Source organism: Streptomyces sp. NPDC102441 (assembly GCF_044765585.1).
In the GTDB taxonomy this organism is placed as follows: domain Bacteria; phylum Actinomycetota; class Actinomycetes; order Streptomycetales; family Streptomycetaceae; genus Streptomyces.
On the sequence record NZ_JBIWKH010000014.1, the window covers coordinates 169432 to 224243 of the forward strand.

The window sequence follows — 54812 nt, forward strand, 5'->3', positions numbered from 1 at the left end:
GCATCTTGCCCGCCGCGGCCCGCTCGGTGATCCTGTCCGCTTCCTTCAGGGCCTTCTCGTCCGGGCACTTGGCGGCGGCGAGAAGCCCGGTCCGGATGGTCGACGGGCCGTGGACGTACACGGCGACGCGCAGCGGCACGACAGTCCCGGCGGTGCCGCCCGAACCGGTCGACGCGCCGGAGGCGGAACCGCCGAGCTTGCAGCCGGTGCCGTCGCGTTCCTGACGTACTCGCTCGACGAGTTTCTTGACCTCTGTCGTCGCCAAAGCGCGGGCGCTGATCAGGGTATCGGCGCGGTAGGGAACGCGGTACTGGACCGGACGGCCGCCGTTGGCCCGGGAGCGGGCCCGTGCGTCGGCCTTCTTCTGCGCCTCGACCGAGGCGAAGGTCGGTCCGGCGCCGGGATTGGAGCAGGACAGGCTGCCGGAGACGCTGGTGCCGGTGACCGCGAAGGAGCTCTGCGGGCTGGTGCACCGGCCCGCGGACCTGCCGTCGATGCTGAAGGTGGCGGTCATCACGGCGGTGACCTTGCCGTCCGTCAGGCGGCTCTTGGCGCCGGTGTTGATCTGCCCGGCGAAGCCGTTCCTCGCCGTGCACCCACCGGAACTGCACTTCACCGTTCCCGAACCGCTGAGGGCCAGGGTGACACCGCTGTCCGTCGCGGTGTTCAGCTCCTTTGTCTGCTTCTCCAAGGAGTCGAACATCGGATCGACGGCATCGCCGGTGACCGGCGCCAGGTCCAGGCTTTCGGAATCGCTTCCTTCGAGGGGGCCGTCCGTCACCTCCGGGATCTCGGAGGGGTCCCCGTCCTCGGAGTCCCCCTGGGCCGCGGAAGGCGTCAGCCGGAGCGAGGCCGATTCCGCCGAAGCGCCGGACTCCGGCGGTGAGGCCCCGTAGGACTCGAGCCGCAGCAACCGGTGGGGCTTCTCCTCGGTGACGAGCAGCCGGCCCGCGGAGGTGTCCACGGCGAGCGCCGGTGTGCCGCCGACGGCCGGAGGCTTCGCCGGGTCGTCCGGGGCGGGTATGCCCTCCAGCCTGTCGAGCGCCTTCGAGAGCTTCGTGGCCAGATCCGCCGGAGACGGCCTGTGCTCGACCACCTCGCCCGTCACGGTGTCGCTCTCGTCCGCTGCCGCCCACGCGCCGGAGGCGTCCTCGTCGGGCTCCGTGCCGGAGGCGGCCTTCTGCCGGGCGAAGGTCCTGCCACGGATGTGCAGGATCTCGCGGTCGAGTCCGGCGTCACCGAAACGGCTGCCGGAGGCGGTGACAGTGACGTCCCGCTTCATCAGTCCGGCACCGGAGTCCTGGTACCGCAGGCCGGGGACGTCGGCCAGGGTGGCCACGGCCTCCCGGAACGGCTTCAGGTCCACATCGGCCGCCGGTTCCTCCGAGCCCGAGGTGGAGAACCAGGCCAGCAGCCCGGCCAGCAGCGCCAGGGTCAGCACCCCGGCGCCGCCGAACAGCAGGAGACGCCTGCGCCGCCCGGCGGGCGGCGGAAGGGACGGTCCTGTGGGCGGGTAGCCGGGCGGAGGGCCGTACGGGGAGTACTGCGGCGGTATTTGTGGAGGGTACGGGCCCTGCGGAGGTGGCCCGAAGACGCCGGGCGGCGCGGCATTCGCGGAGTGCTGGGGCGGGACGTCCGGCGGGGGCGGGGGCCCGAATGTGCCGGACGGCGGGGCGTAGGGAGACCCCTCGGGTGGCGGGTGTGCGTCCTCTGGTGGCCGGTGTGCGTCCTCGTGCTCCGTCATGGTCTCCCCCGTGTGTGGTCTGCGGTCCGCCGCCCCGTGAGGCGCACCGCACCCCTACGTCTGGGCCATGTGACCGTCCGACACCTGAGCAGGCGTCAGCGGCGGCAGGACTCGATCGCCAGGGCCCCAGTGTGGAGGTGACGCCACGTCATGAGCAGCTGGTTTCCGGACATCCTGCCGCGCGTGGGGGTCCATGCTCCCTACACACAGACGTCGCACCTTCAGAGGGGCTCCACCTTTCCTCCACATTTTCATCACAATTCAGCCTCTTTTCCACGGAAGGCGGCGCCGCACCTGACCGCCGCTGCGAGCATCGGCCCCTCTCTGCTGCACAGCGGCACAGAAGCGCCTTGGGGGGCACATGAACAATCGCGTGATGAACAGCGGGCTCAGAATGTCGGCGGGGGTGGCAGTTCTGGCACTGAGCCTGGCGGGATGCGGCGGCGACAGCGGCGGCACGGGCCAGGACGCGAAGCCGGCGGCGGCGTCCGCATCGCCCTCCGCCGAGCGGGCGCTCGCACTCGTCGACGACACGGCGGGCACCGAGGCCGGGCAGGAGATCGAGGTCGCGGCGCTGGCCAACGACCTCGTGACCCTGGAGGACGGCAGCGAGGCCACGCTTCTGGACACGTACGAGGAGGCCGAGTTCACCCTCACCGTGGAGAGCCCGACCCCGCACGGGACGGTCACGGTCCAGGGCACCGAGCTCGTGTACACCCCGGCGGACGGATACGCGGGCAAGGACGAGTTCACGTACGACGTCACGGTGAAGGGGAAGGCTCCGGCGGACGGCAGCGCCGTCGTACGCATCACCGTCTTCGAGCCCACCCCGTCCCCGACACCCACCCCGAAGCCGACGCCGACGGTCGCGCCGGCCCCGAAGGCGAAAGCCACTAAGCCGGCCGAGCCCTCCGTGTACTACGAGAACTGCGATGCCGCACGAGCAGCCGGAGCGGCCCCCGTCCGGCGCGGCGACCCCGGCTACGCCGCCCATCTGGACCGGGACAACGACGGCGTCGGCTGCGAGCCGTACGGATCGTCGGGATCGAGCGGCGGATCCTCCAGCGGGGGCTCCGACGGCGGGAGTTCGAGCGGCGGGAGTTCGAGCGGCGGATCCGGTGGCGGCGCCACCTCCTACGCCAACTGCACCGCCGTACGCGCCGCAGGGGCGGCGCCCATCCACCGCGGGGACCCCGGATACGGATCCCATCTCGACCGTGACGGCGACGGAGTCGCCTGCGAGTAGCCCCGCGCTCGTCGCTCACCACCTCAGCAGCCGCCTCCGGCCCTCGCCGGAGGCGGCTGCTCCTTTCCGATCCGCTTCAAAAAAGGTCCTCGACTTCGCCCTCATCTCCCGGCTGCGCGACGCGGTGGGGGTCCCGCTCGTCCTGCACGGATCCTCGGGGGTCGGCGACGCGGGCCTCGCGGCGGCGGTCGGCGCCGGCATGACGGAGGTCAACATCTCCACGCACCTGAACAAGCTGTTCACCCGGGCTGTCCGCGCCCATCTCGACACCCACGCCGAGGCCGCCGACCCCCGCGCATACCTCGGCCCGGCCCGCGACGCGGTCGCCGCGGAGGTGGCACGTCTGCTGAACGTCCTGGCGCGGCCCGGGCGATAGGGTTGTGAGCTGCGAGCGAGGAGGATCCGGTGGCAGCGCACACACGATGGACCCGGCTGCTGGAGATCCTCAGCGACCAGGGTCATCTCGACGTACTCGAAGCCGCCGGACAGCTCGGCTGTTCCGCCGCCACCGTCCGCCGCGACCTGGACGAGCTCGCCCGGCAGAATCTGCTCACCCGCACCCGGGGCGGCGCGGTGGTGAGCGCCGTCGCCTACGACCTGCCGCTGCGCTACAAGGCGGCCCGCAGGGCCGACGAGAAGCAGCGCATCGCGAAGGCCGCCGCCGAACTGATCCCGACGGGCTCCGCCGTCGGCCTCAACGGCGGCACGACGACCTCCGAGGTGGCCAGGGAACTGGCTCTGCGGCCCGAGCCCTCGGGCGGGGGCGTGGCGCTGACCGTGGTGACCAACGCGATCAACATCGCCGGCGAGCTCGCGGTCCGCCCCCAGGTGAAGCTCGTCGTCACCGGCGGGGTGGCCAGGCCGAATTCGTACGAACTCGCCGGCCCCCTGGTCGACACGCTCCTGCGCGGCCTCGCGCTCGACTACACGATCCTCGGCGTCGACGCCGTGCACGCCCGTTTCGGTGCGGCCACGCACGACGAGTCCGAGGCCGGCGCCAACCGTGCCCTCGCCGAGTGCGCGGGCACGGTGATCGTGGTCGCCGACTCCTCCAAGCTCGGGCGCCGGGCCTTCGCCCAGGTGTGCGAGACGGGCGCGGTATCGGTCCTGGTCACGGACCGGGACGCGCCCGAGGACGTCGTCGAGGAGTTCACCGGTCTGGGGATCGACGTCCTGCGGGTGTGACCGGGCAGGTCAGCGGTAGTCCTCCGGGGGGGCCTGCATCCAGGTCCCCCTCGTCGGTGTGGACCGGACCCCCTCGCCACGTGCGGGTCAGCCCGCCACCAGGCGCTGGATCGCGGGGGCGTACAGGTCTGCGAGGTGCTCGGGGGTCGCGTGGGAGCCGGCGCCCTCGCGGTGGAGGCTCAGGGTGGCCCCGAGGCCGATGAGGTGCCCGGCGATCAGCTCGGCGCGCAGGGCGCGTTCGCGGCCGGGGAGACGGGCCGTCAGACGTGCGGTGACCTGCTCGTGGAAGCGGGTGCGGAGCAGGGAGCGTTCGTCCTGGTTGCCGAGGGAGAAGACGACCCTCAGGAAGGGGTCGCCCTTCTGCTCCCTGCGCCGGCGTACGAGCGTGAGCACCATGTGGCGGCCCAGCCCGCCGAGCGGGGCGTCGAAGAGCTCCTCGGCGGCCGGCCCGAAGTCGGCGACGGTGTTGAAGAGTTGCTCCTTGCGACCGAAGTGCTTCACCACGAGGGACGCGCTCACTCCCGCGTCGGCCGCGATACCCCGGATCGTCACCTCCGCGTACGGGCGCTGTGTGAACGCCCGGCGGGCGGCGAGCAGGATCGCGTCCTTGCCCGTGGCGCCCCCTTCCGGAGCCGTGGCCGCCGCTTCCGGTGGCGTCCCCGTGGTGACTCGGGCGGTCATGCGCCCTCCTGGATCGGCAGCGCCCGCGTACGGCCGCTGCTCCTGCGTTTCCTCCCGACCGTACCCGTACCCGCGCGGCCGGCCGGGAGGCACAGGGTCACCGCGAGGGCCAGCAGCGCCGCGCCCGACGCGATGAGGAAGACCAGCTGATAGGCCCCGAGCGTCGGAGCCTGGCGCCCGGCCGCCAGGAACGTCATGTTGGCGAGCACAGCGGCCACCGTGGCGCTGCAGAAGGCCTGTCCGACGGAGCGCATCAGGGTGTTCAGGCCGTTGGCGGCGCCCGTCTCACTGACGGGGACGCCGCTCATCACCAGCGCCGGGAGCGCGGAGTACGCGATCGCGGTCCCCGCCGCGACGACCGTGGCACCCGCGATGATCAGCCAGAGGCTGTGGCTGGTGAAGTAGCGCACCACATAGCCGACGGCGATGATCCCGGCGGCCAGCGCCAGGCTGGTCTTCGGGCCGTGCTTGGCGGAGATGCGCGCCGACACGGGTGAGAGCGCCACCATCGTCACACCGCCGGGCAGCAGGCAGAGTCCGCTGACGACGAGCGAGGCGCCGAGCCCGTAGCCGGTGGCCTTCGGTTCCTGCACCATCTGCGCGGTGACCAGGGAGTTGGCGTAGAACGCGAAGCCGATCAGCAGGGCGGCGATGTTGGTGAGCAGCACAGTGGGGCGCGCGGAGACCCGCAGGTCGACCATCGGGGTGCGCACCCGGAGTTCGTACGCCCCCCAGACGAGCGCGATCACGACGGCGGCGGCGAACAGACCGAGGGTGCGCGCCGACGCCCAGCCCCAGCCGCCGCCCTGGGTGACGGCCAGCAGCAGGCAGACCAGGGCGGCGGTCAGCCCGAGCGCGCCGGGCGCGTCGAACCGGCCGCGGGAGCGGAGCGGGGACTCCGGGACGAAGCGGAGCACCAGGAGGATGTCGAGGAGGCCGATGGCGCCCGAGACCCAGAACATGGTGTGCCACTCGAAGTTCTCGATGACCACCGCCGCGACGGGCAGGCCCACGGCGGCGCCGATGCCCATCGTCGAACTCATCAGGGCCACGGCCGACAGCACCCGCTCGGGCGGAAGCTCGTCGCGCAGGATGCTGATGCCCAGCGGCACGACGGCGATGGCCGCCCCCTGCAGGGCGCGCCCCGCGATCAGTACGCCGATCTGGGAGCTGACCGCACACAGCGCGGATCCCACGACGAGGACGCCCAGCGAGGCGACGAGCACGCGGCGCTTGCCGTACATGTCGCCGACGCGGCCGAGCACGGGGGTGAACACCGCGCCGGTGAGCAGGGTGACGGTGACCAGCCAGCTCGCGGCCGCGGGGGTGGCGCCCGTGAGCTCCGGTATGTGCGGGAGCAGCGGGACGACGATCGTCTGCATGATCGCGACCACGACGCCGCAGAAGGCCAGGACGCCGACGGCGAAACGGGGGTGTTCCGGGGCGGCGGCGGGCGCGGGTGCGGTCATCAGGTCTCCGTACGCAGAGGGGGTGCACAGGCGTTCACCCCCAGGGTAAACGCCTGTGCACCCCGGGGCTCCCGCATGGCCCGATCCGGGCCCCGCACGGCCCTCGCACCGTCATTTGCATATACATGCGATCGAGTGCATACTCTTCCTATGTCTAAGGTTCTCACCTCCCTGCCCACCGGCGAGCGCGTCGGCATCGCTTTCTCGGGCGGCCTCGACACGTCCGTCGCGGTCGCGTGGATGCGCGACAAGGGTGCCGTCCCCTGCACCTACACCGCCGACATCGGCCAGTACGACGAGCCCGACATCGCGTCGGTCCCCGGCCGCGCGAAGGCCTACGGCGCCGAGATCGCGCGCCTGGTCGACTGCCGGGCGGCACTGGTCGAGGAGGGGCTGGCCGCGCTCGCCTGCGGCGCGTTCCACATCCGCTCGGGCGGCCGTGCCTACTTCAACACCACGCCGCTCGGCCGCGCCGTGACCGGCACCCTGCTGGTGCGGGCGATGCTCGAGGACAACGTGCAGATCTGGGGCGACGGCTCCACCTTCAAGGGCAACGACATCGAGCGGTTCTACCGCTACGGCCTCCTCGCCAACCCCCACCTGCGCATCTACAAGCCGTGGCTCGACGCCGACTTCGTCACCGAGCTGGGCGGCCGCAAGGAGATGTCGGAGTGGCTGCTCGCCCACGGGCTGCCCTACCGCGACAGCACCGAGAAGGCGTACTCCACCGACGCCAACATCTGGGGCGCCACCCACGAGGCGAAGACGCTGGAGCACCTCGACACCGGCGTGGAGACCGTCGACCCGATCATGGGCGTCCGCTTCTGGGACCCGTCGGTCGAGATCGCCACCGAGGACGTGACGATCGGCTTCGAGCAGGGCCGCCCGGTCACGGTCAACGGCAAGGAGTTCGCCTCCGCCGTCGAGCTGGTGATGGAGGCCAACGCCATCGGCGGCCGCCACGGCATGGGCATGTCGGACCAGATCGAGAACCGGATCATCGAGGCCAAGAGCCGCGGGATCTACGAGGCACCCGGCATGGCCCTGCTGCACGCCGCCTACGAGCGCCTGGTCAACGCCATCCACAACGAGGACACCGTCGCCCAGTACCACAACGAGGGCCGGCGCCTGGGCCGCCTCATGTACGAGGGCCGCTGGCTGGACCCGCAGGCGCTGATGGTCCGCGAGTCGCTTCAGCGCTGGGTCGGCTCGGCCGTCACCGGCGAGGTGACGCTGCGGCTGCGGCGCGGTGAGGACTACTCGATCCTCAACACCACAGGCCCCTCGTTCAGCTACCACCCGGACAAGCTGTCGATGGAGCGGACCGAGGACTCGGCGTTCGGTCCCGTGGACCGCATCGGCCAGCTCACCATGCGCAACCTCGACATCGCGGACTCGCGCGCCAGGCTCGAACAGTTCGCGAGCCTCGGCCTCGTCGGCACCCAGCCCTCGCTGATCGGTGCCGCACAGGCGGCGGCGACCGGCCTGATCGGCGCCATGCCCGAGGGCGGCGCCCAGGCCATCGCCTCACGCGGCGAGGTCTCCCGCGAGGACGAGCTGCTGGACCGCGCCGCGATGGAGTCCGGCACCGACTGACGTCCTGACCCCCCGGCCGACCGGCTCACCGGCCGGCCCGCCCGGGACCTTATCCTCGGATTCCCGGCGGATACGCCGGAGGAGACGCAGAAAAGCGAAGGTGGCGGCAATGGCGAAGGTCCCGGCAGCGGCAGTGGCGGCGGGCGGTCTCGTCGGCGGGTACGGAATCGCCCGCTGGACCAGGAAGCGCCCGCTGGGCGGCGTCGCACTGGCCGCCGCGGGGTCGGTCGCGGCGTACGAGTGGAACCGGCAGGCCGGGGCGCGCGCGGCCACCGCGCTGACCGTCGCCTACGTGGCCGCCTTCGGCGCTTCGCATCCCCTGGCCAAGAAGCTCGGCGCATGGCCCGCAGTGTTCACCGTGGCGGGCGGAGTCGCCGCCGCGTCGTGGGCGGTCACCCGGCGCAGCGCCCGCTGAGGCGATCCGGGAAAGTCCGGCCCGGGGGATTGAACACGGGCGCCGCGGGGTGCGTACTGAGAAGCAACTCCCCGCGGGACCCGGGGGCGTGCCCGTGCGACACGACGGGCACGTCTCCGGTCAGCCCCCCAGCGCGCGTGACACCGAATAGATCGCCAGACCGGCCAGCGCACCCACCACGGTGCCGTTGATCCGGATGAACTGCAGGTCACGGCCGATGTGCGCCTCGATCTTCTTCGACGTCTGGTCCGCGTCCCAGCCGGCCACCGTGTCGCTGATCAGCGAGGTGATCTCCGCGCGGTACGTCGTGACGACATACGCCGCCGCGTCCTCCAGCCAGCCCTCCAGCTTGGCCTGCAGCCGCTCGTCCGTGGACAGCCTGGAGCCCAGCGACATCAGCGACGCCCTGGCCCGCATCCGCAGCTCGCTCCGCTCGTCCTCGGCCGCCGCGATGATCATCGTACGGACGGAGGACCACGCGGAGGCGATGACGTCCTGGACCTCACCGCGCCCCAGGATCTCCGACTTCAGCCGCTCCACCCTGGCCCGGGTGTCGGTGTCCGTCTGGAGGTCGGCGGCGAAGTCCGTCAGGAACGTGTCGATCGAGCCGCGCGCCGGATGGCCCGGCATGTCGCGCATCTCCGTGATGAAGCGCAGCAGCTCCTTGTAGACCCGCTCCCCCACCCGCTTGTCGACGAACCGGGGCGTCCAGCCGGGCGCCCCGCCCTGCACCGCGTCCATCACGGATTCACCGTGCAGGACCAGCCAGTCGTGCGCCCGTACGCAGACGAGATCGACGACCCTGCGGTGGCCGCCGTCCTGGACGATCTTCTCCAGCATCTTCCCTATCCCCGGCCCGACCTCCGCCGCGTCCGCCCGCCGGGTGATCGCCTCCCCGACGACCGCCTGCACATCGGAGTCCCGCAGCACGGTCAGCGCACCACGCAGCGCGGTGGCCAGCTCGGCGGTGACCCTGTCCGCGTGTTCCGGCTCCGCCAGCCACGCTCCGAGCCTCCTGCCGACCCCCAGAGCGTGAATTCGGTCACGAACGACGTCCCCGGACAGAAAATTCTCGCCCACGAAGGAACCGAGTGACGTCCCCAACTGGTCCTTCTTGGTGGGAATGATGGCGGTGTGCGGAATGGGGAGCCCCAGCGGACGCCGGAAGAGCGCCGTGACAGCGAACCAGTCCGCCAGCGCACCGACCATCCCCGCCTCGGCAGCCGCTGCGACGTAGCCCGGCCAGCCGCCCACACCCGCGTTCTTCGCCCAGGTGGCGAGGACGTACACGAGCGCGACGAGCAGGAGCAGACCCGTGGCGGTGGTCTTCATACGGCGCACACCGCGCTGCTTCTCCTCGTCGGCGGCCGTGTACGAGAACCCGCCCAGCCCCGGCCCCTCCGGCCCGGATGCCGTTCCCTGTCCCTCGTCCTGTTCCATCCGCTCCACCCGTCCGCGTACGCGTCACGCCGTGCCGTACGCATTGTCCCTACCTCACCTACTCCCGGGCCGCACGTCGAGTTCCCCAAGGCCCGTCGCATCATGAGTACAACCCGAACACCGCCCCGAACACCGGGCCGGACACCGCAAGGAGAAACACCGCAGATGCCCAGGCGCCAGGGGTATGCCCTGCTCATCGCCCTCGTGGCAGGCACCGTCGCGATCGCCGCCGCCGTCGCGTTCGGCACGTCGCTGCTCGCCGACGAGAGGCAGGCACCGCTCGGCGGGTCCCAGACCCACGCGGCGGCCCGCAACCCCGCCGCGCCCGCCACCTCCACCGGCACCTGGGTCGCCACCTGGACCGCTGCCCCCGTCAGCGCGGAGCCGGACTCCGGGCAGGGCCACCCCGGCAGCACCATCCGCAACATCGTGCACACCAGCGTCGGCGGGGACGCCGCCCGCATCACCCTGTCCAACCTCTTCGGTACCGTGCCGCTCGTCATCGACCAGGCCGCCGTCAACACCCGCCCGGTGACCTTCCGCGGCCGGCCCGACGTCACCGTAGCCGCAGGCCTCCAGGTCACCAGCGATCCGGTCGTGGTGCCCGTCGCCCCGGACGCCGATCTGGAGGTCACCCTCCGCACCCCGTACGCCGCCGGGCCCGTCACCCAGCACCCCAACGCCCACCAGACGTCCTTCCTGGCCGACTCCCAGGGCACCTGGAGCACCACCCGGTGGCGCTATCTGACCGCCGTCGACGTACGCAACGAGGCGTCACCCGGCGCGATCGTCGTGATCGGTGACTCCCTCACGGCCGGCAGCGGCTCCACCACCGACGCCAACACCCGCTGGACGGACGTCCTCTCCGACCGGCTGCGGCACGCCTACGGTGTCGCCAACCAAGGCATAGCGGGCAACCGCCTGCTGCTCGACAGCCCGCTCACGGTGAGCGGCGTGAAGAACGCGGGCGGCCGGAGCGCCACCCACCGCTTCGAGCGCGACGTCCTGTCCGTCGCCGGAGCGAAGACCGTGATCATCGCGCTCGGTATCAACGATGTGCAGCAGTTCCCCCAGGAGCCGGACGCCCGGCGCATCACGGGCGCGCTCCGTGCCCTCACCGAACGCGCGCGCGCCCAGGGACTGCGGGTCGTCGGAGCGACCCTCACACCCTTCCAGGGCTACTCCACCTGGACGCCCGGGAGCAACAGCGTGCGGCTGGCGGTCAACGAGGAGATCCGCGCCGGCCGGATCTTCGACGCGTTCGTCGACTTCGACCGAGCCGTACGCGACCCCTACGCGCCCAACCGGATCCTGCCCGAGTACGACTCGGGCGACCGGCTGCACTTCAACGACGCCGGCTACCGCGCACTGGGCCGAGCCGTCGACCTCGGCACGGTGGACGGTACCCCGAAGGCCGACGCCTTCTGACCCACCCGGCAGCACACGCCCGGCAGCACACCACCCGGCCTCAGCCGAGCTCCTTGCGCCCGTCCCCCGTGTCCGGCTTCTGCAGCCGCAGCCGCTCCTGCTCCTGCAGCCGCCGCTTCTCCGCCTTGCTCCGCTTGCGCTCCACGCCGACCCCGCCCATCAGGGCGAAACCGGTGATCTTCACCCGTGGGGCGTCCGGGGCGGGGTCCGGCTCGTCGTCGAGCTTGGAGTGCTCGCCGAAACCGCCCATGATCCCGAGGCCGTTGACCTGGACGTTGAGGTCCGGCGGTACGGTCACCTGCATGCCGCCCATGATCGTGAAGCAGCGGATCACGACGTCACGCTCCGCGAAGTGGGCCTCACGCAGATCGATCTCGCCACCGCCCCACATCGCGAACGCGGTGAACTTCGGGCCCACCGTCCAGCGGCCCTTGCGGCTGAACCCGCCCCAGAAGGCGAAGGCCCCCGACGAAGTGGGCGCACCACCGATCCGGGCGGGCCAGTTGGCGGACGACCCCTTCGGCTCGGCCACCGCACCCGTCACCGGACGTACGAGCCCACCCGGCACCGGCAGGTCGCGTACGAGCGGAACCAACTCCCCGTGCGTACGCGCCCTGTACGTCGCGTCCAGCCGCTGCTCGAACTCGTCCATCTCCAGCCGGCCCTCGGCCACGGCCTCCCGCAGGGTCTCCGCGACCCGCTCACGCTCCGCGTCGGAGGCACGCATGTCCGGGCTCTCACTTGTCATACCGGCACCCTATAGAGCAATCGCGGGACCGGCCTAGAGAGCAGAATCCGACACGTACATCTTCGCGATCACGGACTCGATGTCCGGCTCCCGCACCGACAGATCGACCAGCGGATAGCCCGCCGCGATCCGCGCCACCAGCGGCGCGGCCGACGCCGCAGCCGGGAAAGCCAGCCACTGCCGGGGGCCCTCCACCTTCACCACCCGCGCCAAGGGCTCCGGCCCCAGCTCGATCGGCGGAAGCTCACGCTCCAGGTCCACGACGAGCGTGCGCTCGCTCTCACCCACCTCGTGCAGCCCGGCCAGCGCACCGTCGTACACCAGACGGCCGTGGTCGATCACCATCACCCGCTTGCACAACTGCTCGATATCGGTCAGATCGTGTGTGGTCAGCAGCACCGTCGTCGACCGCTCCGCGTTCAAGTCCCGCAGGAACCCCCGCACCTTGGCCTTGGAGACCACGTCGAGCCCGATCGTCGGCTCGTCCAGATACAGCACCTCGGGATCATGCAGCAGCGCCGCCGCGATATCGCCCCGCATCCGCTGGCCCAGCGACAACTGACGCACCGGCACCTCCAACAACACGCCCAGGTCCAGGAGTTCGACACAGCGGTCGAGATTCTCCCGGTAACGGCGGTCCGGGATCCGGTACATCCGGTGCATCAGCCGGTACGAGTCACGCAACGGCAGGTCCCACCAGAGCGTCGTACGCTGCCCGAACACCACGCCCATCCGGTGGGCCAGCTTCGTACGCTCCCGGCTCGGATCGATCCCCGCGACCCGTAGCCGCCCGCCGCTCGGCGTGAGGATGCCCGTCAGCATCTTGATCGTCGTCGACTTGCCCGCACCGTTCGGGCCGATGTAGCCGACCATCTCACCGCGCGGCACCCGGAAGCTGATCCCGTCCACCGCCCGCACCTCACGCCGCTCACGCCGCATGAAGCCCGTCTTGCGACGCACGTCGAAGACCTTCTCGACGCCGTCCAGCTCGATGAAGTCCATGTCGTCCACGCCCACTCCTCAGCTTCCCGTACTGCGGTACGCCCGCAGCCCCACCCGCCACGCCAGCCCCGCGAGCACCCAGCACCCCGCCGCCACCACCGGCGGCAGGAACGCCACCCACCGGGGAAGGTCCAGCGGATAGTCCCGCCCCAGCACGTACAGGGCAGGCAGCCAGCTCACGAAAGCCAGCGGCACCACGAACGTCACCCCGCGCACCAGGTCCTTCGCGAAGACCGTCGGCGGGTACTGAAGCATCGTCGTCCCTCCGTACGTGAACGCGTTCTGCACCTCCGAGGCGTCCTGCGCGTAGAACTGGAACGCCGCCCCCACCACGAACACCGCCCCGAAGATCGCCGCCCCGCTCAGCACCATCAGCGGCAGCATCACCACCTTGAGCGGCGACCAGTCGATGTCCAGCGTCAACAGCGCGTAGCCCAGCACCAGCAGGCCCTGCGTGATCCGCCCCAGCCTGCGCAGCGCGAACCGGTCGGCCGCCACCTGCGCCAGCACCGGGGCCGGCCGCACCAGCAGCGTGTCCAGCGTCCCGTCCCGCACCCGGCGCCCCAGCCGGTCCATCGACCCGAGCACCAGATCGGCCAGCCCGAACGCGGTCGCCGACGTCCCGTAGAGCAACGCGACCTCCGACAGGGTGAACCCGCCCAGTACATCGACATGCGCGAACATCAGCATGATCGTGACGAAGTCGAACCCCGTCGCCACGAAGTTCCCGACCGTCGTCATCACGAACGACGCGCGGTACGCCATCGTCGAGCGCAGCCACATCGCCACGATCAGCCCGTACGCCCGCACCCCGTCGACCAGCGGGGACCGCTCGGCGAACAGCGTCTCCGGCTCCACGGCCGCGACACGCTCCGCCCGGACCTCAGCCACCCTGGACCACCACCCTTCTGGTCGCCACCGACTGCAGCAGACGCCCCGCCACCAGCAGCACCGCCGCCCAGCCGGCCTGGAAGGCGTACGCCCGCACGACCTCCCAGCCCGCGTACCGGCCGAGGAACACATCGGCCGGGACCTGGAGCAGCGACGACCACGGCAGGACGCGGGCCAGCTCCCCGAGCCACCCCGGGAACAGAGTCAGCGGCAGCATCATCCCCGAGAAGAACAGCCCGGCCAGCGAGGCGATCTGTATCGCGCCCGCCCCGTCCATCAGCCAGAACGCCGACAGCGCCACCAGATAACGCACCCCGAAGCTCACCACGACCCCGAGCGCCACCGACACCAGGAAGGCCAGCCAGGTCCACGGCGAACCCGGCAGCGCCAGATCGAAGGCCAGCGCCCCCAGCACCATCGGCACGATCCCGCGCCCCAGCAGATGGAACGCGGCCCGGCCCAGGTCCCCCGCCAGCCACCACAGCTGCAGATCCGCCGGACGGTACAGATCGACCGCGATGTCGCCCGTACGGATCCGCTCCATGAGCTCGTCCTCGAAGCCGCCGCCCATCATCGCGCAGGTCATCAGCAGGGCCTGACCCAGCCACACATAGGTCAGCGCCTGCGACATGTCGTAGCCGCCGAGCTGCGGTCTCTCGTCCCACAGGGCGATGTAGGTGTACGCCATGATGAATCCGAAGACGGTGTTGGTGAACACCCCCGCGAGCGTCGCCACCCGGTAGGTGGCATACCGCCGGAACCCACCGGCCGCCACCACGGCATAGAGCCGCACCTCGCCCCCCTCAATCCGCCAAAGCGCACGACGTTAGTCCACGGCGTTCGGCCGCCGCGACCCCATTTCCGTGGAGGGATCCGAGGGTTATCCGTCCGAAAAGTGCACTATAGGAAAATCATCCGTAGTCGAGGAGCCTCCACAGTCATGAGCCAAGAGCCACCGCAGCACGGCGGAGACCCTGGTCAGCAGGGCGCCGAGGGCTGGGCCCCCCGAGACCTCTCGGCCGCGGGCCCCACCACCGACCCCGACCACCCGAACGGCGCACAGAGCCCCAAGGGGCGCAAAAAACGCCCCAATCGGCCCAAGCGCACCGGCTGGCGCCGGGCCGTCCCCACCTGGCGCATGACCCTCGGCGGCGTACTCCTCCTCGCGCTGCTCGTCGTCGGCGGATTCATCGCCGGCTACCAGCTCATCGACATCCCCGCCGCCAACGCCGCCGCGACCGCACAGGCCAACGTCTACGTGTACGCCGACGGGAAGACCGTCATCGCCCGCGACGGCGAGATCAACCGCGAGAAGATCCCGCTGGACCGCATCCCCCCCACCATCCAGCACGCCGTACTCGCCGCCGAGGACCGGGACTTCTACTCCGAGGACGCCATCGACATCAAGGCCACCCTCCGCGCCGGCTGGAACACCGTCACCGGCAAGGGCAGACAGGGCGGCTCCACCATCACCCAGCAGTACGTCAAGAACTACTACCTCGGCCAGGAACAGACCGTCGTCCGCAAGGCCAAGGAATTCTTCATCTCCATCAAGCTCGACCGCGAACAGAGCAAGGACGAGATCCTCGAGGGCTACCTCAACACCAGCTACTTCGGCCGCAACGCCTACGGCATCCAGGCCGCCTCCCACGCCTACTACGGCAAGGACGTCGACGACCTCGACGCCGGCGAAGGCGCCTACCTCGCCTCCCTGCTCAACGCCCCCAGCTCCTACGACGTCGTCGCCCACCCCGAGAACAAACAGGCCGTCCTCGCCCGCTGGGACTACGTACTCGACGGCATGGTCAAACACGACTGGCTCAGCGCCACCGACCGCAGGGCGATGACCTTCCCCGTCCCCGGAAAGGCCAAGCCCGCCACCGCACTCTCCGGCCAGCGCGGCTACATCGTCCAGGCCGTCGAGCACTACCTCACCGCCAACAAGATCATCGACGAGGACACCCTCGCCACCGGCGGCTACCGCATCACCACCACACTCCAGAAACCGAAGCAGGACGCCCTCGTCGAAGCCGTCCAGGACAACGTCCTGTCCAAGACGAGCGACGACCGCGAGGCCGACCGCAACGTCCGCGCCGGCGGCGCCTCCATCGACCCCGCCACCGGCCACGTCGTCGCCCTCTACGGCGGCGTCGACTACACGAAGCAGTACGTCAACAACGCCACCCGCCGCGACTACCAGGTCGGATCCACCTTCAAGCCGTTCGTCCTCGCCGCCGCCCTCGCCAACGGGTCCACCACCCAGAAGGACCGCGACATCACCCCCAACACCCGCTACGACGGCACCAACGAACGCACCGTCCAGAGCGCCACCGGCTCCACCGGCTACTCCCCCGCCAACGAGGACGACGTCGACTACGGCTCCATCACCGTCCGCGAGGCCACCGACAAATCCGTCAACGCCGTCTACGCCCAGATGGCCCAGGACGTCGGACCCGACGAGGTCAAGGACACCGCGGTCGCCCTCGGCATCCCCCAGGACACCCCCGACCTCACGGCCTCCCCGTCCATCGCGCTCGGCCCCGCCACCGCCAGCGTCATCGACATGGCCTCCGCCTACGCCACCCTCGCCGACCACGGCAGACAGCGCCCCCACACCCTCGTCGCCAAGATCAGCAAGAACGCCACCGAGCTCGACCTCCCCGCCAGGAACACCCGCCGGGCCATCAGCCGCGAAGCCGCCGACACCACCACCTCCGTCCTGCGGAGCGTCGTCGACGGCGGCACCGGCACCGCCGCCCTCGGCGCGGGCCGCCCCGCCGCGGGAAAGACGGGCACCGCCGAGGAGGACAAGGCCGCCTGGTTCGCCGGCTACACCCCCGACCTGGCCACCGTCATCGCCGTCATGGGCCAGGACCCCAGGACCGGCATCCAGAAACCCCTCTACGGCGCACTCGGCCTGGCCCGCATGAACGGCGGCGGCGCACCCGCCCAGACCTGGGCCGCGTACACCAGGGCCGCACTGGAAGGCAGCGAGGTACAGGGCTTCGACCTGGAGGCCGACGAGGGCCCCGAAGAGCCCGACCCCGACGCGAGCGGCGAGAGCGAGGACACCGAGGAAGCCGGAGGCACCAAGTCGCCGAGGGACGGCACCGAAAAGCCCGGCACCGGCGATGCCCACAAGAAGCGGGACGGCGACCGCCCCCGCGCACCGGAAGCCTCCCCCGCGGCGGGGGCACCCCGCACGGCCACCCCCGCCGCCGCACCCTCACGCACCCCTGCCGCCAGGGAGGCGTCCGGCGACCACCCCACCGACCGGCGGGGCGGGGACAGCACAGACATCAGGGACGACGACAGGGACAGCCGGAGCCCCTCCGGACCCGTCCGCCCCTGAACGGGAGATCTGCGCCGGACACCGGAACGGAGCCGGACCGGGCCGCCGGACCGAACCGCTGATCGGGCGCGGATCGGGGCGCGGATCGGGGCGCGGATCGGATACGGCACGAGCGGATTGGCCAAAGCTTTGCCCGTGGCTGGATCCTTCCCGCCCTCGCGCCTCCAGGAGCCCGGCACCGGGGCGAGGACGGGCCTCCCCGGGGCATGTCTTCGCAAAGAGCCGTACTGGTTGCGTCCGAAAATCGCGGGGCGGTCCTGCCCAGCGCGTTACGGCCGTGTTGACCCGGACCGAGGGCATGTCACAGGCTCATTACATAGGTGCTGGATACAACTTGTTGCCGTCCGGCCCGCCAGTCCGCCCTGCCCCGGCACCCCGGCCGGAAGCAGTGGCCCGGAGGCCCGACGGCGACCGGAAACAGAAGGAATACCGGATGTGCGGCATCACCGGATGGATTTCCTTCGACCGTGACCTGCGGGCCTCGGCCGACACACTCGACACGATGACGGAGACGATGTCCTGCCGCGGCCCGGACGACCGCGGGACCTGGATCGACGGGCCCGCCGGACTCGGCCACCGCCGACTGGCCATCATCGACCTGCCGGGCGGACGCCAGCCCATGACCGTCGACACCCCCCAGGGCGCCGTGGCCATGGTCTACTCCGGCGAGACGTACAACTACACCGAACTCCGGCAGGAACTCGCACGGCGCGGCCACCGCTTCACCACCGACTCCGACACGGAGGTCGTGCTGCGCGGCTACGTGGAATGGGGCGAGGCCGTCGCCGAACGCCTCAACGGCATGTACGCCTTCGCCATATGGGACAGCCGGCACGACAAGCTCGTGATGATCCGCGACCGCATGGGCATCAAGCCCTTCTACTACTACGAGACCCCCGACGGCGTCCTCTTCGGGTCCGAGCCCAAGGCCATCCTCGCCAACCCGCTCGCCAAGCCGCGCGTCACCCTCGACGGCCTGCGCGAACTGTTCACTTTCGTGAAAACTCCGGGCCACGCGGTGTGGGACGGCATGCACGAGGTCGAACCCGGCACCGTCGTCACCGTGGACCGCGGCGGCCTGCGCCGGCACGTCTACTGGCAGCTGGAGACCCAGCCGCACACCGACGACCGCGACACCACCATCGCCACCGTCCGGTCACTCCTCGACGACATCGTGCGCCGCCAGCTCGTCTCGGACGTGCCCCGCTGCACCCTGCTGTCCGGAGGGCTCGACTCCTCCGCCATGACCGCGCTGGCCGCCCGTCAGCTCGGCGAGACCGGTGAGACCGTCCGCAGCTTCGCCGTCGACTTCGCCGGACAGACCGAGAACTTCGTCGCCGACGAGCTACGCGGAACCCCCGACACACCCTTCGTCCACGACGTGGCACGGATGGCCGGCACCGACCACCGCGACATCGTGCTCGACTCCCACGCGCTCGCCGACCCCGAGGTCCGCTCCCAGGTGATCCGGGCCCGTGACATACCCATGGGCTTCGGAGACATGGACGCCTCGCTCTACCTGCTCTTCAAATCGATACGCGAGCACTCCACGGTCGCCCTGTCCGGCGAGTCCGCCGACGAGGTCTTCGGCGGCTACCTCCAGTTCTTCGACGAAGAAGCCCGCAAGTCCGAGACCTTCCCCTGGCTGGCGCAGTTCAGCCGGCACTTCGGCGACGACGCCGACGTGCTCCGCCCGGACCTCGCCGCCGGCCTCGACCTCACCTCGTACGTCGCGGACAGCTACCACGACGCGGTCTCCGGCATCCAGCGGCTCGACGGCGAGAGCGACCTCGAGTACACGATGCGCAAGATCAGCCACCAGCACCTGACCCGCTTCGTACGTGTGCTGCTGGACCGCAAGGACCGGGCCAGCATGGCCGTCGGCCTCGAGGTACGCGTGCCGTTCTGCGACCACCGCCTCGTCGAATACGTCTACAACTCCCCCTGGGCCCTGAAGTCCTTCGACGGCCGGGAGAAGAGCCTGCTGCGCGAGGCCACCGCCGACGTCCTGCCACGCTCGGTGTACGACAGGGTCAAGAGCCCGTACCCCTCCACCCAGGACCCCAAATACGCCCTGGCGCTCCAGGACCACGCCAAGGACCTGCTCTCCCGGCCCTCGCACCGGGTCTTCGACATCGTGGACCCGGCACGCGTCGAGTCGGCCGCCGGCCGGGACACCCCGCAGATCTCCCAGGCGTCCCGGCGCGGGCTGGAACGCACCCTGGACCTCGCCCTCTGGCTCGACATGTACTCCCCCGAACTGGTCCTGTCCTGACCGGACGGAGACCGGAGCGCACAGCCGGCCGGTGACGAACGGACCCGGGGCGCGGCCGGCGGCCGCGCCCCGGGTCCGGGTCCGCCACGGAGGTGCGCTAATGCCCGGACGTCGCCTTCAGCCCCACCACAGCCACCAGCAGCAGACAGACGAAGAAAATACGCGCGGCCGTCACCGGCTCATGCAGCACCACCATGCCCAGCACCGCCGCACCGGCCGCACCGATCCCCACCCACACGCCGTACGCCGTACCGATCGGCAGCGTCTTCGCCGCCTGCGACAGCAGCATCATGCTCGCCACGATCCCCAGGCCGGTGAACACGCTCGGCCACAGCCTGGTGAACCCCTCGGTGTACTTCATCCCGATCGACCAGCCCACTTCCAGCAGACCGGCCACGACCAGCAGAACCCACGCCACGACAGAACCTCCACGACGAAACACGCGAACAACACGAGTGCGTCGTCTTTGCGGAAACCCGGTACGGCGCGTCTCGTCGGGGTCACACCACCGTAGCAACAAACAGCCGAAAGGCCTGGTGACAACGGTCACCAGGCCCACTCACACCACACCTGCCTACAGATAGAGCCCGGTCGAATCCACCGAACCCTCGAACCGGTCCGCGGCCACCGCGTGCAGGTCCCGCTCACGCATCAGCACATAGGCCACACCCCGAACCTCGACCTCGGCACGGTCCTCGGGGTCGTACAGCACCCGGTCACCCGGCTCCACCGTCCGCACGTTCTGGCCGACCGCGACCACCTCGGCCCACGCCAGACGCCGGCCGACCGCCGCCGTCGCCGGAATCAGGATCCCGCCGCCCGACCGCCGCTCACCCTCGGGCGAATCGGACCGGACCAGCACACGGTCGTGCAGCATCCGGATCGGCAGCTTGTCGTCGGTGGTGCTCATACCGTTGTCGCTCACGCCCCGAACCTACCTGCCCCGAACCGGTCCACACGCCCCAGGGCCCGCACGGAGCCCGCTGTCAGCGCCTCTTGCGACGCGCACACCGGGAGGACCTGGAAGACCGCGAGGACCGGGAGGACAGCGTCAGCAGCGCGACCGCACCGGCCACCACAAGCGCCGCCGGAACCACCCGCTCCAGCCGCGGCGAACCGTCCTCGGCGACGAACTGCGCCTTCACGTCCGAGACCGAACGGTTCACCGCGACGAACGCACGCCCCGCCGTCCGGTCCACCGTCGACGCGACCTTGGCCTTCGCGTCACCGATCATCGTCTTCGGGTGCACCCGCACCCCGATCTCGTCCAGCACCACCGCAAGCTGCTCACGCCTGCTGATGATGTCCGCCTCGATCTGCGCAGGGGTCCTGGTATCCGACACTGCGCCGCCTCCGTGGGTGTCGTCGGGTAAACCTTCATCGACAGTCTGTCAGCTCGGCCGCCCCTACACCCGGCGGCACCCCCTATTACGCTCGGTGCCACACAGCCCGCGTGCCACTCGAGGAGAAACATGAGCGAGCGACTCCAGACCGGCGACACCGCCCCCGCCTTCACCCTTCCGGACGCCGACGGCAACGAGGTCTCGCTCGCGGACCACAAGGGCCGCAAGGTCATCGTCTACTTCTACCCCGCCGCGCTTACCCCCGGTTGCACCAAGCAGGCCTGCGACTTCACGGACAACCTGGACCTCCTCACCGGAGCCGGCTACGACGTCATCGGCGTGTCGCCCGACAGGCCCGAGAAGCTCGCGAAGTTTCGCGAGAAGGAGAACCTCAAGGTCACCCTGGTCGGCGACCCCTCCAAGGAGACCCTGGAGGTCTACGGCGCGTTCGGCGAGAAGAAGCTCTACGGCAAAGTGGTGACAGGAGTGATCCGCTCCACGATTGTGGTCGACGAAGAGGGCAAGGTGGAGAAGGCCCTCTACAACGTCAAGGCGACCGGCCACGTCGCCAAGATCATCAAGGATCTCGGGATCTGACCCCGGTTCGTGGGGATCTCGACCGAAAAAGGTGTGAGCGAGATCGCAATCCCCGGTGGATTCGGTTTGCAACCGCCATGACTGCGCAGAAGCCTTTCCTGGAACACCGTTCGACGAAAGGAACCGGCCATGGCGGCCTCCGACCCCCACCAGGCGGCCGACCCGGATGCGGTCAAACGTCACCCAGCGCTCTTCCGCGCCGTCCGGAAGCGCCAGAACCCCAGGCTCCGCCGGACCGACATCACCATCACCGACGACCAGGCGGTCAAGCGCGCGGTGAAGGCGGCGTCGCTCGGTAACGCCATGGAGTGGTTCGACTTCGGCATCTACTCCTACCTGGCCGTCACCATCGGGCATGTCTTCTTCCCCTCGACGAACGACACCACCCAGCTCCTTTCGTCCTTCGCGACCTTCGCCGTGGCCTTCCTCGTCCGGCCGCTCGGCGGCATGTTCTTCGGCCCGATGGGTGACAAGGTCGGCCGCAAGAAGGTCCTGGCCCTCACCATGATCCTCATGGCGATCGGCACCTTCGCGATCGGCCTGATCCCCTCCCACGGCACCATCGGCGTCTGGGCCGCGGTCCTGCTCATCTTCTTCCGGATGCTCCAGGGCTTCTCCACCGGCGGTGAGTACGGCGGCGCCTCGACCTTCATCGCCGAGTACGCCCCCGACAAGCGCCGCGGCTTCTTCGGCAGCTTCCTCGAATTCGGCACCCTGGCCGGCTACGTCGGCGCCGCCGGGCTCGTCACCCTCCTGTACGCCGTCCTGGACACCGGCCAGATGGAGTCCTGGGGCTGGCGCATCCCGTTCCTCGTCGCCGGTCCCCTCGGCCTCGTAGGCCTCTACCTGCGACTCCGCCTGGACGAGACGCCCGCCTTCCAGAAGCTCGAGGGCGGCACCGCCCACGCCACGGAGGCCGCGGACCACGTCGAGACCACCGCCAAGGGCGACCTCGCCAAGATCTTCCGCCAGTACTGGCCGACGCTGATCCTCTGCATCGCCCTGGTCGGCGCGTACAACATCACCGACTACATGCTGCTGTCGTACATGCCGACGTACCTCTCGGACGAGCTCGGCTACAGCGAGACCCACGGCCTGCTCATCCTGCTCGCCGTCATGGTCTTCCTGATGCTGATCATCAGCCAGTTCGGCAAGCTCTCCGACCGCTTCGGCCGTAAGCCGATACTGATGACCGGCATGGTGGGCTTCCTGGTCCTCTCGCTCCCGGCCTTCCTCCTGATCCGCCAGGGCAGCATCCCGGCGATCACCATCGGCATGCTGATGCTGGGCCTCTCCCTGGTCTGCATGCTGGGCACGATGTCCGCCGCGCTCCCGGCCCTGTTCCCGACCAACGTCCGCTACGGCTCCCTGTCGGTCGGCTACAACCTCTCGGCCTCGATCTTCGGCGGCACGACCCCGCTGGTGATCACCGCCCTGATCAGCTGGAGCGGCTCGAACCTGATGCCGGCGTACTACGCGATGGCGGCGGCCCTGGTCGGCGTGATCGCGGTGGCCTGCATGAAGGAGACCGCCAACCAGCCCCTGGCCGGCTCCCCGCCCTCGGTGGAGACGGAAGAAGAGGCAGCCGAAATGGTCCACGCCCAGAGCCCGGACCCGAAGTTCTGACACACGCCAGTCACGGAAGGGCCCGTACCGCCACAAAGCGGTACGGGCCCTTCCGCATCTCATCGCATTACGGACGTAACCATCCGATTAACGGTTCGTTGCTCCGTACGAGGCCGCGAACGCGCGGCCGGATACGGAGGAGGGGACGTGAGGGTGGTCCGGTACACCCGCGAACTGCTCGAAGAAGCAGCGCGCGAGACAAATAACTGCAACGACGCCGTGCGGTGGTGCGGGGGAACACCGACACCAGGGAGCAGGCGCTACCTGCGGGCCAGAATGTCCGAGTCGGAGATCGACATCTCACACTTTGTCGATACCAGAGTGCGCCACACGGAGGAGAAGTTGCGCGAGCTGGTCGCCTGCTCCAAGAGCGTGGCGGAAGTCGTTCGCCGACTTGGCATCAACCCGGTAGGGGGCAACCAAACCCACATCGGCCGTCGGATCGCCGCCCTCCGTATCGACACGTCGCACTTTCTCCGCACACCCCGACGCCGCCCCAAGGGCGCCCTGGGCAACCCGCTGACCCTGGGCTCTCCGTCGAACGGCAGAATTCCCGGCGACCGGCTGTACCGGGAGCTCCTGCGGACGGGCATCGCGGAGTCGTGCGCCCTGTGCGGCATCGGCACGGAGTGGAACGGCAGGCCGCTACGCCTCGAGGTCGACCATATGAGTGGCGAATGGTGGGACAACCGACCGGCCAATTTGCGCCTGCTCTGCCCGAACTGCCATGCCGTTACGGATACCTATCGCGGGCGCAACCGCCGGAGGCCCGTATGAGCAACCAGAACAAGTACCCACGCGACTTGCTGGCCCGCACCGCAGCCGCCTCCACCAGCCTCGTCGACCTGCTCGGTCGATTGGGTGCACCGCTGGGCAGTAGACCTCTCCGCTACGTGCGCAATCGGCTGAAGCTCTACGGCATCGATACCTCACACTTCGTTGACGACGCCCTCCCCGAACGAAAGAAGCGGTCGTACACGCGGGAGCTCCTCGAGGAAGCCGCCACTCATGCACACAGCATCCGGGAAATACTGGAGTACATGGGGGTCCCGCCCGACGACGGCCCCTACGGCTACATCAGGAAGAGGCTCGACCGCCTTGGGATCGACACCTCACACTTCACCAACGGCCGCAGATACGGCTCACCTCTGACCTCCCGTTACGAACTGGCCTCTGCCGTCGCTGAGTCCAAGAGCATGGCCGGAGTATTGAAACTTCTCGGCCATACAAACAACGGCGCGGCTCGCGCCCGCCTGAAACGGAGTCTCGCCGAATACGGCCTCTCAACCGCCCACTTCACTGGTCAGGGACACACCAGGGGCTCCAGATCTCCTTACCGCAAGGCCGCATCCGAGATCCTTCAGCGCGGGGAGTCCGGCTCCGCACGGACCCGAACCACACTCCTGCGTCGTGCACTCGACGAGATCGGCGTCCCGCGTATGTGTTCCGCGTGTGGCCTCGGGGACACCTGGCAGGGCAAGCGTCTCGTGCTGGAGATCGATCACATCAGCGGTGACCATCTGGACAATCGTTGCGAGAACCTGCGCTACTTGTGTCCGTCATGCCACAGCCAGACCGCAACCTTCTCAAAGCGGCGAAGGCCCACCCAGTACAGTAGTGAAGCGCGGGCCCGTACCCCAGCAGGCTAGAGGGCGCCGGCTTAGAACCGGTGTGTCGTGGGTTCAAATCCCACCGGGCCCACAGGTCAGATGAGGTCTTCACCTTCATATCAAAGGTGAAGACCTCATCTGTCAGCCCACCAGCTCCCGCACCACCGGCACCAGCGCCCGGAACGCCTTGCCCCGGTGGCTGATCGCGTTCTTCTCCGCCGGGGTCAGCTCCGCGCAGGTCCGGGTCTCGCCGTCCGGGACGAGGATCGGGTCGTAGCCGAAGCCGTACGCGCCGGCCGGGACCTGGCGCAAAGTGCCCGTGAGGCGGCCCTCGACCACGCGTTCCGTGCCGTCGGGGAGGGCCAGGGCCGCGGCGCAGGCGAAGTAGGCGCCGCGGTGCGGGGTGTCGATGTCGCCGAGCTGGGCGATGAGCAGGTCCAGGTTGGCCTTGTCGTCGCCGTGAATGCCGGACCAGCGGGCCGAGAAGATGCCGGGGGCTCCGCCGAGTACGTCGACGCAGAGGCCGCTGTCGTCGGCGACGGCGGGGTGGCCGGTGGCCCGGGCCAGGGCGTGGGCCTTGAGGAGGGCGTTCTCGGCGAAGGTGACGCCGGTTTCCTTGACGTCGGGGATGTCGGGGTACGCGTCCGCGCCGACGAGGTCGTGGCTCAGACCCGCGTCGGCGAGGATCGCGTGGAGTTCGGTGATTTTCCCGGCGTTGCGGGTGGCGAGGATCAGGCGCGTCATGCGTCGATTATCGCCGCCCGGTCACGGGGTGCAGACCTTGCCGATCTCGGTGGCCGCGTCGGTGACGGGGGTGATGTCGGGGGTGGCGTCGCCCTTGTCGATGGAGTCGCGGACGTTGGTCACGCCTGCCTGGAGGTCGTCGACGGCCTTGCTCAGGTCGGCGTTGTCGGTGGTGTCGCCGAGGTCCTTGAGTTCCTTGTCGATCTGGTCCAGGGCTTCCGAGGCCTGTGTCGGGTCGTCGGAGGCGTCGGATATCGCCTGCTGGAGGCTGTTGACGCTGGTGGCGATGGCGTCGGCGGTGCGGACGCAGTCCAGGGCCTTGTCGACGGCGCCGCAGCCTACGGCGGCGGTGAGTGTCAGCAGGGTGGTCGTGACGACGAGTGCGGTGCGATGGTGACGACGGCGCGAGGCCATGGTGCGGTCCCTCCCCAGGGTCGGATACGTGGACGGACGCACGGTTCGACCCGTGCGCCCGTACTCGTCACGACGCTGTGCGCTGCGTATTTGGTTGCTTCTTTACCCGGCTTTACTCGCCGAGAGTGCGGGCGAGTGCCTCTTCCTGGAGCTTGGCCAGGTCGGTGCAGCCGGCGGTGGCGAGATCGAGGAGCGCGTTGAGCTCGGCTCGGTCGAAGGGTTCGGCCTCGGCGGTGCCCTGGACCTCGACGAAGCGGCCGTCGCCGGTGCAGACGACGTTCATGTCGGTGTCGGCGCGGACGTCCTCCTCGTAGCAGAGGTCGAGGAGGGGGAGGCCGTCGACGATGCCGACGCTGACCGCGGCGACGGTGCCGGTGAGCGGCTTGCGGCCGTGCTTGATGATCTTCTTGCCCTGGGCCCAGGCGATGGCGTCGGCGAGGGCGACGTAGGCGCCGGTGATGGCGGCGGTGCGGGTGCCGCCGTCGGCCTGGAGGACGTCGCAGTCGAGGACGATGGTGTTCTCGCCGAGGGCCTTGTAGTCGATCACCGCGCGCAGGGAGCGGCCGATGAGGCGGCTGATCTCGTGGGTGCGGCCGCCGATCTTGCCGCGTACGGATTCGCGGTCGCCGCGGGTGTTGGTGGAGCGGGGCAGCATGGAGTACTCGGCGGTGACCCAGCCTTCGCCGCTGCCCTTGCGCCAGCGCGGGACGCCTTCGGTGACGGAGGCGGTGCAGAAGACCTTGGTGTCACCGAAGGAGATGAGTACGGAGCCTTCGGCGTGCTTGCTCCATCCGCGTTCGATGGTGACGGGGCGGAGCTGTTCGGGGGTGCGGCCGTCGATACGAGACATGGCGTCGAGCCTATCGGCTGGCGTGGCCGGGTCTGTTCGGGTGCACCGCAGGCCCCGCTCCGGGCCGGTGGGGGCGGGGAGCGGGGCCTGCGTGCGGACCTGGTGGGCCGGCCGGGTCAGCCGGTCACATCATGTCTTCGATGTCGGCGGCGAGGGGGTCGGCGTCGGTGCCGATGACGACCTGGATCGCGGTGCCCATCTTGACGACGCCGTGCGCTCCGGCGGCCTTGAGCGCGGCTTCGTCGACCTTGCTGGGGTCGTGGACCTCGGTGCGGAGGCGGGTGATGCAGCCTTCGATCTCGTCGATGTTCTCGATACCGCCGAGCCCGGCGACGATCTTCTCAGCCTTGCTGGCCATGTCCTTCTCCCTGGTCTGTGCGTGCGTGGGGCGGCCCACCGTGGGTCCGTTTCGTCACGGTAACGCACGGTTGGCCCAACTTCACGGGCGGGTAACCGCGCAGTCCCCAATGATGACGATCACCGGCGCCCTGCCTTCCGGCAGGGCTCCGCACCGTATCGCGACTGGTCTACACCAGTTTGCAACGCCCGCCAAACCAGGTGTGTTCCGGGAGGATGCCGATGAGTGCGAACGCGGCGGCAGCATCGCAGCGGAAGTGGTGGAACGGGCCGGTCCAGGGGCTGCAGAAGGTCGGCCGAAGCCTGCAGCTGCCGGTCGCCGTACTGCCCGCGGCGGGCCTCCTCGTCAGCCTCGGCAACCTCTTCGACTCGTATCTGGACGGCGCCTTCTGGAACAAGACGTCCAAGGTCCTGCTCAACGGCGGAAACGCCATCCTGGACGGCACCGTCGGACTCCCCCTGCTGTTCTGCATCGGCGTCGCGATCGGCTTCGCGAAGAAGGCGGACGGCTCGACGGCGCTGGCCGCCGTCGTCGGCTTCCTCGTCTACCGGGGGGTGCTGACGGCGTTCCCCGTGGACGGTTCCGTGACGGAGGCCCTCCCCGACGGCGAGCCCCAGAACCCGGGGGTCCTGGGCGGCATCCTCATCGGCCTGCTCACCGCGGTCGTGTGGCAGCGGTACCACCGCACGAAGCTGGTCGACTGGCTGGGGTTCTTCAACGGGCGCCGGCTGGTGCCGATCCTGATGGCGTTCCTCTGCGTGATCCTGGGCGTGCTGTTCGGTCTTCTGTGGCAGCCCGTCGGTGATGCGCTGACGTGGTTCTCCAAGCATCTGATCGACCTCGGCGCGTGGGGCGCGGCCATCTTCGGCTTCGCGAACCGGCTGCTGATCCCGATCGGGATGCATCAGTTCCTGAACACGTTCTTCTGGTTCCAGGCGGGCGAGTTCACCGGCGGCGACGGCAAGACCGTGCAGGGCGACATCTCCCGCTTCTTCGCGGAGGACCCGTCGGCGGGGCAGTTCACCTCGGGGTTCTTCCCCATCATGATGTTCGGCCTGCCCGCAGCGGCCCTGGCCATCGCCCACACGGCGCGGCCGGAGCGGCGCAAGGAGGTGACGGGCCTGATGGTGTCCGTGGCGCTGACGTCGTTCGTGACGGGTGTGACGGAGCCGCTGGAGTTCTCGTTCATGTTCGTCGCGCCGCTGCTGTACGGGGTGCACGCGGTGCTGACCGGTGTGTCGATGGGGGTGACGTGGGCGCTGGGAGTGCACGCGGGGTTCAGCTTCTCGGCCGGGCTGATCGACTACGTCGTCAACTGGCACCTGGATACGAAGCCGTGGCTGATCATCCCGATCGGGCTCTGTTTCGCGGTGATCTACTATGTGATCTTCCGGTTCGCGATCACCAAGTTCAACCTCCAGACGCCGGGGCGTGAGCCCTTGGACGAGGAGGACAAGATCGAGGAGGACCTCACGAAGTAGAGGCTCCCCCGCCCTTCCTCGCGACCCCCGGACCCGACGGTCCGGGGGTTTCGCCGTGTCACCCAGAGTGGTGGCGGAACTACACGGCATTTGGCAGGGAATCGCAGGTTCCTTATCTCACCCTCACCGTGCTAAAACTGGTCTACACCACTGAGTGGTCCAGACCACGCGGCCGCTTTCCCGCCGCGTTCCTCGAGTCGCCGCCTCCCTTAAATCAATGACATGGGCGGCACCTTGCCCCATGGAGGAAGTTGATGAGTACGGATACCGCTGCGCCGGCGCCCGAGAAAAAGAAGGGCGCGGGCATCATGTCCGTCATGCAGCGCATCGGCCGCAGCCTCATGCTGCCGGTCGCCGTGCTGCCCGCGGGCGCGCTCCTGGTCCGTCTCGGTAACCCGGACATGCTCGGGCGCGACTCGTTCCCGGACTTCATCGTCAAGATCGCCGGTTTCATGGCGGCGGGCGGCAACGCGATCCTCGACAACATGCCGCTGCTGTTCGCCGTCGGTATCGCGATCGGCTTCGCCAAGAAGTCGGACGGTTCCACCGCCCTCGCGGCGGTCACCGGCTACCTGGTCTTCAAGAACGTCCTCGCCACCTTCACCGACAGCAACCTGCCCAAGGTCGCGAGCGTGGTGGACGGCAAGATCGTCATGAACGAGGCACCGGTCAACGCCGGGGTGCTCGGTGGTGTCGTGATGGGCATAGTCGTCGCCCTGCTGTACCAGCGCTACTACCGGAAGACGCTGCCCGCCTGGGCCGGTTTCTTCGGCGGCCGCCGCCTGGTCCCGATCCTCTCCGCGTTCGCGGGTCTGCTGATCGGTATCGTCTTCGGATACATCTGGCCGGTGCTCGGCACCGCGCTGCACAACTTCGGTGAGTGGCTGGTCGGTTCGGGCGCGGTCGGTGCGGGCATCTTCGGTGTCGCCAACCGTGCGCTGATCCCCGTCGGCATGCACCACCTGCTCAACTCCTTCCCGTGGTTCCAGGCGGGTTCGTTCGAGGGCAAGAGCGGTGACATCAACCGCTTCCTGGCCGGCGACCCGACCGCCGGGCAGTTCATGACCGGCTTCTTCCCGATCATGATGTTCGCCCTTCCGGCGGCCTGCCTCGCGATCGTGCACTGCGCTCGTCCGGAGCGCCGCAAGGTCGTCGGCGGCATGATGTTCTCGCTCGCCGCCACCGCGTTCGTGACGGGTGTCACGGAGCCGATCGAGTTCACGTTCATGTTCATCGCGCCGGTGCTGTACGCGATCCACGCGGTGCTGACCGGTGTCTCGATGGCCCTCACATGGGGGCTGGGCATGAAGGACGGCTTCGGCTTCTCGGCCGGCGCGGTCGACTTCTTCCTCAACCTGGGCATCGCGACGAAACCCTGGCTGCTGGTGCTGGTCGGCCTCTGCTTCGCGGTGGTCTACTACGTGGTCTTCCGCTTCGCGATCACGAAGTTCAACCTGCCGACGCCCGGCCGCGAGTCCGACGAGGAGCTCGCAGAGCTCCAGAAGGCCGAGGCCAAGTAGTCCGGCCGGTCCCCGTACGACACGCTGAGAGCCCCACCTCCCGCGCGGGAGGTGGGGCTCTCTGCGTGGCCGGGCGCTAGGGTCTTTCGTTTGGATCAGGCTGGAGCCCAGCATGATCCAAACGAGAGGCCCTAGATCTCGTACACCGCGCCCGGCACCGCCAGCTCGACCGGGCCGTCGTAGACGTCCCGGGCGTCGGTGAGGTTGCGTTCGGCGTCCGTCCACGGCGGGATGTGGGTGAGGACGAGGCGTCCCGCCTTGGCGCGGGCGGCGTACTCGCCTGCCTCGCGGCCGTTGAGGTGGAGGTCCGGGATGTCCTCCTTGCCATGGATGAACGATGCTTCACAGAGGAACAGATCAGCGCCCTCGGCGAGTTCGGCCAGCGCCTCGCAGCTGCCGGTGTCGCCGGAGTAGGTGAGCACCCGCCCGTTGTGCTCGACCCTGATCCCGTAGGTGTCGACGGGGTGGCAGAGCTTCTCCGTACGGACCGAGAAGGGGCCGATCTCGAACGATCCGGACTTCAGCGTGTGGAAGTCGAAGACCTCGCCCATCGCGTGGTCGGACGGGGTGTCGGCGTGGGCCGTGGTGAGCCGCTGCTCGGTGCCGTCGGGGCCGTACACGGGGATCGCGGCGGGGCGTCCGCCGTCGAAGCGGTAGTAGCGGACGACGAAGTACGCGCACATGTCGATGCAGTGATCGGCATGGAGGTGGCTGAGGAAGATGGCGTCGAGGTCGTAGAGACCTACATGGCGCTGCAGCTCGCCCAGGGCGCCGTTGCCCATGTCAAGGAGCAGCCGGAAGCCGTCGGCCTCTACGAGGTAGCTCGAGCATGCCGAACCCGCGGACGGGAACGAGCCGGAGCAGCCGACGACGGTGAGCTTCATGGAGCGTGAACCTCCGAGGCGTGGGAACGGGGAGGGTTCGTGCGGTCCGTCGAGCGTAAGGCGCGAAACCACTGGTCGCTCCTCCACGGCCTGCCGTTGTGGGGGAACTCACCTGTGCTGTCACCGGTTCGATGGAAGGCCGGGTGTCGCGGGGCGCCGGTACGGTCGGGATATGAACACGTGGTGGTGGTTGGCGCTGGTCGCCGTTGTCCTGTTGGCACTCGTGGCGACGGTCTCCGACGCGCGGGGGCGGGGCGGGCGTGGTCCGCAGCGTCCGGGCGGGCGGACGCGTCCTCCGGGGCGTGCTCCGGAGCGGAAGAGGGGGCGTCCGCACGGGGTGCCCAGGCCCGGCGAGATCTGGTGGGCGGATGTGCCGTTCGAGGACGGGCCGGGGTCGAAGGACCGGCCGTGTCTTGTGCTGTCGGTGCGGGGTGGCACGGCGGTCGTCGCCAAGATCACCAGCAAGCATCATGAGGAGCGGCCGGGGGTGATCGCTCTGCCGCCGGGTTCGGTGGGGGACTCGCACGGGCGGCAGAGCTTCCTGGAGACGGACGAGCTGCGGGACGTGGCGGTGTCCGGGTTCCGCCGGAAGGCGGGCGATCTGGACGGGAAGGTGTGGGGCCGGGTGCGCGGGCTGGGGTGAGCATGCGGGAGGCGCGGGGCGGGTTCACTCCCGTCCCGCGCCTCCTGGGGTGCGCGACCGCCGGTGCCGGGCGGCTTGAGTGCCTGTCAGGCCCAGAGCTGGCCGTGGAGGGTCTCGATGGCTGCTTCTGTCGTGGTGGCGGTGTAGACGCCGGTCGAGAGGTACTTCCATCCGCCGTCCGCGACGACGAAGGCGATGTCCGCGGACTGGCCCGCCTTGACGGCCTTGCGTCCGACGCCGATGGCGGCGTGGAGTGCGGCGCCGGTGGAGACGCCGGCGAAGATGCCCTCCTGCTGGAGGAGCTCCCGGGTGCGGGTGACGGCGTCGGCGGATCCGACGGAGAAGCGGGTGGTGAGTACGGAGGCGTCGTAGAGCTCGGGGACGAAGCCCTCGTCGAGGTTGCGCAGCCCGTAGACGAGGTCGTCGTAGCGCGGTTCGGCGGCGACGATGCTGACGTCGGGCTTGTTCTCCCGGAGGTAGCGGCCGACGCCCATAAGGGTGCCGGTGGTGCCGAGGCCTGCCACGAAGTGCGTGATGGACGGGAGGTCGGTGAGGATCTCCGGGCCGGTGGTGGCGTAGTGGGCGCCCGCGTTGTCCGGGTTGCCGTACTGGTAGAGCATGACCCAGTCGGGGTGCTCGGCGGAGAGCTCCTTGGCCACGCGTACGGCGGTGTTGGAGCCGCCAGCGGCGGGGGACGAGATGATCTCGGCGCCCCACATGGTGAGCAGGTCGCGCCGCTCCTGCGAGGTGTTCTCCGGCATGACGCAGACGATGCGGTAGCCCTTGAGCCTGGCCGCCATGGCGAGCGAGATACCGGTGTTGCCGCTGGTGGGCTCGAGGATGGTGCAGCCGGGTGTGAGGCGGCCGTCCTTCTCCGCCTGCTCGACCATGTGGAGCGCGGGGCGGTCCTTGATCGAGCCGGTGGGGTTGCGGTCCTCGAGCTTGGCCCAGATACGGACGTCCTCGGACGGGGACAGCCGCGGGAGGCGGACCAGGGGCGTGTTGCCCACGGCCGCCAGCGGGGAGTCGTACCGCATCAGCGCATGCCGCCGGCGACGGCCGGGAGGATGGTGATGCTGTCGCCGTCGGCGAGCTTGGTGGAGATGCCGTCGAGGAAGCGGACGTCCTCGTCGTTGAGGTAGACGTTCACGAAGCGGCGCAGCTGGTCGCCGTCGACGATGCGCTCACGGATGCCGTTGTGGCGGGTCTCCAGGTCGGCGAAGAGGTCGGCGAGGGTCTCCCCGCTGCCTTCGACCGCCTTGGCGCCGTCGGTGTAGGTGCGGAGGATGGTCGGGATGCGGACCTCGATGGCCATGGCGTGGGCTCCTGTCGAAAGCGGGGAGGTGGCGTGGGGCGCGCGTTTGTGCCCCCGCGGGGGTGGTGCGTACGTGATGCGCTCGGACCGCGGCTCAGGCCGTGCGGTTCACGGGCAGGCGACAGCCGGACAGATCGCGCTCGACAGCCTGCACAGGTCGACGTGCAGCCGCGCGACGAGCATCGTGCCCGGGGCCTTTTCGCTCACGTCATGGGGAACCATGCGCTCATCGTATCGATTCCCCACCCCGGGTCCGGAGTTTGATCCCACATGATGGATGGTGAGCGTTCGCCATATGGGACGGCGGCGGGGCCGGTGGAGCCGGGGCGGGCCCGGGGTGTGCCGCCGGACCCGGCCCGGGGCGTCAGGCGGCCGTGGGATAGGCCTCGACGACCTCGACGTCTTCCTCGGTGATCTCACCGTCCACGATGCGGTACGAGCGGAACTGGAAGGGGCCCGCGGCGTCGGAGTCCGCGGTGGAGACCAGGACGTAGTGGGCGCCCGGCTCGTTGGCGTATGTGACGTCGGTGCGGGAGGGGTAGGCCTCGGTCGCGGTGTGGGAGTGGTAGATGATCACCGGCTCCTCGTCGCGGTCGTCCATCTCGCGGTAGAGCTTCAGCAGGTCCGCGGAGTCGAACTCGTAGAACGTGGGTGAGCGCGCGGCGTTGAGCATGGGGATGAAGCGTTCGGCGCGGCCGGTCCCCGCCGGGCCGGCGACCACTCCGCACGCCTCGTCGGGGTGGTCCGCGCGGGAGTGGGCGACGATCTGGTCGAAGAGCGTCTGGGTGATGGTCAGCATGGCGCCCAGGATAGACATCCGGGCCCTCCCGTACCGAGGGGTGGTACGGGAGGGCCCGGATGCCGGACAGGACCGTTGGGGCGGCCGGTGTACCGAAGGCGTGGTCAGCGCTTGGTGAAGGCGGAGCCCTCGGGGTTGCGGGCCTTGAGCACCAGGTAGGAGACGCCGAGGATGAGGCCCCACACGGGTGCGCAGTACAGCGAGACCCTGGCGTCCTTGTCGATGGCCATCATGATGATGACGAGGCCGATGAAGGCGAGGGCGAACCAGCTGCTGAACGGCGCCCCGGGTGCCTTGAAGGTGGACTGGGGCAGTTCGCCTCGGTCGGCCTTGGCGCGGAAGCGGATCTGACAGATCAGGATCATGATCCAGGCCCACATGCCGGAGATGGTCGCGAAGGAGACGACGTAGTTGAACGCGTCACCGGGCCACTGGTAGTTGATCCAGACGCCGACGAGCATCAGCGCGGCGGAGAACGTGGTGCCGACCAGCGGGAGCCCGTTCTTCGTCAGCCTGGTGAAGGACCTGGGGCCCTGACCGTTGAGCGCGAGGTCGCGCAGCATGCGTCCGGTGGAGTACATGCCGGAGTTGCAGGAGGAGAGCGCGGCGGTGAGCACGACGAAGTTGACGATCGCGGCGCCGATGCCGAGGCCCATCTCCTCGAAGGCCTTGACGAACGGGGAGACGCCGGGCTTGAAGGTGTCCCACGGCACGACCGACAGGATCATGATCAGCGCGCCGACGTAGAAGACGGCGATGCGCCACGGCACGGTGTTGATGGCCTTGGGCAGGACGGTCTTCGGGTCCTTGGACTCGCCGGCGGTGACGCCCACGAGTTCGACGGCGAGGAAGGCGAACATGACGATCTGGAGCGTCATGAGCGTGCCGCTGATGCCGTTGGGGAAGAAGCCGCCGTCGTTCCAGAGGTTGGAGACGGTCGCGGTGTCGCCCGCGTCGGAGAAGCCGAGGGTGAGCACTCCGGCGCAGATGAGGATCATGCCGAGGATCGCGGTGACCTTGACCATCGAGAACCAGAACTCGAGCTCACCGAAGAGCTTCACCGAGATCAGGTTGGCACCGTACAGAATGACGGTGAACACCAGCGCCGACAGCCATTGCGGGATATCCCACCAGTACGTCATATAGGTGGCCGCGGCAGTGACTTCGGTGATTCCGGTGACGACCCAGAAGAGCCAGTACGTCCAGCCTGTGACGAATCCGAAGAAGGGGCCGAGGAATTCGCGTGCGTACTCCGAGAAGGAGCCCGACACCGGGCGGTACATGAGGAGTTCGCCCAAGGCCCGCATGATGAAGAAGATGACCAGACCCGCGATGGCGTACGCCAGGATGAGGCTGGGCCCCGCTCTGTCGATGGCTTTGCCCGCGCCGAGGAAGAGCCCCGTGCCGATGGCCCCGCCGATGGCGATCATCTGGATCTGGCGGGCTCCCAGGCCACGCTGGTAGCCCTCGCCCGCCGGGGCGTCCGCGGCCTCCCGGCCGTCCGGCTGCCCGTTGTCGACCTGCGCCGATGTCATGGTTGCGCCTTTCTCCACGCCGATCCGCGCCGTCGTCGGCGTCGGATCAGGTCCTGATCCCCCCGGATATGGATGGAGTGCCGCCGGCGTTCGGCCGGCCTGTAGCGCCCCCGGGGACAGGGGTGGCGTCCCCGGGCGGTCGTGCAGATTTATCACGGGTACCCGATGAGGCCACCGGACATTATGTGGCGCACGCCACAGGAAAAAGCGGACAAGGGTTTCCAGGCGCTGCAAAGAGAGCCGTCCGGGTGACAGGATCGTTATTCGGATTTGAGCATCCGTTGAGCGAACCCGGCGGGCCCGGCGATCCTGTCCGGCCGCAGCCTGGCATCAGTCGGGCATCAGCGTTTCCACGAGGGTTTCCTGGAGTGCGCCGAGCCAGAGATAAGCCATCACCATCGGCTTGCGCGGATCGCTGTCGGGGAGCCGGTAGAGCGATCCGTCCTGCCCCTCGTCCTCGTCGGACACCTCGAGGCGGGTGCCGATGGTGATCCGGAGGTCGTTGAGCGAGCCGAGCCAGTGGTGGCACTCGTCGGGGGTGAGGGCGAGCACGGCGCCGCTGTCCGCCACGGGCGAGAGCGCGTCGAGCGACCGTACGACGGCGAGGGCGTCGTCGCGCTTACGGGTGCGCAGGTCGTTCTCGGTGAAGCGGCGGAACTCGGCTGACGCCTCGCGCAGCTCCTTGTCCGCGTCGCCGTAGGCCTCGGGGAAGAGCCGGGCCAGGGCGGGGTCGGACGGCGGTTCGCTGGGGCCCTCGGCGAAGAGGGCGGCGAGCGGGTCCTCGCCCTCGGCGGGCTGATCGCCCGGGCCGATCAGTTCGAGCAGCTGAACGGCGAGGGAGCGCAGGATGGAGATCTCGACCTCGTCGAGCGCGACGGACGCGCCGCCGCCTGGGGTGGCCTGGAAATGGCCGGCCATGAATTCTCCGATGGTGGGTCGGGCGGAGGGGGCAGCGGTCGGGTCAGTTGCGGTCCTGGGTCAGCGTGGCCCAGAGCCCGTAGCCGTGCATGGCCTGGACGTCGCGCTCCATCTCCTCACGGCTGCCGCTGGAGACGACCGCGCGGCCCTTCTGGTGGACGTCCAGCATCAGCTTGTGCGCCTTGTCCTTCGAGTAGCCGAAATAGGCCTGGAAGACATACGTCACATAGCTCATGAGGTTGACCGGGTCGTTGTGCACCAGCGTCACCCAGGGGACATCGGGCTCAGGGACGGCGAAGGTCTCCTCGGCCGATTCGGGACGTTCGATCTCTACGGGGGCAGCAACGCTCACCTACCCCATGCTGCCACCAGAGAGGGCCCCGCGCACAAACGGCGCCCCCATCTCGTCAGTTTGACGAATAGGGAGTAGCATCCCCGGCATGAACTCAGCGGACCTTGGGCGACGGGTCGGTGTGCCGTCGACCGCGCTCTTCACCGACCAGTACGAGCTCACGATGGTGCAGGCCGCACTGAAGGCGGGCACCGCGGACCGGCGCTCCGTCTTCGAGGCCTTCACCCGCCGCCTGCCCGAGGGCAGGCGTTACGGCGTGGTCGCGGGCACCGGGCGGGTGCTCGACGCGGTGGAGAACTTCCACTTCGACGACGAGATGCTCACCTTCCTCCGCGACCAGCACGTCGTGGACGACCGCACCGTCGACTGGCTGGCCGACTACCGCTTCAGCGGCGACATCTGGGGCTACCCGGAGGGCGAGGTGTACTTCCCGGGCTCGCCGCTCCTGCGGGTGGAGGGCTCCTTCGCCGAGTGCGTGCTGCTGGAGACCGTGATCCTGTCGATCCTCAACCACGACTCGGCGATCGCCGCGGCCGCGTCCCGGATGTCGGCCGCCGCGGGCGGCCGCAGGCTCATCGAGATGGGCGCGCGGCGCACGCACGAGCTGTCGGCGGTGGCGTCGGCCCGCGCCGCGTACATCGGCGGTTTCCACTCCACCTCGGACCTGGCGGCCGGCTTCCGCTACAACATCCCGACCGTCGGGACGAGCGCGCACGCCTTCACGCTCCTGCACGACAGCGAGCGGGACGCCTTCCGGGCCCAGGTGGACTCGCTGGGCCGGGGGACCTCGCTGCTCGTCGACACCTACGACGTGACCGAGGCCGTGCGTACGGCGGTCGAGGTCGCGGGGCCGGAGCTCGGGGCCGTACGGATCGACTCGGGCGACCTGCTGCTCGTCGCGCACCGGGTCCGGCAGCAGCTGGACGAGCTGGGCGCCACGGAGACGAAGATCGTGGTGACGTCCGACCTGGACGAGTACGCGATCGCCTCGCTGGCCGCCGCGCCCGTCGACACCTACGGGGTGGGCACGCAGCTGGTCACCGGGAGCGGGCACCCGACGTGTTCCATGGTCTACAAGCTGGTGGCGCGTGCGCGGTCAGCCGATCCGGCGGATCCGCTGCTGCCCGTGGTGAAGAAGTCGCTGGGCGCGAAGTCGTCGAGAGGTGGCCGCAAGTGGGCCGCACGCCGGCGGGACGAGGCGGGGGTCGCCGAGGCCGAGGTGATCGGCAGCGGTGAGGTCCCCGCGGAACTGGCGGACCGGCAGATGCTGGTGGAGCTGGTCAAGGGCGGCGAGGTGATCGGCCGGGAACCCCTGGAAGCCGCGCGGGAACGGCACGTCGCGGCCCGGGCGGGCCTCCCGATGTCGGCGATGCAGCTGTCCCGTGGGGAGCCGGTGCTGCCCACGGAGTACATGTGAGACCCGCAGGGTACGCGGGAGCCCATGGGGTACATGTCAGGCATGCCCGCCCATGGGTGTCCGGCCGCGGCACGGCCGGACCCGGTTCCTCCGGAACCGGCCCTGCCCGATCGGGCGTGTCGGGGAAGGAGAGCCGACGTGTGTGCCCCCTCCCGCGGGGTGCGCCGAGTCTCTAGGCTCGGTGACATCCCGACCGTCGCCGGTCCGCGGAAACGCCGGAACCCCACCGAAGGACAACCGTCATGCATCGCGCCTTGATCGTCGTCGACGTTCAGAACGACTTCTGCGAGGGCGGCAGCCTCGCGGTGGCGGGCGGCGCCGATGTCGCCGCCGCCATCACCGACCTGATCGGTGAGGCCCAGCCCGGCTACAGCCATGTCGTGGCCACCCGGGACCACCACATCGACCCCGGCGACCACTTCTCCGTGGCGCCCGACTTCGAACACTCCTGGCCGCCGCACTGCGTCGCCGGCACGGAGGGCGTGGGCTTTCACCCGAATTTCGCCCCCGCCGTGGCCTCCGGCGCGATCGACACCGTCTTCGACAAGGGGGCGTACGCCGCGGCGTACAGCGGCTTCGAGGGCGTCGACGAGAACGGCACAGGGCTCGCCGAGTGGCTGCGGGACCGTTCCGTGACCACGGTCGACGTCGTCGGCATCGCCACGGACCACTGCGTGCGGGCCACCGCCCTGGACGCCGCCCGCGAGGGCTTCGTCACGCACGTCCTGCTGGACCTGACCGCCGGCGTGGCCGAGAAAACCACGGAGCGGGCCCTGGAGGAGCTGCGGACCGCAGGCGTGGAGCTGACCGGCAAGCCGGTCGTCTGACGCCCCTGGCGGCGCTCAGGCCGCCGGGCGGGCGGGCCCCGCGTATCCGGAGGACCCCAGCAGCGCCCGTATCGGGTGCCAGAGCTCCTGGCCGGTCTGCGGCGCCGTACGCCAGAGCAGCCCGTCCGGGTGGTGCAGGACCGCAGTGACCTCGTCCGGGGTGGGCGGCTGGGCGTTGCCCCTGAGATAGACGGCACGCAGCCCGAGGTTGCGCAGCCTGGTCAGGGCGCGCGCCCGGTTCACCGCGTGCACCAGCACCCGCACGGGCTCCCCGGGGCCTGATCCGCCGACCGGCCCGTTCAGGGTCAGTGCCACCACCACAGTGCCGTTGGGCAACCTGCAGAATCCTCCGCCTGCCATGCTTCGCGCTCCCCCGTAAGACTTCGTGTCAATAAGGATCGGTAGGACGCACCTAAACACGACCGGCCGCCGCCCCGCTAGGGGGCGACGGCCGGTCACGCTTTGACCAGGCTTTTTTCGGACTACTTGCCCGAGGGGCCGACCTTCAGGGTCATCGTCGAGCCGCTGAGCGGCTCGTTCACGATGGTGATCCGGGTGTTGGTGTCAGTAACCTTGACACTTCCTGTCGGGTTTTCCTCGTACCAGTAGGTGCCCTTGCGGTCGTCGAAGACCGGGACGCCCAGCGACGGCTTGATCTTCAGCGCCACGTCCGCGTTGTGCAGCGTGAAGCCCTTGTTCGGGTACCAGCTGAACGGCGCGTCGAAGGGCTGGATCTTGTTGCGCAGGAGCGTGCCGTCCGTCCACTTCAGCGGCTTGGCGTGGGAGTCCACCGGAAGGATCAGACCCTGGCCGGGGTGGACCGAGGTGTTGTTGTCCTTCTGGGAGGTGTCCCAGAGCCACATCATCAGACCGTTCTGGTACGCGTAGTGCTCGACCCAGTCGGGGCGGGTGGTGGTGAAGCCGAAGTTGTACGGGCCGACCTCGAGGGTCTTGTCGTACGAGACGTACTGGCGGTTCTCGGCGATGTAGTACTGCGGGTAGTCGTTGGTGAACGACTCCCCGATCCGCGAGAAGCCCTTGGACGTCCAGCCGTTGTCGTCGCCCTCGGCGTCGTCCGTGAAGAGGGCGGAGCCGTCGGCGGTGACCGTGATGGCGTCGGCCGTGAAGCCCTTGCCGCCCGCGCCGCCGTCCGTCTGGTAGCGGAAGCGGAGGTCGATCTTCTTGCCCGCGTAGGCGTCCAGCGGGAACGAGAGCTTCTTGTACGCGCCGGAGACGTCCGTCAGGGCCGGCTTGTCACTGGCGTCGCGCGGGATGGCCTTGCCGTCTGCCGTGCCGTCGAGCGCGGTCCAGCTGGTGCCGCCGTTCTCGGACACCTCGGTGTAGAGGTAGTCGTAGTCGGCCTCGATGTCGTACCAGCCGGACAGGTCCAGCGACGCGGCCGACTTCCCGGTGAGGTCGACGGAGCGGGTCAGGGTGTTCGACAGGTCGTCACCCGCGTCGCTCCACCACTGCTTGGAGCCCTCCGCGGGCTTCGTGACCGTGGTGGTGACGGCCTTCTCGGGCAGCTCGACGACGAGCGCCTGCTTGTCCTTGGTGTTGTACTCCGAGACCCCCAGCTTGTGGGTCGACTTCGTGGCGGCCTCGGCCGTGTCGTAGTCGAGCCAGCCGAGCTGGAGCTTGTCCCAGGCGGTCATGTCGCCCGGGAGGTTGCCTATCTCGCCCTTGCCTGTGCCGAGCCAGGAGCCCGCCGACATCAGGGACCAGAAGCCGACCGAGTTCTCGCCGCCGCCGGAGGTGTCGTACAGGTCCGGGAGGCCGAGGTCGTGGGCGTACTCGTGGGCGAAGACGCCCAGGCCGCCGTTCTCGGGCTGCGCGGTGTAGTCGCCCACCCAGATGCCCGTGTCGCCGATCTCGGCGCCACCGGCCTTGTTGCCCTCGGGGCCCGTCGCGCCGGCGTTGGTGCCGTACGCGTACCAGCGGTGCGCCCAGATCGCGTCGGTGCCCTCGGTGCCGCCGCCGGCGGACTCGTCCTCGCCGGCGTGGACCAGCTGGAAGTGGTCGATGTAGCCGTCGGGCTCGTTGAAGTCGCCGTCGCCGTCGAAGTCGTAGCGGTCCCACTCGTCGTACTGCGCGAGGTCGGCCTTGATCTCGTCCAGGGTGCGGCCCTTGGCCTTCTGGTCGTCGACCCAGGCGGTGACGCCGTCGCGGACGGTGTCCCAGACGTTGGCGCAGTTGGTCGAGCCGCAGTAGTTGGAACCGTAACGGGCCTCGTTGTACGGGACCTTGACCCAGTCCGAGACCTCGCCGTCCACGGAGTAACGCCCCGAGGACGTCTTCTCGTAGTACGTCTTCAGCGATTCCTTGCCCTTGCCCTCACCGAAGTAGAGGTCCTGGAAGTGGGCCTGGTTGTAATCGGCCTGCCAGGCGGTGCTGTTGTCCTTCGCCGGGTCGGGCTCGGATATCTCGTTGTGCTGCGGGCCAGGTGTGCCGCCGTACTTCTTGACGGGCGGCTCCGGGCCGTCGCCGTCGGGGTCGAACATCGTGGTGTCGTCGACCTGGTCGCCGAACTCCACGAGGATGGTGAAGATCTTGTCGGTCTTCTCGCGGCCGAGCTCGACGTACTTGCTCCTGCCGAGCTTGACGACCTTGGAACCGCCCTTGGCGGTCATCTTCTTGTCGCCGGACAGGACCTGTTCCAGCGCGGCCTGACGCCGATCGTCCTGCTCCTTGCTGAAGGGCCCTTCCAGGTCGTGCTCCTGCGCCTTGGCCGGCGCGGGATCGCGGCGGTCCACGATTGCAGCGCCCGAGCCTGACGTCCTGTCGTCCGCCTGCGCCGTGGCGAAGGCGGATGCCGTCGCGGCGGTGGCGGCCAGGCACACGGCTACGGCGGTGGCGCGTAGCGCCCGTCTCTGAGTGGTCACTTGATGCAGTCCTCCCCGGCGTTCGCGTCCGCGGCCAGGGGGTGAGTGCGGGCCGCGCGCGTTCAACGCGTCACAAGTGACGACATTCGATCGGAGTTATGAGAGAAAAGACAGATCTTGACTTGGACATACCAAGTGCACTATGTGGGAGCCGTTTCCCGGTATCCGGACGCGAATCCAGGACGGCCGGCCCGCCGACCCGGCGCGTCGAAGACCCGTACCCGACGAGAGCGTGACTCAGTGCGCCCCCCGTGCACCAGTACCGGGGGTTAGGTCACGCTTACTACCCGTTCCTCACGGGCATCCACCGTCGTAGAGTCGATTGACAGTGCGAACGTGTTGAGAGACTTCCCTATCCGACGCCCCGAGGACGGATACCGCCATGCCGCGTCCGACTGCCGCACAGTTCTCCTACGGTTCGGCCACCGTCGTCTTCTCCGCCCTCGCCCTGCTGTTGCTCTTCCGCACGGAATCGGGCATCGGTGTCGCCGCGGTCTCCACCGTGGCGCTGGCGCTCGGCCTGCTCGTGGCCGTGGCCCTGCCGCCGCGCACGACGGCCGCCCGGCGGACGGCAGCACCGTCCACCGCCGCCCGTACCCACCGCACGATCGAGGACATCGAGATCGCCACCGCCCGACGGGAGCACATCGGCGAGCACTCGCTGCACCGCTAGGGTCTTTCGTTTGGATCATGCTGGATCAGGGAGCGGGGTCTGGTGCCGTACATCGCAAGGCGGAGGAAGGCGACAGGGCGGAGCCCTGGCAACTGACGACAACGCCGCGAGGTGCGGCACCAGGGCACGCGAGCCCAGCATGATCCAAACGAGAGGCCCTAAGTCCCTACGCGCTGACGACCACGGTCTTGCCCGCCTTGTCCTGCAGACCCTGCCGGTAGGGCTTGTCCGTGAACATCAGCACGATGTTGATGAGCCACCACAGGCAGGGGCAGCACAGCAGCGCGGGGAGCCAGAGCACGACGGCCCGCATCAGCGAGGAGCTCGTGTCGGGGACCGAGCCGTCGTTGAGCATCGCGACGCGCATCTTCAGCAGCCGCTTGCCGGGCGTCCGGCCGTCCTTGTGGGTGAAGTACGTGTCGTACGCGACGTAGACCACCAGGCCGATCAGCGACCAGACCAGCTGATGCCCGGAGTAGGTGTTGCCGATGGCGTTGCCGAAGTCGTCGTTGCCGTCGTCCGACGAGACGTCGACCGCACCGCCGAAGGGCAGCGAGATCAAATACAGCGGGATCGAGATGATGAGGAAGTCGATCAGCCGCGCCAGGATCCGCTTGCCGGGTTCGGCGAGCGGCGGCATGCCCGCCAGCGGATCCGCTCCGCCGTAGGGGCCGCCGCCGTACGGGTCGCGCGGCGGCGGGGGCGGCCCGCTGTCGTAGGGCGAACCGCTCGGCGGAGGCCCCTGCGGCGGGCGCTTCGAGAAGGGGTCGTCCTCGGGCGGCGGCGGAGGCGGTGGTTCGTTACTCATGGGGGCAGTGCACCCCGGCCCGCGAAGGCCCGCAACGGCTGAGGTCCCTTCGGGGGACGGGGCGTCAGCACACGGGCGTACGGACCGCTTCCGCTTCTCCGCCTAGCTCTTCAAGGCGTAGAAGGCCATCGGGGAATTCGGTTCGAAGCCGATGCGTGGGTACACGGGCGCTCCGGCTGCGGTCGCGTGCAGCGTCGCACGGGTCAGGCCGGTGGCCCGCCCTCCCTCGTACAGTGCCTTGCGCGTCACCGCTTCGCCGTAGCCGTTGCGCTCCCACGCCGGGGCCGTGGCGACGAGCACGACGAAGAGGCGGCCGGCCACCTCCACCGTCGCCGCGCACGTCACCGGCACGCCGTCCCGCACGCCCAGGTAGGCGTGAACCCGCCCCTTCCACAGCGCGGAGCCGACGAGGCCGTCGCGGCCGTCCTCCAGGGGGAAGCCGTAGGCCTGGGAGTTCAGGTCGGCGTAGGCCCGCAGGTGTTCGTCCGTCGTCACCCGTACGAACGTCAGGTCGAGGTGGGCCGGCTCAGGAAGGGGCAGCAGGTCTCCGGCCATGCCGGTGCCGGGGAAGGCGTGTTCGAGGCCCGCCTGTCCGGCCTCCGTCGCGAGTGCCTCGCGCGCCTCTCCGGTGAGGAGGTCTTCGAAGACCCACAGGAACCCCGGTCTCCTCTTGGCGCGCATGATCTCCGCCGCCTGGCCCAGCCGCTGCCGCACGAGCTCGGGTTCGGCGCCGACGTCGGTCAGGGTGACGCAGTTCCAGAAGGCGAACCGGGAGTCGGCCCACCGCACGGCGATGCCCGGAAGGTCGCGCACATCTGCGGCGGCGTCCCGGTCGAGCACCAGGTCACGCCAGCCCACGACGAGCTGCTCCATCGACTCGATCGCATCCGCGAGATCCTTCACCAGGGCTCCTGAGAGGCGTAGAACGAAGAAGGAACCGAACGAGCGGAACCCGGGACTCCCCGGGGAGCTCGCTCAGCCCGCGACGAAGGTGCGGGCCGCCTTGTCGTGCCAGCACTGTCGCCACGGACGGTCGATCAGGCACCAGAGCACGTTGACCACCCCGACCACGATCAGGCCCAGCACCCCGTACACCAGCCAGCGGCGCAGGGCGGCGCCCATGGCCGGCGTGTCGTGGGACTCGATGTCCCGTACCTCCAGGCCGCACAGCTTCTTGCCCAGGGTGCGGCCCCACTTGGCGGTGGGCACGGCTTCCAGGACGCAGCCGAGGACCAGGAAGACGGCGAGCACCCCGCCGAACAGCGCGGCCGTGGTGGAGTCCAGGAGCCAGACGGTGACCGTCTCACCGGACAGCTTCGCCGCTTCGATCTTCTGGTCGATGTGGTCCGTCGCCTGGGTGACCAGCGGGAAGCCGGCCGCCCCTACGAGCACGCCGAGGACGATCGTGTCGATGACCCGGGCGGCCAGCCGCTTGCCGAGCCCTGCCGGCCTGGCCGAGGTCTGGGACCGGGCCATCTGCTGGAACGGATCATCGACCGGGGGCTTCCAGGGCACCACGGGCTGCTGCTGCTCGGACCTGCCGCCCTGCTGCTGCCCGGGCATCGGGATCTGCTGCTGCGGCTGCTGCGGGCGGCCCGCCTGCCCCGGCTGGGCGAGCTGGTGGACCTGCTGCGCCCAGGACGCGGACCCGCCACCGGGGCCCGGGGTCAGAGGCGTGTGCAGCCCCGCCGCCTGCGCCTGCGGCGGGGTGGGCGACGGATTGGGAGCGGGCGGCTGCGCCGTGCCGCCCGGCGGTACGGCACGGATCGCCATCGTGCCGTCGGCGGGGGCCGGGCCCTCGTCACGGGGGCGCGGGGCCCGGCCGCCGGGGCCCACCGCGCGGATCGTGACCGTGCCGTCGGTCGGCGGGCGGCGGCCGGCGTCGCCGCCGCCGCCACTGCCGGGCCGGTCGACGCGGATGGCGACGGTGCCGTCGGTCACCTCGTCGTTGCCGTCACGCATGCCGGGCAGGGCACGGCGCGTCGGGTCCTGGGTGCCGGGCTGCCTGGGGTCGACGGGCGCGCGGTCGGCGGGCGCGCCCTCCGGCGGGGCGGAGGCGGCGGGCGACGTCGCGGACGGCGTCCCCGCTTCAGGCGTCCCCGCTTCGGGCGTGTGCGACTCAGGCGTGTGCGACTCAGGCGTGTGCGACTCAGGCGTGTGCGCCTCGGGCGTGTGCGCCTCAGGCGTACGCGGATCCGGGCCGCCCCACGAGACGCGGTGGTCGCGTTCGCCGCCGAAGCCGGTCTGCCGGGAGGTGTCCGCCTGCCAGGCCGGTGCCGGCCTGGGCCGGCCCGGGGTCACGTCCACCTCGCCGATGCCTGCGCCGGTGTCCCCACCGGCCGCGTCGGGGGCGTCGACCTCGTCGAGGTACATGGGTCCGGTCTCGTCCACCGGGGCCGGCCGCTGCGGGGCCGCGTCGGCCGCCGGGGCGGGCGGCGTCGCCGGAATCGTCTCGCCCTGCTCGGGCGCGGGCCGGCTGGTACCAGGGACCCACGAAGCGCCGTTCCAGTACCGGAGGTATCCGGGAATGGACGGGTCGGGGTAGTACCCCTCGCGGGGGCTTTCGTCACCGGGTGCCGGGGTTGGGGCGCTCATCACCGTGGTCCCGTATCTCTTCGAGGCCTCAGGCCGGCCGTCGGGGGGGGGTGGCCGACCTCAATACAAGGGTCCACATCTATCAGACCACCGAGCACCCCCGGGCCGGTCCTGCCGTTTGGACCACTTTCAGGGTCCAGGGAAGTTTTTCTGGGAAGTCGCGTCATAGACGTCCGGGAGGGCGCTCTCTCCTTGTGCGGACCGGTCACGGGACCGGCCCCTACGAGCATCGGAAGGTCGTGCACCCTCATGCAGAACGCCGTGGAACGCGAACTGGAAGTGAAGCTGGTCCTGTCCCCCGAGCGGTCGGTGCCCGTACCCGCCCGGCTGTCCTACTTCACCGACGACCCGTACGCCGTGCACATCACCTTCCACATCGGATCCGAGTCGCCCGTGCACTGGACGTTCGCCCGCGAGCTGCTGGTGGAGGGCGTGTTCAGGCCGTGCGGGCACGGGGACGTACGGATCTGGCCGACCAGGGTCGAGGACCGCGGCGTCATCTGCGTCGCGCTCACCTCACCCGACGGCAACGCCCTTCTGGAGGTGCCGTCGGCGGCCGTGGCCGCGTGGGTGGAACGCACCCTGCGGGTGGTGCCGCCGGGGACCGAGACCACACTGCTCGGACTGGACGGGGCCCTCGCCGAGCTGCTGGCCCCGCTGCCCGCCGACGACCTGTGGCTGAGCGATCCCTGGACCCAGGACGATCCGCAGGACGGAGAAGCCTGAGCGGCGGTGTGCGCGGCCGTCAGAACAGCTTGCCGGGGTTGAGCAGTCCGAGCGGGTCGAAGGCGGCCTTGACGCCGCGCTGCAACTCGACCCCCACCTCGCCGAGTTCGCGGGCGAGCCACTCCTTCTTCAGTATGCCCACCCCGTGTTCGCCGGTGATGGTGCCGCCCAGTTCGAGGCCCAGCGCCATGATCTCGTCGAAGGATTCACGGGCCCTGCGGGACTCGTCGGCGTCGGTGTGGTCGAAGCAGACGACGGGGTGGGTGTTGCCGTCGCCCGCGTGGGCGCACACACCGATGGTGAGCCCGAACTTCTCGGCGATGGCAGCCGTTCCCTCGATCATCGCTCCCAGCTGGGAGCGCGGCACGCACACGTCGTCGATCATCGTGGCGGACTTGACGGTCTCCAGCGCGGGGAGGGACAGCCGACGGGCCTTGAGCAGGAGTTCGGACTCGGCCGCGTCGTCGGCGGGCACGACCTCGGTCGCCCCGGCCGCCGTGCACAGCTCCCCGACTGCGGCGAGGTCGGCCGTCGGGTCGGGCGTGTCGAAGGCGCAGAGCAGCAGCGCCTCAGTGGTCTCGGGGAGGCCCATGGAGGCCATCGCGTTGACGGCGCGCACCGTCGTACGGTCCATCAGTTCGAGGAGTGACGGCGTGTGCCCTCGCTCCATGATCCGACACACCGCGTCGCAGGCAGCGGCGGCGGACGCGAACTCGGCGGCGAGCACGAGCTGCCGCGGTGGCTGGGGCCGCAGGGCGAGGATTGCCTTGACGACGATGCCGAGGCTGCCCTCCGAACCGACGAAGAGCCGGGTGAGGTCGTACCCGGCGACGCCCTTCGCGGTGCGCCGCCCGGTGTTCAGCAGCCGCCCGTCGGCGAGGACGACCTCCAGTCCGAGGACGTATTCGGCGGTGACGCCGTACTTCACGCAGCACAGCCCGCCGGACGCGGTCCCGATGTTGCCGCCGATCGTGCACATCTCCCAGCTCGACGGGTCCGGCGGGTAGTACAGCCCGTGTTCGTTGACGGCCCGGGACAGCGTGGCGTTGACGACGCCCGGCTCGACGACCGCGATCCGGTCGACCGGGCTGATCTCAAGGATCCGGTCCATCTTCACCAGGGAGAGCACGATGCAGCCGTCGGAGGCGTTGGCCGCGCCCGACAGTCCGGTCCTCGCGCCCTGGGGGACGACGGGGATCCGCAGGGCCGTGGCGGTCCTCATGACGTGCTGGACCTCCTCGACCGTGCGCGGGAGCACCACGACGGCGGGGGCGCCCGCGTCGCAGAAGCTCGCCATGTCGTGGGCGTACGAGGCGGTGACGTCCGGGTCCGTGATCAGTGCCTCGGCGGGAAGACCCGCGCGCAGTCGTTCGACGAGAGCGTCCATGATCCAAGCGTGGCACCCGGGGCCAATGGTGTGAACCCGTCTGCGTCAGACTTCGCGGAGCGCGATGCGATCTTCGTACTGACGCAGAGTGATGGTCATGGATGCCAAGCCGCAGCAGAACCCGGAGCCGCCCCCCTCCACCCTGCCGCCCCAGGGTGCGACGTCCGTCCCACCGCCTCCCGCGCCGATGCGCACCACGCTGCGCAGGGCCGCGTTCGGCGCGATCGCCGGCGCCGTGCTGGTGACCGGTGCGGTGATCGTCGTACCGGACGACGCGGAGGATGCCGCGCCCCCGGTGCCGGGGCCCGTGGCGCGGGCCGAGGCCGCGGCGGCGGCCGGTTCCCCCGCTTCCCTGTCGGACCTGACGGCCCTGATCGGCGACCGGCAGAAGTGGGTGGAGACCCATCCCTCGGACGCACCGTCCTGGGCGGTGCTCGGTACGGCGTACGTGGAGTGGGGACGGCGGTCCGCGGACGCGGCGTACTACACCCGGGCCGAGCAGGCGCTCCAGCGTTCGCTGGCCGCACAGCCGGGTGAACGCGGCAACGTGGAGGCCTGGGTGGGGCTCGGGGCGCTCGCCAACGCACGGAACGACTTCCTCGCCGCGAAGAAGTGGGGCGAGACGGTCCGCACACGGCAGCCGAAGGACTGGACGGTGTACCCGGTGCTGATCGACGCGTACAACGGCCTCGGCGACTACGCGGCGGCGGGCAAGGCGACGGAGAAGTTCGGCACCCTGCGCAAGGGCGCCCCCGCCCTGGCCAGGACGTCCGACATGTACCGCAACCAGGGCTGGCGCGAGGACGCCCTGGCCACCGCCCAGGAGGCGGCGGACCACGCGGCCGCCCCGGCCGGGAAGGCGGCGGCCCTGCACCGCCTCGGGGACCTCGCCGGGGAGCGCGGGGAGCCGGCGGAGGCCCTCGCGCAGTACGACGCGGCCCTGCGCACCGACCGCGGCGACCTCTCCTCCCTCGCGGGCCGGGCCCGCGCCCTGGCCGCGCTGGACCGCACGGACGAGGCACTGGCGGACTACCGCACGGTGACGACGAAGCTGCCCCGCCCCGAGTACGTACTCGAACTGGCCGAGCTGTACGAGTCACTGGGCCTGGACGGTGACGCCCGTACCCAGTACGCGACCCTCCGCGACCTCCTCACGCGGGCCAGAACGGCGGGGGTCAACGAGTCCCTGACCGAGGCCCGCTTCGAGGCCGACCACGGCGACCCGGAGGCGGCGGTGGAGCTGATGCGCACCGAGTGGGCGGCGCAGCGCCGCAGCGCGGCGGTGTCGGACACCCTGGCCTGGTCGCTGCACCGGGCGGGCCGGAGCGAGGAGGGCGTGCAGTACGCGGAGCGGGCGGTGGAGACGGGTGTACGCGACGCCTCGTACGCCTATCACCTGGGGGTGATCGAGAGTTCGCTCGGCCAGGACGGCCCGGCCCGCGGTCACCTGGAGGACGCCCTGCGCACGGACCCTGGCTTCTCACCACTGGCCGCTCCCCTCGCGCAGGAGGCGCTGGACGCCTTGGGCGAGCCGGCGGCGGGCGGCCCCGCGGCCGTGCAGCCTCAGGCGCCCTCCGCCGTTCCGGAGCCCACTCAGGAACCCACTCAGGAGCCCGCGAAGAAGCCGGAGAAGGGGGCCGGGAAGGAGCCCGCGCCGGAGACCGGGAAGCCGTCGGCGCCGGAGCCCGCACCGTCGGCTCCGCGGGCCGAGCCCGGTGCGGCGACGGCGGCCCCGTAGACCACATGCGGAAGGGGCCCTTCTCCCGGCCGGCCGCCGGGAGAAGGGCCCCTTCGCGCGGTGGCTACAGGTTGCCGCGCTTCTCCTGCTCGCGCTCGATCGCCTCGAACAGCGCCTTGAAGTTGCCCTTGCCGAAGCCCATCGAGCCGTGCCGCTCGATCATCTCGAAGAAGACCGTCGGACGGTCCTGGACCGGCTTGGTGAAGATCTGCAGCAGGTAGCCGTCCTCGTCGCGGTCGACCAGGATCTTCAGCTCGCGCAGGGTCTCCACGGGCACACGGGTCTCGCCCGCCCACTCCCCCAGGGTGTCGTAGTACGAGTCCGGGGTGTCCAGGAACCGCACGCCGGCCGCCCGCATCGCCTTCACGGACGCGACGATGTCGTTCGTGGCGAGCGCGATGTGCTGGACGCCCGCGCCGCCGTAGAACTCCAGGTACTCGTCGATCTGCGACTTCTTCTTCGCGATCGCCGGCTCGTTGATGGGGAACTTGACCTTCAGCGTGCCGTCGGCGACGACCTTCGACATCAGGGCGGAGTACTCGGTGGCGATGTCGTCGCCGACGAACTCCTTCATGTTGGTGAAGCCCATGACCTTGTTGTAGAAGGTCACCCACTCGTTCATCCGGCCGAGCTCGACGTTGCCGACGCAGTGGTCGATGGCCTGGAAGGTCCTCTTCGCGGCCGGCTCCACGATCGGGTCCGCGGCCGTGTAGCCGGGGAGGTACGGCCCGTCGTAGCCGCCGCGCTCGACCAGCGTGTGGCGGGTCTTCCCGTACGTGGCGATGGCGGCCAGAACGACCGTGCCGTGCTCGTCCTTGACCTCGTGCGGCTCGGTGATGCCCCGCGCGCCGTGCTCGACGGCGTACGCGTAGGCCGCGCGGGCGTCGGGGACCTCGATGGCGAGGTCGACCACACCGTCGCCATGGGCGTGCACGTGGTCGGCGAGGAAGGTGCCCCATTCGGTGGACGCCTTGATGACGGAGGTGAGGACGAAGCGGGCCGAGCCGTTGGTCAGGACGTAGCTCGCGGTCTCGCGGCTGCCGTTCTCCGGGCCGGAGTAGGCGACGAGCTTCATGCCGAAGGCGGTCGAGTAGTAGTGCGCCGCCTGCTTGGCGTTGCCCACAGCGAAGACCACCGCGTCCATTCCCTTGACCGGGAAGGGATCGGCCTGCCGGGCGGTGTCGGGCGTGGTGTGCACAGTCTCAGTCATGTCCGAAGGTTCCCGCCGCTCCGCAAGGTGCGCAACAGTTCGCGGATCCACTGGTCAATCCGTACACCCTGAGGCCAGGATGGGCGGGCTGTCCGTACAGGCTGACCATCGGGAGGCGGATCATGGCGATCGATCGACTGGACGGCCGGCTCATCGTGCTGCTGGCCCGTGAGCCCCGGATCGGTGTGCTGGAGGCGTCGCGGCGGCTCGGGGTGGCGCGCGGGACGGTGCAGGCGCGGCTGGACCGGCTTCAGTCCAATGGCGTCATCCGCGGCTTCGGCCCCGACGTTGATCCGGCGGCCCTCGGCTACCCCGTCACCGCGTTCGCCACGCTGGAGATCAAGCAGGGCCAAGGCTCCGACGTACGAGCGCATTTGAGCAGCGTGCCCGAGGTCCTGGAACTGCACACGACGACCGGCCACGGGGACATGCTCTGCCGGCTCGTCGCCCGCTCGAACGCCGACCTCCAGCGGGTGATCGACCTGGTCCTCGGCTTTGATGGCATCGTCCGGGCCTCCACGGCGATCGTCATGGAAAATCCGGTGCCCCTGCGTATTATCCCGCTGATTGAGCAGGCTGCACAGGACACCGACTGAGCCGAGGGAGCAACATGTGAACTTCTGGGAGTATTTGGGCACAAGGCACCAACAGCTGCTCACCGACGCGTTCCAGCACGTCAGCGCGGTCTTCCAGTGCATGGTCATCGCTACCGTTCTCGGTGTCCTGATCGGGGTCGTCAGTTACCGCAGTGGCTGGGGCGGCTCACTGGCGGTCACCTCCACCTCGGCGATCCTCACCATCCCGTCGCTCGCGGCGATCGGCCTGCTGATCCCTGTGGTCGGCCTCGGGGTCCCGCCCACCGTGATCATCCTGGTCCTGTACGGCCTGCTGCCCATCGTCCGCAACTGCATCGTCGGGCTGCGCGGGGTCGACCCCTCCCTCGTCGACGCGGCGAAGGGCATCGGGATGTCCCGCACGAGGCGGCTGCTCAAGGTGGAGCTGCCACTCGCGTGGCCACCCATCCTCACGGGCATCCGGGTCTCCACCCAGATGCTGATGGGCATCGCCGCCATCGCCGCGTACGCCTCGGGTCCCGGTCTCGGCAACGAGATCTTCCGCGGACTCGCCTCACTCGGAAGTGCCAACGCCATCAATCAGGTCCTCGCCGGCACGATCGGCATCGTCATCCTCGCTCTCCTCTTCGACGCCGCGTACGTACTGCTCGGGCGGCTCACCATCCCTAGGGGGATCCGTGCCTGAGACCGCCGCCACCGGGTCGACGGAGTCGGCCACCCCGCCCCGTCCCGCGACCACCTCGGGCGCGACCATCCGGCTGGAGAACCTCTCCAAGTCCTATCCGGGCAGTCCCTCCCCCGCCGTGGACAACGTGTCCATGGACATCAAGGCCGGTGAGACCGTGATTCTCGTGGGCCCCTCCGGCTGCGGGAAGTCCACCACGCTGAAGATGATCAACCGTCTGATCGAGCCGACGTCCGGGCGGATCAAGATCAACGACGAGGACGTCACCGACATGGACCCGGTGAAGCTGCGCCGCCAGATCGGCTACGCCATCCAGTCCTCCGGTCTCTTCCCGCACATGACCGTCGCGGAGAACATCGCCCTCGTGCCGAAGATGACGGGCTGGTCGAAGTCCGGGGTGAAGGACCGGGTCGAGGAGATGCTCGATCTGGTCGGGCTCGACCCCCGGGAGTTCCACGGGCGGTACCCGCGCCAGCTCTCCGGCGGACAGCAGCAGCGTGTGGGCGTGGCCCGGGCACTGGCCGCGGACCCGCCGGTCCTGCTGATGGACGAGCCGTTCGGTGCGGTCGACCCGATCACCCGCGACCACCTCCAGGACGAGCTGATCCGCCTCCAGCACGAGCTGCACAAGACGATCGTCTTCGTCACCCATGACTTCGACGAGGCGATCAAGCTGGGCGACCGGATCGCGGTGCTGCGGGAGCAGTCACACATCGCGCAGTTCGACACCCCGGAAGCGATCCTCACCAACCCGACGGACGACTTCGTCTCGGGGTTCGTGGGGGCGGGGGCGGCCCTGAAGCGGCTCAACCTCACTCGCGTACGGGATGTGGGCATCGCCGACTTCCCCACGGTGACCGTCGAGGACCCGCTCCAGTCGATCTTCAACAAGCTGCGGGACGGCCAGCACAACGAGCTGCTGATGCTGGACCGTCGCAACCGTCCGTACAAGTGGCTGCGGCGCGGCGACCTGATGCGGGCCAAGGGCTCGCTCGCCAGGGCGGGGCAGCTGGTGCACGACACGGTGACCCGGGACGCGACGCTGCACGACGCGCTGGAGGCCGTACTGACCGACAGCGGCGGGCGGGTCGCCGTGACGGGACGGCGCGGAGAGTTCATCGGCGTCGTCGACATGCACACCCTGATGAACTCCGTGCAGGAGCTCCTGGAGGCCGACCGGCTCACCGCGATGGAGCACGAGCAAGACCTGGAGGAGCTGCGCGTCCACCGGACGGAGCAGGAGCTGGAGGGGGGTGACGGCGGGCTGTGACCCCCAGTCGTCAGGCACCCCCCAAGGGGGAACGGCCGTCCGGAGAACACGACGTGGGAGGCCACTCCTTCCGTGACGAGGAGACGGAGCCCACCCCGACGTCGCCCGCTCCCGCGCGCCGCATCACCTGGAAGAAGCTCGTGCTGGTGCCGGCGGTCTGCGCCGTCGTCCTCGTGGTGACCTATCTGTGGATCTCCAACGTCGACCTCGACTCGATCGCGCAGAACTCGCTGGCCGGCGACAACGTGCAGGTCCGCTGGTGGCAGCACGTCAGGCTGACCGCGATCTCCACCATCTGGGTGCTGATCATCGCTATCCCGCTCGGTATCGCGCTGACCCGGCGCGGCCTGAACAAGGCCGCTCCCTGGGTCACGGCCCTCGCGAACATCGGCCAGGCCACGCCGGCGATCGGGCTGCTGGCCCTGCTGGTGATCTGGCTGGGCATCGGCCCGTCGACCGCGATCACCGGCATGGTGATCTACGCGGTCCTGCCGGTGCTCTCCAACACGGTGACGGGTCTGAACCAGATCGAACCGACACTGGTGGAGGCTTCCAAGGGCATCGGCATGTCCGCCATGGGCACCCTCACGAAGGTCGAACTGCCGCTCGCCGTCCCGCTGATCCTGGCGGGTGTACGCACCGCCCTCGTGCTCAACGTGGGCACGGCGACCCTTGCCACGTTCGGCGGCGGAGGAGGACTCGGCGACCTGATCACCTCGGGCATCCAGACACAGCGCATGCCCGTGCTGGTGCTCGGGTCCGTACTGACGGTGGTGCTGGCACTGCTCGTGGACTGGCTGGCATCGCTTGTCGAACTGTGGCTGACGCCGCGTGGACTGGAGGAAGCGTGAGGGTACGTACGGGCCTGGCATCGACGGCCGCGCTCGCCCTCCTGCTCACGGGGTGCGGGCTGAAGAGCGGATCACCGCTGGTGGACGAGGTGGAACCGGGGTCCATCGGGAAGGGGCATCCCCTCAAGGGCGCGTCGCTGACGGTGACCTCGAAGAACTTCAGCGAGAGCATCGTCCTCGGCCAGATCATGGGGCTGATCTTCAAGGCGGCCGGCGCCGAGGTCCTGGACCGGACGAACCTGCCGGGGTCGATCAGTGCGCGCGAGGCGGTCGTCAAGGGCGATGCGGACGCACTGTACGACTACACGGGTACGGCGTGGATCACCTACATGGGCCATGCCGAGCCGATTGTCGACCCGCAGAAGCAGTACGAGGTGGTCCGGGACGAGGACAAGGGCAACGGGGTGACCTGGCTCCCGCCGTCCACGCTCGACAACACGTACGCCCTGGCGATCAGCAAGAAGAACAACGCCAAGTACAAGCTGAAGACCCTTTCGGACGTGGCAGCGCTCGCGAAGAAGAACCCGAAGGCCGTGACGATCTGCGTGGAGAACGAGTTCGCCTCGCGCGACGACGGGCTGCCCGGCATGCAGAAGAAGTACGGGATGAACCTGCCGGCCTCGAACATCCAGAAGATGGACGCGGGGATCATCTACACCCAGGCGTCGAAGTCCAACTCCTGCCTGCTCGGCGAGGTGTACACCACC

54 protein-coding genes, 1 tRNA gene, 1 pseudogene and 1 riboswitch (2 of these 57 only partly in view) are annotated in these 54812 nt (G+C 69.6%); of the genes and pseudogenes, 26 read left to right on the forward strand and 30 right to left on the reverse strand.

Going from position 1 to position 54812, the window contains the following annotated elements:
- Nucleotides 1-1744, reverse strand: partial view of a hypothetical protein gene (locus ACIREO_RS28840; protein ID WP_404115397.1) — the 5' portion only. 329 nt of this gene lie to the left of the window's left edge; 1744 of the gene's 2073 nt are visible here — the first part of the coding sequence; the start codon lies at nucleotides 1742-1744; the stop codon falls past the left edge of the window.
- A 376-nt stretch (nucleotides 1745-2120) separates the two neighbouring features.
- Between ACIREO_RS28840 and ACIREO_RS28845 the strand changes: the two genes are divergently transcribed.
- The 3 genes and pseudogenes from ACIREO_RS28845 to ACIREO_RS28855 all read left to right on the forward strand — a co-directional run bounded on the left by ACIREO_RS28845 (nucleotide 2121) and on the right by ACIREO_RS28855 (nucleotide 4175).
- Nucleotides 2121-2990, forward strand: coding sequence for an excalibur calcium-binding domain-containing protein (locus ACIREO_RS28845; RefSeq protein WP_404115399.1), 870 nt, complete (start codon nucleotides 2121-2123; stop codon nucleotides 2988-2990).
- Nucleotides 2991-3075: 85 nt separating this feature from the next.
- Nucleotides 3076-3366, forward strand: a pseudogene (locus ACIREO_RS28850) (class II fructose-bisphosphate aldolase); the annotation flags it as partial.
- Between the two features lie 29 nt (nucleotides 3367-3395).
- Nucleotides 3396-4175 (forward strand): DeoR/GlpR family DNA-binding transcription regulator, encoded by a 780-nt coding sequence (locus ACIREO_RS28855; RefSeq protein WP_404115401.1) that lies wholly within the window; start codon nucleotides 3396-3398, stop codon nucleotides 4173-4175.
- Nucleotides 4176-4262: 87 nt separating this feature from the next.
- On the opposite strand, the gene ACIREO_RS28860 is transcribed toward ACIREO_RS28855, so the two are convergent.
- On the reverse strand, nucleotides 4263-4856 hold the full coding sequence (locus tag ACIREO_RS28860; protein WP_404115403.1) for a TetR family transcriptional regulator: 594 nt from the start codon (nucleotides 4854-4856) through the stop codon (nucleotides 4263-4265).
- Nucleotides 4853-6325 (reverse strand): MFS transporter, encoded by a 1473-nt coding sequence (locus ACIREO_RS28865; protein ID WP_404115405.1) that lies wholly within the window; start codon nucleotides 6323-6325, stop codon nucleotides 4853-4855. Before ACIREO_RS28865 ends, ACIREO_RS28860 begins: the two co-directional genes overlap by 4 nt.
- Nucleotides 6326-6475: 150 nt before the next feature.
- Here ACIREO_RS28865 and argG point away from each other — a divergent pair, with 150 nt between their 5' ends.
- On the forward strand, nucleotides 6476-7921 hold the full coding sequence (argG, locus tag ACIREO_RS28870; protein WP_404115407.1) for an argininosuccinate synthase: 1446 nt from the start codon (nucleotides 6476-6478) through the stop codon (nucleotides 7919-7921).
- A gap of 109 nt (nucleotides 7922-8030) precedes the next feature.
- Nucleotides 8031-8336, forward strand: a complete 306-nt coding sequence (locus tag ACIREO_RS28875; RefSeq protein ID WP_404115409.1) for a hypothetical protein — start codon at nucleotides 8031-8033, stop codon at nucleotides 8334-8336.
- A 120-nt stretch (nucleotides 8337-8456) separates the two neighbouring features.
- On the opposite strand, the gene ACIREO_RS28880 is transcribed toward ACIREO_RS28875, so the two are convergent.
- Complete coding sequence (locus tag ACIREO_RS28880) at nucleotides 8457-9776, reverse strand: DUF445 domain-containing protein (protein ID WP_404115411.1); 1320 nt, start codon at nucleotides 9774-9776, stop codon at nucleotides 8457-8459.
- 165 nt (nucleotides 9777-9941) lie between these two features.
- On the opposite strand from ACIREO_RS28880, the gene ACIREO_RS28885 reads away from it, so the two are divergent.
- Nucleotides 9942-11204 (forward strand): SGNH/GDSL hydrolase family protein, encoded by a 1263-nt coding sequence (locus ACIREO_RS28885; protein WP_404115413.1) that lies wholly within the window; start codon nucleotides 9942-9944, stop codon nucleotides 11202-11204.
- Between the two features lie 40 nt (nucleotides 11205-11244).
- Here the strand turns inward: ACIREO_RS28885 and ACIREO_RS28890 are convergent, their stop codons facing one another.
- Genes ACIREO_RS28890 through ACIREO_RS28905 form a run of 4 tightly spaced genes read right to left on the reverse strand, consistent with a single transcriptional unit; the run spans nucleotide 11245 to nucleotide 14638 of the window.
- Nucleotides 11245-11931 carry a DUF1707 domain-containing protein gene (locus ACIREO_RS28890; RefSeq protein WP_404115631.1) on the reverse strand — a complete coding sequence of 229 codons (687 nt, stop codon included), beginning with the start codon at nucleotides 11929-11931 and terminating at the stop codon, nucleotides 11245-11247.
- A 54-nt stretch (nucleotides 11932-11985) separates the two neighbouring features.
- Nucleotides 11986-12954: an ATP-binding cassette domain-containing protein gene (locus tag ACIREO_RS28895; RefSeq protein WP_404115633.1), complete on the reverse strand. Its 969-nt coding sequence runs from the start codon at nucleotides 12952-12954 to the stop codon at nucleotides 11986-11988.
- Nucleotides 12955-12972: 18 nt separating this feature from the next.
- Complete coding sequence (locus tag ACIREO_RS28900; protein ID WP_404115415.1) at nucleotides 12973-13845, reverse strand: ABC transporter permease; 873 nt, start codon at nucleotides 13843-13845, stop codon at nucleotides 12973-12975.
- Nucleotides 13838-14638: an ABC transporter permease gene (locus ACIREO_RS28905; RefSeq protein ID WP_404115417.1), complete on the reverse strand. Its 801-nt coding sequence runs from the start codon at nucleotides 14636-14638 to the stop codon at nucleotides 13838-13840. The genes ACIREO_RS28900 and ACIREO_RS28905 overlap by 8 nt, the downstream gene beginning before the upstream one ends.
- Nucleotides 14639-14785: 147 nt before the next feature.
- On the opposite strand from ACIREO_RS28905, the gene ACIREO_RS28910 reads away from it, so the two are divergent.
- Nucleotides 14786-17197 carry a transglycosylase domain-containing protein gene (locus ACIREO_RS28910; RefSeq protein ID WP_404115419.1) on the forward strand — a complete coding sequence of 804 codons (2412 nt, stop codon included), beginning with the start codon at nucleotides 14786-14788 and terminating at the stop codon, nucleotides 17195-17197.
- A gap of 433 nt (nucleotides 17198-17630) precedes the next feature.
- Nucleotides 17631-19472 carry an asparagine synthase (glutamine-hydrolyzing) gene (gene asnB / locus ACIREO_RS28915; protein ID WP_404115421.1) on the forward strand — a complete coding sequence of 614 codons (1842 nt, stop codon included), beginning with the start codon at nucleotides 17631-17633 and terminating at the stop codon, nucleotides 19470-19472.
- 97 nt (nucleotides 19473-19569) lie between these two features.
- Here asnB and ACIREO_RS28920 read toward each other — a convergent pair whose 3' ends face one another.
- The 3 genes from ACIREO_RS28920 to ACIREO_RS28930 form a co-directional block, all read right to left on the reverse strand.
- A complete protein-coding gene (locus tag ACIREO_RS28920) occupies nucleotides 19570-19890 on the reverse strand; it encodes a multidrug efflux SMR transporter (RefSeq protein ID WP_104786197.1) in 321 nt (106 codons plus the stop codon).
- A 36-nt stretch (nucleotides 19891-19926) separates the two neighbouring features.
- A riboswitch (guanidine-III (ykkC-III) riboswitch) is annotated at nucleotides 19927-19992 on the reverse strand.
- Nucleotides 19993-20046: 54 nt separating this feature from the next.
- Nucleotides 20047-20382 (reverse strand): co-chaperone GroES, encoded by a 336-nt coding sequence (locus tag ACIREO_RS28925; protein WP_351276788.1) that lies wholly within the window; start codon nucleotides 20380-20382, stop codon nucleotides 20047-20049.
- A gap of 76 nt (nucleotides 20383-20458) precedes the next feature.
- On the reverse strand, nucleotides 20459-20815 hold the full coding sequence (locus ACIREO_RS28930; RefSeq protein WP_404115423.1) for a DUF3618 domain-containing protein: 357 nt from the start codon (nucleotides 20813-20815) through the stop codon (nucleotides 20459-20461).
- A gap of 129 nt (nucleotides 20816-20944) precedes the next feature.
- On the opposite strand from ACIREO_RS28930, the gene bcp reads away from it, so the two are divergent.
- From bcp to ACIREO_RS28955, 5 genes are all read left to right on the forward strand, one after another.
- The gene (gene bcp, locus ACIREO_RS28935; RefSeq protein WP_404115425.1) at nucleotides 20945-21412 is read left to right on the forward strand and encodes a thioredoxin-dependent thiol peroxidase; all 468 of its coding nucleotides are present in this window, start codon (nucleotides 20945-20947) and stop codon (nucleotides 21410-21412) included.
- Between the two features lie 129 nt (nucleotides 21413-21541).
- Nucleotides 21542-23038: a glycine betaine/L-proline transporter ProP gene (gene proP, locus ACIREO_RS28940; RefSeq protein WP_404115427.1), complete on the forward strand. Its 1497-nt coding sequence runs from the start codon at nucleotides 21542-21544 to the stop codon at nucleotides 23036-23038.
- Between the two features lie 147 nt (nucleotides 23039-23185).
- Nucleotides 23186-23815: an HNH endonuclease gene (locus ACIREO_RS28945; protein WP_404115429.1), complete on the forward strand. Its 630-nt coding sequence runs from the start codon at nucleotides 23186-23188 to the stop codon at nucleotides 23813-23815.
- Complete coding sequence (locus ACIREO_RS28950; RefSeq protein WP_404115431.1) at nucleotides 23812-24687, forward strand: HNH endonuclease signature motif containing protein; 876 nt, start codon at nucleotides 23812-23814, stop codon at nucleotides 24685-24687. The genes ACIREO_RS28945 and ACIREO_RS28950 overlap by 4 nt, the downstream gene beginning before the upstream one ends.
- A tRNA-Leu gene (locus ACIREO_RS28955) sits at nucleotides 24665-24739 on the forward strand. The genes ACIREO_RS28950 and ACIREO_RS28955 overlap by 23 nt, the downstream gene beginning before the upstream one ends.
- Before the next feature lie 50 nt (nucleotides 24740-24789).
- Here the strand turns inward: ACIREO_RS28955 and rdgB are convergent.
- From rdgB to ACIREO_RS28975, 4 genes are all read right to left on the reverse strand, one after another.
- Nucleotides 24790-25392 carry an RdgB/HAM1 family non-canonical purine NTP pyrophosphatase gene (gene rdgB / locus ACIREO_RS28960; RefSeq protein ID WP_404115433.1) on the reverse strand — a complete coding sequence of 201 codons (603 nt, stop codon included), beginning with the start codon at nucleotides 25390-25392 and terminating at the stop codon, nucleotides 24790-24792.
- A 21-nt stretch (nucleotides 25393-25413) separates the two neighbouring features.
- A complete protein-coding gene (locus ACIREO_RS28965; protein WP_404115435.1) occupies nucleotides 25414-25806 on the reverse strand; it encodes a hypothetical protein in 393 nt (130 codons plus the stop codon).
- Between the two features lie 112 nt (nucleotides 25807-25918).
- Nucleotides 25919-26656 carry a ribonuclease PH gene (rph, locus tag ACIREO_RS28970; protein WP_404115437.1) on the reverse strand — a complete coding sequence of 246 codons (738 nt, stop codon included), beginning with the start codon at nucleotides 26654-26656 and terminating at the stop codon, nucleotides 25919-25921.
- 124 nt (nucleotides 26657-26780) lie between these two features.
- Nucleotides 26781-27053 carry a glucose PTS transporter subunit EIIB gene (locus ACIREO_RS28975; RefSeq protein ID WP_404115439.1) on the reverse strand — a complete coding sequence of 91 codons (273 nt, stop codon included), beginning with the start codon at nucleotides 27051-27053 and terminating at the stop codon, nucleotides 26781-26783.
- 182 nt (nucleotides 27054-27235) lie between these two features.
- On the opposite strand from ACIREO_RS28975, the gene ACIREO_RS28980 reads away from it, so the two are divergent.
- Both ACIREO_RS28980 and ACIREO_RS28985 read left to right on the forward strand, forming a co-directional pair.
- On the forward strand, nucleotides 27236-28495 hold the full coding sequence (locus tag ACIREO_RS28980) for a PTS transporter subunit EIIC (protein WP_404115441.1): 1260 nt from the start codon (nucleotides 27236-27238) through the stop codon (nucleotides 28493-28495).
- A 254-nt stretch (nucleotides 28496-28749) separates the two neighbouring features.
- On the forward strand, nucleotides 28750-30015 hold the full coding sequence (locus ACIREO_RS28985; protein ID WP_404115443.1) for a PTS transporter subunit EIIC: 1266 nt from the start codon (nucleotides 28750-28752) through the stop codon (nucleotides 30013-30015).
- 131 nt (nucleotides 30016-30146) lie between these two features.
- Here the strand turns inward: ACIREO_RS28985 and ACIREO_RS28990 are convergent, their stop codons facing one another.
- Nucleotides 30147-30899, reverse strand: coding sequence for an MBL fold metallo-hydrolase (locus ACIREO_RS28990; RefSeq protein ID WP_404115445.1), 753 nt, complete (start codon nucleotides 30897-30899; stop codon nucleotides 30147-30149).
- A 172-nt stretch (nucleotides 30900-31071) separates the two neighbouring features.
- Here ACIREO_RS28990 and ACIREO_RS28995 point away from each other — a divergent pair, with 172 nt between their 5' ends.
- Entirely contained in the window at nucleotides 31072-31542 is a 471-nt protein-coding gene (locus ACIREO_RS28995; protein ID WP_404115447.1) for a type II toxin-antitoxin system PemK/MazF family toxin, read from the forward strand.
- An 86-nt stretch (nucleotides 31543-31628) separates the two neighbouring features.
- Here ACIREO_RS28995 and ACIREO_RS29000 read toward each other — a convergent pair whose 3' ends face one another.
- From ACIREO_RS29000 to clpS, 7 genes are all read right to left on the reverse strand, one after another.
- The gene (locus ACIREO_RS29000; protein ID WP_404115449.1) at nucleotides 31629-32579 is read right to left on the reverse strand and encodes a PLP-dependent cysteine synthase family protein; all 951 of its coding nucleotides are present in this window, start codon (nucleotides 32577-32579) and stop codon (nucleotides 31629-31631) included.
- Nucleotides 32579-32857, reverse strand: a complete 279-nt coding sequence (locus ACIREO_RS29005) for a MoaD/ThiS family protein (RefSeq protein ID WP_404115451.1) — start codon at nucleotides 32855-32857, stop codon at nucleotides 32579-32581. The genes ACIREO_RS29000 and ACIREO_RS29005 overlap by 1 nt, the downstream gene beginning before the upstream one ends.
- A 108-nt stretch (nucleotides 32858-32965) precedes the next feature.
- A complete protein-coding gene (locus tag ACIREO_RS29010) occupies nucleotides 32966-33079 on the reverse strand; it encodes a putative leader peptide (protein WP_404115453.1) in 114 nt (37 codons plus the stop codon).
- A gap of 142 nt (nucleotides 33080-33221) precedes the next feature.
- The gene (locus ACIREO_RS29015) at nucleotides 33222-33656 is read right to left on the reverse strand and encodes a Mov34/MPN/PAD-1 family protein (RefSeq protein WP_404115455.1); all 435 of its coding nucleotides are present in this window, start codon (nucleotides 33654-33656) and stop codon (nucleotides 33222-33224) included.
- Nucleotides 33657-33760: 104 nt separating this feature from the next.
- Nucleotides 33761-35191: an amino acid permease gene (locus ACIREO_RS29020; RefSeq protein WP_404115457.1), complete on the reverse strand. Its 1431-nt coding sequence runs from the start codon at nucleotides 35189-35191 to the stop codon at nucleotides 33761-33763.
- Between the two features lie 330 nt (nucleotides 35192-35521).
- Nucleotides 35522-36109 carry a DUF2017 domain-containing protein gene (locus ACIREO_RS29025; protein WP_404115459.1) on the reverse strand — a complete coding sequence of 196 codons (588 nt, stop codon included), beginning with the start codon at nucleotides 36107-36109 and terminating at the stop codon, nucleotides 35522-35524.
- Nucleotides 36110-36152: 43 nt separating this feature from the next.
- Nucleotides 36153-36461 (reverse strand): ATP-dependent Clp protease adapter ClpS, encoded by a 309-nt coding sequence (clpS, locus tag ACIREO_RS29030; RefSeq protein ID WP_031100168.1) that lies wholly within the window; start codon nucleotides 36459-36461, stop codon nucleotides 36153-36155.
- A gap of 88 nt (nucleotides 36462-36549) precedes the next feature.
- Between clpS and ACIREO_RS29035 the strand changes: the two genes are divergently transcribed.
- Complete coding sequence (locus ACIREO_RS29035) at nucleotides 36550-37878, forward strand: nicotinate phosphoribosyltransferase (RefSeq protein ID WP_404115461.1); 1329 nt, start codon at nucleotides 36550-36552, stop codon at nucleotides 37876-37878.
- A gap of 242 nt (nucleotides 37879-38120) precedes the next feature.
- Nucleotides 38121-38705: an isochorismatase family protein gene (locus tag ACIREO_RS29040; RefSeq protein WP_404115463.1), complete on the forward strand. Its 585-nt coding sequence runs from the start codon at nucleotides 38121-38123 to the stop codon at nucleotides 38703-38705.
- 15 nt (nucleotides 38706-38720) lie between these two features.
- Here the strand turns inward: ACIREO_RS29040 and ACIREO_RS29045 are convergent, their stop codons facing one another.
- Complete coding sequence (locus ACIREO_RS29045) at nucleotides 38721-39065, reverse strand: hypothetical protein (RefSeq protein ID WP_404115465.1); 345 nt, start codon at nucleotides 39063-39065, stop codon at nucleotides 38721-38723.
- Nucleotides 39066-39187: 122 nt separating this feature from the next.
- Nucleotides 39188-41587, reverse strand: coding sequence for an immune inhibitor A domain-containing protein (locus ACIREO_RS29050; RefSeq protein WP_404115467.1), 2400 nt, complete (start codon nucleotides 41585-41587; stop codon nucleotides 39188-39190).
- 382 nt (nucleotides 41588-41969) lie between these two features.
- Between ACIREO_RS29050 and ACIREO_RS29055 the strand changes: the two genes are divergently transcribed.
- Nucleotides 41970-42260 (forward strand): hypothetical protein, encoded by a 291-nt coding sequence (locus ACIREO_RS29055; RefSeq protein ID WP_404115469.1) that lies wholly within the window; start codon nucleotides 41970-41972, stop codon nucleotides 42258-42260.
- Between the two features lie 166 nt (nucleotides 42261-42426).
- On the opposite strand, the gene ACIREO_RS29060 is transcribed toward ACIREO_RS29055, so the two are convergent.
- The 3 genes from ACIREO_RS29060 to ACIREO_RS29070 all read right to left on the reverse strand — a co-directional run bounded on the left by ACIREO_RS29060 (nucleotide 42427) and on the right by ACIREO_RS29070 (nucleotide 45663).
- On the reverse strand, nucleotides 42427-43068 hold the full coding sequence (locus ACIREO_RS29060; protein ID WP_404115471.1) for an RDD family protein: 642 nt from the start codon (nucleotides 43066-43068) through the stop codon (nucleotides 42427-42429).
- Nucleotides 43069-43170: 102 nt separating this feature from the next.
- Entirely contained in the window at nucleotides 43171-43971 is an 801-nt protein-coding gene (locus tag ACIREO_RS29065; protein WP_404115473.1) for a GNAT family N-acetyltransferase, read from the reverse strand.
- 72 nt (nucleotides 43972-44043) lie between these two features.
- Nucleotides 44044-45663 carry an RDD family protein gene (locus ACIREO_RS29070; RefSeq protein ID WP_404115475.1) on the reverse strand — a complete coding sequence of 540 codons (1620 nt, stop codon included), beginning with the start codon at nucleotides 45661-45663 and terminating at the stop codon, nucleotides 44044-44046.
- 249 nt (nucleotides 45664-45912) lie between these two features.
- Between ACIREO_RS29070 and ACIREO_RS29075 the strand changes: the two genes are divergently transcribed.
- Nucleotides 45913-46389: an SsgA family sporulation/cell division regulator gene (locus ACIREO_RS29075; protein ID WP_404115477.1), complete on the forward strand. Its 477-nt coding sequence runs from the start codon at nucleotides 45913-45915 to the stop codon at nucleotides 46387-46389.
- 19 nt (nucleotides 46390-46408) lie between these two features.
- Here ACIREO_RS29075 and ACIREO_RS29080 read toward each other — a convergent pair whose 3' ends face one another.
- Nucleotides 46409-47776 carry an FAD-binding oxidoreductase gene (locus ACIREO_RS29080; protein ID WP_404115479.1) on the reverse strand — a complete coding sequence of 456 codons (1368 nt, stop codon included), beginning with the start codon at nucleotides 47774-47776 and terminating at the stop codon, nucleotides 46409-46411.
- 97 nt (nucleotides 47777-47873) lie between these two features.
- On the opposite strand from ACIREO_RS29080, the gene ACIREO_RS29085 reads away from it, so the two are divergent.
- A complete protein-coding gene (locus ACIREO_RS29085; protein WP_404115481.1) occupies nucleotides 47874-49514 on the forward strand; it encodes a hypothetical protein in 1641 nt (546 codons plus the stop codon).
- A 64-nt stretch (nucleotides 49515-49578) separates the two neighbouring features.
- Here ACIREO_RS29085 and hppD read toward each other — a convergent pair whose 3' ends face one another.
- The gene (gene hppD / locus ACIREO_RS29090) at nucleotides 49579-50724 is read right to left on the reverse strand and encodes a 4-hydroxyphenylpyruvate dioxygenase (RefSeq protein WP_404115483.1); all 1146 of its coding nucleotides are present in this window, start codon (nucleotides 50722-50724) and stop codon (nucleotides 49579-49581) included.
- Nucleotides 50725-50846: 122 nt separating this feature from the next.
- On the opposite strand from hppD, the gene ACIREO_RS29095 reads away from it, so the two are divergent.
- The 5 genes in view from ACIREO_RS29095 to ACIREO_RS29115 are tightly spaced (at most 16 nt apart) and all read left to right on the forward strand, a layout consistent with a single transcriptional unit that may run on beyond the window.
- On the forward strand, nucleotides 50847-51320 hold the full coding sequence (locus ACIREO_RS29095) for an Lrp/AsnC family transcriptional regulator (protein ID WP_404115485.1): 474 nt from the start codon (nucleotides 50847-50849) through the stop codon (nucleotides 51318-51320).
- 16 nt (nucleotides 51321-51336) lie between these two features.
- Nucleotides 51337-51984, forward strand: a complete 648-nt coding sequence (locus tag ACIREO_RS29100; RefSeq protein WP_404115487.1) for an ABC transporter permease — start codon at nucleotides 51337-51339, stop codon at nucleotides 51982-51984.
- Nucleotides 51977-53254 (forward strand): ABC transporter ATP-binding protein, encoded by a 1278-nt coding sequence (locus ACIREO_RS29105; RefSeq protein ID WP_404115489.1) that lies wholly within the window; start codon nucleotides 51977-51979, stop codon nucleotides 53252-53254. Before ACIREO_RS29100 ends, ACIREO_RS29105 begins: the two co-directional genes overlap by 8 nt.
- Nucleotides 53251-54105, forward strand: coding sequence for an ABC transporter permease (locus tag ACIREO_RS29110; protein ID WP_404115491.1), 855 nt, complete (start codon nucleotides 53251-53253; stop codon nucleotides 54103-54105). The genes ACIREO_RS29105 and ACIREO_RS29110 overlap by 4 nt, the downstream gene beginning before the upstream one ends.
- On the forward strand, nucleotides 54102-54812 hold the 5' portion of the coding sequence (locus tag ACIREO_RS29115; protein WP_404115493.1) for a glycine betaine ABC transporter substrate-binding protein. 261 nt of this gene lie beyond the right edge of the window; the window shows 711 of its 972 coding nt (coding positions 1-711); the start codon lies at nucleotides 54102-54104; its stop codon lies off the right edge, out of view. The genes ACIREO_RS29110 and ACIREO_RS29115 overlap by 4 nt, the downstream gene beginning before the upstream one ends.

What these genes read in the sequence shown, in the direction of transcription:
- ACIREO_RS28860 (WP_404115403.1), bottom strand. Translation starts at nt 4,856, where the DNA reads ATGACCGCCCGAGTCACCACGGGGACGCCACCGGAAGCGGCGGCCACG.
- ACIREO_RS29045 (WP_404115465.1), bottom strand. Translation starts at nt 39,065, where the DNA reads ATGGCAGGCGGAGGATTCTGCAGGTTGCCCAACGGCACTGTGGTGGTG.
- ACIREO_RS29075 (WP_404115477.1), top strand. Translation starts at nt 45,913, where the DNA reads ATGCAGAACGCCGTGGAACGCGAACTGGAAGTGAAGCTGGTCCTGTCC.
- ACIREO_RS28865 (WP_404115405.1), bottom strand. Translation starts at nt 6,325, where the DNA reads ATGACCGCACCCGCGCCCGCCGCCGCCCCGGAACACCCCCGTTTCGCC.
- ACIREO_RS29055 (WP_404115469.1), top strand. Translation starts at nt 41,970, where the DNA reads ATGCCGCGTCCGACTGCCGCACAGTTCTCCTACGGTTCGGCCACCGTC.
- ACIREO_RS29070 (WP_404115475.1), bottom strand. Translation starts at nt 45,663, where the DNA reads ATGAGCGCCCCAACCCCGGCACCCGGTGACGAAAGCCCCCGCGAGGGG.
- ACIREO_RS28910 (WP_404115419.1), top strand. Translation starts at nt 14,786, where the DNA reads ATGAGCCAAGAGCCACCGCAGCACGGCGGAGACCCTGGTCAGCAGGGC.
- hppD (WP_404115483.1), bottom strand. Translation starts at nt 50,724, where the DNA reads ATGACTGAGACTGTGCACACCACGCCCGACACCGCCCGGCAGGCCGAT.
- ACIREO_RS28925 (WP_351276788.1), bottom strand. Translation starts at nt 20,382, where the DNA reads ATGAGCACCACCGACGACAAGCTGCCGATCCGGATGCTGCACGACCGT.
- ACIREO_RS29080 (WP_404115479.1), bottom strand. Translation starts at nt 47,776, where the DNA reads ATGGACGCTCTCGTCGAACGACTGCGCGCGGGTCTTCCCGCCGAGGCA.
- rph (WP_404115437.1), bottom strand. Translation starts at nt 26,656, where the DNA reads ATGTCTCGTATCGACGGCCGCACCCCCGAACAGCTCCGCCCCGTCACC.
- ACIREO_RS28880 (WP_404115411.1), bottom strand. Translation starts at nt 9,776, where the DNA reads ATGGAACAGGACGAGGGACAGGGAACGGCATCCGGGCCGGAGGGGCCG.
- ACIREO_RS29025 (WP_404115459.1), bottom strand. Translation starts at nt 36,109, where the DNA reads ATGGCCGGCCATTTCCAGGCCACCCCAGGCGGCGGCGCGTCCGTCGCG.
- ACIREO_RS29040 (WP_404115463.1), top strand. Translation starts at nt 38,121, where the DNA reads ATGCATCGCGCCTTGATCGTCGTCGACGTTCAGAACGACTTCTGCGAG.
- ACIREO_RS28875 (WP_404115409.1), top strand. Translation starts at nt 8,031, where the DNA reads ATGGCGAAGGTCCCGGCAGCGGCAGTGGCGGCGGGCGGTCTCGTCGGC.
- ACIREO_RS29020 (WP_404115457.1), bottom strand. Translation starts at nt 35,191, where the DNA reads ATGACATCGGCGCAGGTCGACAACGGGCAGCCGGACGGCCGGGAGGCC.
- ACIREO_RS29035 (WP_404115461.1), top strand. Translation starts at nt 36,550, where the DNA reads ATGAACTCAGCGGACCTTGGGCGACGGGTCGGTGTGCCGTCGACCGCG.
- ACIREO_RS29000 (WP_404115449.1), bottom strand. Translation starts at nt 32,579, where the DNA reads ATGCGGTACGACTCCCCGCTGGCGGCCGTGGGCAACACGCCCCTGGTC.
- ACIREO_RS29095 (WP_404115485.1), top strand. Translation starts at nt 50,847, where the DNA reads ATGGCGATCGATCGACTGGACGGCCGGCTCATCGTGCTGCTGGCCCGT.
- ACIREO_RS29085 (WP_404115481.1), top strand. Translation starts at nt 47,874, where the DNA reads ATGGATGCCAAGCCGCAGCAGAACCCGGAGCCGCCCCCCTCCACCCTG.
- ACIREO_RS28950 (WP_404115431.1), top strand. Translation starts at nt 23,812, where the DNA reads ATGAGCAACCAGAACAAGTACCCACGCGACTTGCTGGCCCGCACCGCA.
- ACIREO_RS28985 (WP_404115443.1), top strand. Translation starts at nt 28,750, where the DNA reads ATGAGTACGGATACCGCTGCGCCGGCGCCCGAGAAAAAGAAGGGCGCG.
- asnB (WP_404115421.1), top strand. Translation starts at nt 17,631, where the DNA reads ATGTGCGGCATCACCGGATGGATTTCCTTCGACCGTGACCTGCGGGCC.
- ACIREO_RS29060 (WP_404115471.1), bottom strand. Translation starts at nt 43,068, where the DNA reads ATGAGTAACGAACCACCGCCTCCGCCGCCGCCCGAGGACGACCCCTTC.
- proP (WP_404115427.1), top strand. Translation starts at nt 21,542, where the DNA reads ATGGCGGCCTCCGACCCCCACCAGGCGGCCGACCCGGATGCGGTCAAA.
- ACIREO_RS28885 (WP_404115413.1), top strand. Translation starts at nt 9,942, where the DNA reads ATGCCCAGGCGCCAGGGGTATGCCCTGCTCATCGCCCTCGTGGCAGGC.
- argG (WP_404115407.1), top strand. Translation starts at nt 6,476, where the DNA reads ATGTCTAAGGTTCTCACCTCCCTGCCCACCGGCGAGCGCGTCGGCATC.
- ACIREO_RS28895 (WP_404115633.1), bottom strand. Translation starts at nt 12,954, where the DNA reads ATGGACTTCATCGAGCTGGACGGCGTCGAGAAGGTCTTCGACGTGCGT.
- ACIREO_RS28995 (WP_404115447.1), top strand. Translation starts at nt 31,072, where the DNA reads ATGAACACGTGGTGGTGGTTGGCGCTGGTCGCCGTTGTCCTGTTGGCA.
- ACIREO_RS28980 (WP_404115441.1), top strand. Translation starts at nt 27,236, where the DNA reads ATGAGTGCGAACGCGGCGGCAGCATCGCAGCGGAAGTGGTGGAACGGG.
- ACIREO_RS28890 (WP_404115631.1), bottom strand. Translation starts at nt 11,931, where the DNA reads ATGCGTGCCTCCGACGCGGAGCGTGAGCGGGTCGCGGAGACCCTGCGG.
- ACIREO_RS28965 (WP_404115435.1), bottom strand. Translation starts at nt 25,806, where the DNA reads ATGGCCTCGCGCCGTCGTCACCATCGCACCGCACTCGTCGTCACGACC.
- ACIREO_RS29015 (WP_404115455.1), bottom strand. Translation starts at nt 33,656, where the DNA reads ATGCTGACCATCACCCAGACGCTCTTCGACCAGATCGTCGCCCACTCC.
- ACIREO_RS28990 (WP_404115445.1), bottom strand. Translation starts at nt 30,899, where the DNA reads ATGAAGCTCACCGTCGTCGGCTGCTCCGGCTCGTTCCCGTCCGCGGGT.
- ACIREO_RS29005 (WP_404115451.1), bottom strand. Translation starts at nt 32,857, where the DNA reads ATGGCCATCGAGGTCCGCATCCCGACCATCCTCCGCACCTACACCGAC.
- ACIREO_RS28845 (WP_404115399.1), top strand. Translation starts at nt 2,121, where the DNA reads ATGAACAGCGGGCTCAGAATGTCGGCGGGGGTGGCAGTTCTGGCACTG.
- rdgB (WP_404115433.1), bottom strand. Translation starts at nt 25,392, where the DNA reads ATGACGCGCCTGATCCTCGCCACCCGCAACGCCGGGAAAATCACCGAA.
- ACIREO_RS29010 (WP_404115453.1), bottom strand. Translation starts at nt 33,079, where the DNA reads ATGGTTCCCCATGACGTGAGCGAAAAGGCCCCGGGCACGATGCTCGTC.
- bcp (WP_404115425.1), top strand. Translation starts at nt 20,945, where the DNA reads ATGAGCGAGCGACTCCAGACCGGCGACACCGCCCCCGCCTTCACCCTT.